Origin of the sequence: Sphingobacterium sp. HMA12 (assembly GCF_002933815.1) — a bacterium.
Classification (GTDB): domain Bacteria; phylum Bacteroidota; class Bacteroidia; order Sphingobacteriales; family Sphingobacteriaceae; genus Sphingobacterium.
Genome location: NZ_BEYR01000009.1, coordinates 74273 through 131943, shown reverse-complemented (window position 1 = coordinate 131943; position 57671 = coordinate 74273). Strand labels below are relative to the sequence as shown.

At 40.3% G+C, this 57671-nt stretch carries 48 protein-coding genes and 3 tRNA genes (1 of these 51 cut by a window edge); 32 read left to right on the top strand and 19 right to left on the bottom strand.

Going from position 1 to position 57671, the window contains the following annotated elements; all coding sequences use genetic code 11:
• The 3 genes in view from HMAT_RS26655 to trxA (HMAT_RS26645) are tightly spaced (at most 8 nt apart) and all read left to right on the top strand, a layout consistent with a single transcriptional unit that may run on beyond the window.
• Positions 1–172, top strand: the 3' portion of a protein-coding gene (locus tag HMAT_RS26655; protein WP_104385870.1) for a glycoside hydrolase family 25 protein. Its footprint begins 677 nt before the window's first position; the window shows 172 of its 849 coding nt (coding positions 678–849); its start codon lies beyond the left edge, outside the window; its stop codon occupies positions 170–172.
• Positions 173–180: 8 nt separating this feature from the next.
• Positions 181–912 (top strand): rhodanese-like domain-containing protein, encoded by a 732-nt coding sequence (locus tag HMAT_RS26650; protein ID WP_104385869.1) that lies wholly within the window; start codon positions 181–183, stop codon positions 910–912.
• A gap of 2 nt (positions 913–914) precedes the next feature.
• Positions 915–1211 carry a thioredoxin gene (trxA, locus tag HMAT_RS26645; protein WP_104385868.1) on the top strand — a complete coding sequence of 99 codons (297 nt, stop codon included), beginning with the start codon at positions 915–917 and terminating at the stop codon, positions 1209–1211.
• A gap of 102 nt (positions 1212–1313) precedes the next feature.
• Here the strand turns inward: trxA (HMAT_RS26645) and HMAT_RS27305 are convergent, their stop codons facing one another.
• The 3 genes from HMAT_RS27305 to mqnC all read right to left on the bottom strand — a co-directional run bounded on the left by HMAT_RS27305 (position 1314) and on the right by mqnC (position 3317).
• Positions 1314–1469 (bottom strand): hypothetical protein, encoded by a 156-nt coding sequence (locus HMAT_RS27305; RefSeq protein ID WP_172395758.1) that lies wholly within the window; start codon positions 1467–1469, stop codon positions 1314–1316.
• 153 nt (positions 1470–1622) lie between these two features.
• Positions 1623–2183 (bottom strand): SMC-Scp complex subunit ScpB, encoded by a 561-nt coding sequence (scpB, locus tag HMAT_RS26640; RefSeq protein WP_104385867.1) that lies wholly within the window; start codon positions 2181–2183, stop codon positions 1623–1625.
• Positions 2184–2192: 9 nt separating this feature from the next.
• Entirely contained in the window at positions 2193–3317 is a 1125-nt protein-coding gene (mqnC, locus tag HMAT_RS26635) for a cyclic dehypoxanthinyl futalosine synthase (protein ID WP_104385866.1), read from the bottom strand.
• A 418-nt stretch (positions 3318–3735) separates the two neighbouring features.
• On the opposite strand from mqnC, the gene HMAT_RS26630 reads away from it, so the two are divergent.
• From HMAT_RS26630 to HMAT_RS26595, 8 genes are all read left to right on the top strand, one after another.
• Complete coding sequence (locus tag HMAT_RS26630) at positions 3736–7005, top strand: TonB-dependent receptor (protein ID WP_233789620.1); 3270 nt, start codon at positions 3736–3738, stop codon at positions 7003–7005.
• A 21-nt stretch (positions 7006–7026) separates the two neighbouring features.
• On the top strand, positions 7027–8763 hold the full coding sequence (locus HMAT_RS26625) for a RagB/SusD family nutrient uptake outer membrane protein (RefSeq protein ID WP_104385865.1): 1737 nt from the start codon (positions 7027–7029) through the stop codon (positions 8761–8763).
• A gap of 124 nt (positions 8764–8887) precedes the next feature.
• Positions 8888–10207: a D-alanyl-D-alanine carboxypeptidase/D-alanyl-D-alanine-endopeptidase gene (locus HMAT_RS26620; RefSeq protein ID WP_233789618.1), complete on the top strand. Its 1320-nt coding sequence runs from the start codon at positions 8888–8890 to the stop codon at positions 10205–10207.
• 10 nt (positions 10208–10217) lie between these two features.
• Positions 10218–11516: an MFS transporter gene (locus HMAT_RS26615; protein WP_104385863.1), complete on the top strand. Its 1299-nt coding sequence runs from the start codon at positions 10218–10220 to the stop codon at positions 11514–11516.
• A 20-nt stretch (positions 11517–11536) separates the two neighbouring features.
• Positions 11537–12265: a (Fe-S)-binding protein gene (locus HMAT_RS26610; RefSeq protein ID WP_104385862.1), complete on the top strand. Its 729-nt coding sequence runs from the start codon at positions 11537–11539 to the stop codon at positions 12263–12265.
• A 24-nt stretch (positions 12266–12289) separates the two neighbouring features.
• The gene (locus HMAT_RS26605; RefSeq protein WP_104385861.1) at positions 12290–13180 is read left to right on the top strand and encodes a TIM barrel protein; all 891 of its coding nucleotides are present in this window, start codon (positions 12290–12292) and stop codon (positions 13178–13180) included.
• A gap of 247 nt (positions 13181–13427) precedes the next feature.
• Entirely contained in the window at positions 13428–15002 is a 1575-nt protein-coding gene (locus HMAT_RS26600; RefSeq protein ID WP_104385860.1) for a peptide MFS transporter, read from the top strand.
• An 83-nt stretch (positions 15003–15085) separates the two neighbouring features.
• The gene (locus HMAT_RS26595) at positions 15086–16675 is read left to right on the top strand and encodes a peptide MFS transporter (RefSeq protein WP_104385859.1); all 1590 of its coding nucleotides are present in this window, start codon (positions 15086–15088) and stop codon (positions 16673–16675) included.
• Between the two features lie 81 nt (positions 16676–16756).
• Here the strand turns inward: HMAT_RS26595 and HMAT_RS26590 are convergent, their stop codons facing one another.
• Both HMAT_RS26590 and HMAT_RS26585 read right to left on the bottom strand, forming a co-directional pair.
• Complete coding sequence (locus HMAT_RS26590; protein WP_104385858.1) at positions 16757–18049, bottom strand: hemolysin family protein; 1293 nt, start codon at positions 18047–18049, stop codon at positions 16757–16759.
• A 147-nt stretch (positions 18050–18196) separates the two neighbouring features.
• Entirely contained in the window at positions 18197–19543 is a 1347-nt protein-coding gene (locus HMAT_RS26585) for a Gfo/Idh/MocA family protein (RefSeq protein ID WP_104385857.1), read from the bottom strand.
• Between the two features lie 231 nt (positions 19544–19774).
• Between HMAT_RS26585 and HMAT_RS26580 the strand changes: the two genes are divergently transcribed.
• Both HMAT_RS26580 and HMAT_RS26575 read left to right on the top strand, forming a co-directional pair.
• Entirely contained in the window at positions 19775–20881 is a 1107-nt protein-coding gene (locus HMAT_RS26580) for a phosphotransferase enzyme family protein (RefSeq protein WP_104385856.1), read from the top strand.
• A 73-nt stretch (positions 20882–20954) separates the two neighbouring features.
• Complete coding sequence (locus HMAT_RS26575; protein ID WP_104385855.1) at positions 20955–21602, top strand: carbohydrate-binding family 9-like protein; 648 nt, start codon at positions 20955–20957, stop codon at positions 21600–21602.
• A 25-nt stretch (positions 21603–21627) separates the two neighbouring features.
• Here HMAT_RS26575 and HMAT_RS26570 read toward each other — a convergent pair whose 3' ends face one another.
• Complete coding sequence (locus HMAT_RS26570) at positions 21628–21966, bottom strand: DUF2853 family protein (RefSeq protein ID WP_104385854.1); 339 nt, start codon at positions 21964–21966, stop codon at positions 21628–21630.
• Positions 21967–22193: 227 nt separating this feature from the next.
• On the opposite strand from HMAT_RS26570, the gene HMAT_RS26565 reads away from it, so the two are divergent.
• The 8 genes from HMAT_RS26565 (at position 22194) to HMAT_RS26530 (ending at position 30589) form a co-directional block, all read left to right on the top strand.
• Positions 22194–22442: a type B 50S ribosomal protein L31 gene (locus tag HMAT_RS26565; RefSeq protein ID WP_077437478.1), complete on the top strand. Its 249-nt coding sequence runs from the start codon at positions 22194–22196 to the stop codon at positions 22440–22442.
• A 78-nt stretch (positions 22443–22520) separates the two neighbouring features.
• On the top strand, positions 22521–23684 hold the full coding sequence (locus HMAT_RS26560; protein ID WP_158656162.1) for a putative sugar nucleotidyl transferase: 1164 nt from the start codon (positions 22521–22523) through the stop codon (positions 23682–23684).
• A gap of 16 nt (positions 23685–23700) precedes the next feature.
• On the top strand, positions 23701–24468 hold the full coding sequence (tpiA, locus tag HMAT_RS26555; protein ID WP_104385852.1) for a triose-phosphate isomerase: 768 nt from the start codon (positions 23701–23703) through the stop codon (positions 24466–24468).
• A gap of 9 nt (positions 24469–24477) precedes the next feature.
• The gene (prmA, locus tag HMAT_RS26550) at positions 24478–25317 is read left to right on the top strand and encodes a 50S ribosomal protein L11 methyltransferase (RefSeq protein ID WP_104385851.1); all 840 of its coding nucleotides are present in this window, start codon (positions 24478–24480) and stop codon (positions 25315–25317) included.
• 7 nt (positions 25318–25324) lie between these two features.
• Positions 25325–26695 (top strand): Mur ligase domain-containing protein, encoded by a 1371-nt coding sequence (locus HMAT_RS26545; RefSeq protein ID WP_104385850.1) that lies wholly within the window; start codon positions 25325–25327, stop codon positions 26693–26695.
• Positions 26696–26761: 66 nt separating this feature from the next.
• Positions 26762–27091 (top strand): helix-turn-helix domain-containing protein, encoded by a 330-nt coding sequence (locus tag HMAT_RS26540; RefSeq protein WP_070566095.1) that lies wholly within the window; start codon positions 26762–26764, stop codon positions 27089–27091.
• A gap of 135 nt (positions 27092–27226) precedes the next feature.
• Positions 27227–29002, top strand: coding sequence for a peptide MFS transporter (locus tag HMAT_RS26535; protein ID WP_104385849.1), 1776 nt, complete (start codon positions 27227–27229; stop codon positions 29000–29002).
• A 57-nt stretch (positions 29003–29059) separates the two neighbouring features.
• Positions 29060–30589, top strand: a complete 1530-nt coding sequence (locus HMAT_RS26530) for a peptide MFS transporter (protein WP_104385848.1) — start codon at positions 29060–29062, stop codon at positions 30587–30589.
• Positions 30590–31119: 530 nt separating this feature from the next.
• Here the strand turns inward: HMAT_RS26530 and HMAT_RS26525 are convergent.
• Positions 31120–32115: an acyl-ACP desaturase gene (locus HMAT_RS26525; RefSeq protein ID WP_104385847.1), complete on the bottom strand. Its 996-nt coding sequence runs from the start codon at positions 32113–32115 to the stop codon at positions 31120–31122.
• 209 nt (positions 32116–32324) lie between these two features.
• Here HMAT_RS26525 and HMAT_RS26520 point away from each other — a divergent pair, with 209 nt between their 5' ends.
• Positions 32325–33560: a cysteine desulfurase gene (locus HMAT_RS26520; RefSeq protein WP_199768778.1), complete on the top strand. Its 1236-nt coding sequence runs from the start codon at positions 32325–32327 to the stop codon at positions 33558–33560.
• An 11-nt stretch (positions 33561–33571) separates the two neighbouring features.
• A complete protein-coding gene (locus HMAT_RS26515; RefSeq protein WP_104385906.1) occupies positions 33572–33991 on the top strand; it encodes a SufE family protein in 420 nt (139 codons plus the stop codon).
• A gap of 82 nt (positions 33992–34073) precedes the next feature.
• On the opposite strand, the gene HMAT_RS26510 is transcribed toward HMAT_RS26515, so the two are convergent.
• The 5 genes from HMAT_RS26510 to HMAT_RS26485 all read right to left on the bottom strand — a co-directional run bounded on the left by HMAT_RS26510 (position 34074) and on the right by HMAT_RS26485 (position 37619).
• The gene (locus tag HMAT_RS26510; protein ID WP_104385846.1) at positions 34074–34895 is read right to left on the bottom strand and encodes a VOC family protein; all 822 of its coding nucleotides are present in this window, start codon (positions 34893–34895) and stop codon (positions 34074–34076) included.
• Positions 34896–34921: 26 nt separating this feature from the next.
• Complete coding sequence (locus HMAT_RS27300; protein WP_199768777.1) at positions 34922–35851, bottom strand: DUF1801 domain-containing protein; 930 nt, start codon at positions 35849–35851, stop codon at positions 34922–34924.
• A 4-nt stretch (positions 35852–35855) separates the two neighbouring features.
• Positions 35856–36290, bottom strand: a complete 435-nt coding sequence (locus tag HMAT_RS26495) for a DUF1801 domain-containing protein (protein ID WP_104385845.1) — start codon at positions 36288–36290, stop codon at positions 35856–35858.
• Between the two features lie 13 nt (positions 36291–36303).
• The gene (locus tag HMAT_RS26490; protein ID WP_104385844.1) at positions 36304–36750 is read right to left on the bottom strand and encodes an SRPBCC domain-containing protein; all 447 of its coding nucleotides are present in this window, start codon (positions 36748–36750) and stop codon (positions 36304–36306) included.
• Positions 36751–36863: 113 nt separating this feature from the next.
• Entirely contained in the window at positions 36864–37619 is a 756-nt protein-coding gene (locus tag HMAT_RS26485) for a CDGSH iron-sulfur domain-containing protein (RefSeq protein ID WP_104385843.1), read from the bottom strand.
• 202 nt (positions 37620–37821) lie between these two features.
• Between HMAT_RS26485 and HMAT_RS26480 the strand changes: the two genes are divergently transcribed.
• Entirely contained in the window at positions 37822–39738 is a 1917-nt protein-coding gene (locus HMAT_RS26480; protein WP_199768776.1) for an alpha-L-fucosidase, read from the top strand.
• Between the two features lie 72 nt (positions 39739–39810).
• Here HMAT_RS26480 and HMAT_RS26475 read toward each other — a convergent pair.
• Positions 39811–39883 (bottom strand) — tRNA-Lys (locus HMAT_RS26475).
• Positions 39884–40162: 279 nt separating this feature from the next.
• Positions 40163–41116 carry an acetyl-CoA carboxylase carboxyltransferase subunit alpha gene (locus HMAT_RS26465; protein ID WP_104385840.1) on the bottom strand — a complete coding sequence of 318 codons (954 nt, stop codon included), beginning with the start codon at positions 41114–41116 and terminating at the stop codon, positions 40163–40165.
• A 160-nt stretch (positions 41117–41276) separates the two neighbouring features.
• On the opposite strand from HMAT_RS26465, the gene HMAT_RS26460 reads away from it, so the two are divergent.
• From HMAT_RS26460 to chrA, 3 genes are all read left to right on the top strand, one after another.
• Positions 41277–43460, top strand: coding sequence for a glucoamylase family protein (locus tag HMAT_RS26460; RefSeq protein ID WP_104385839.1), 2184 nt, complete (start codon positions 41277–41279; stop codon positions 43458–43460).
• A 96-nt stretch (positions 43461–43556) separates the two neighbouring features.
• The gene (locus HMAT_RS26455; RefSeq protein ID WP_104385904.1) at positions 43557–44078 is read left to right on the top strand and encodes an OmpA family protein; all 522 of its coding nucleotides are present in this window, start codon (positions 43557–43559) and stop codon (positions 44076–44078) included.
• A gap of 166 nt (positions 44079–44244) precedes the next feature.
• On the top strand, positions 44245–45576 hold the full coding sequence (gene chrA, locus HMAT_RS26450) for a chromate efflux transporter (protein WP_104385838.1): 1332 nt from the start codon (positions 44245–44247) through the stop codon (positions 45574–45576).
• Positions 45577–45610: 34 nt separating this feature from the next.
• Here the strand turns inward: chrA and HMAT_RS26445 are convergent.
• The 3 genes from HMAT_RS26445 to HMAT_RS26435 form a co-directional block, all read right to left on the bottom strand.
• Positions 45611–45695, bottom strand: a tRNA-Leu gene (locus tag HMAT_RS26445).
• A 5-nt stretch (positions 45696–45700) separates the two neighbouring features.
• Positions 45701–45773 (bottom strand) — tRNA-Gly (locus HMAT_RS26440).
• 112 nt (positions 45774–45885) lie between these two features.
• Complete coding sequence (locus tag HMAT_RS26435; RefSeq protein ID WP_104385837.1) at positions 45886–46374, bottom strand: regulatory protein RecX; 489 nt, start codon at positions 46372–46374, stop codon at positions 45886–45888.
• 74 nt (positions 46375–46448) lie between these two features.
• Here HMAT_RS26435 and HMAT_RS26430 point away from each other — a divergent pair, with 74 nt between their 5' ends.
• Both HMAT_RS26430 and HMAT_RS26425 read left to right on the top strand, forming a co-directional pair.
• Positions 46449–48890 (top strand): bifunctional UDP-N-acetylmuramoyl-tripeptide:D-alanyl-D-alanine ligase/alanine racemase, encoded by a 2442-nt coding sequence (locus HMAT_RS26430; protein ID WP_104385836.1) that lies wholly within the window; start codon positions 46449–46451, stop codon positions 48888–48890.
• A 48-nt stretch (positions 48891–48938) separates the two neighbouring features.
• Positions 48939–49541: a DUF502 domain-containing protein gene (locus HMAT_RS26425; RefSeq protein WP_104385835.1), complete on the top strand. Its 603-nt coding sequence runs from the start codon at positions 48939–48941 to the stop codon at positions 49539–49541.
• Positions 49542–49622: 81 nt separating this feature from the next.
• On the opposite strand, the gene HMAT_RS26420 is transcribed toward HMAT_RS26425, so the two are convergent.
• On the bottom strand, positions 49623–50522 hold the full coding sequence (locus HMAT_RS26420) for a pirin family protein (RefSeq protein WP_104385834.1): 900 nt from the start codon (positions 50520–50522) through the stop codon (positions 49623–49625).
• 45 nt (positions 50523–50567) lie between these two features.
• Here HMAT_RS26420 and HMAT_RS26415 point away from each other — a divergent pair, with 45 nt between their 5' ends.
• Positions 50568–51167 (top strand): hypothetical protein, encoded by a 600-nt coding sequence (locus HMAT_RS26415; RefSeq protein ID WP_104385833.1) that lies wholly within the window; start codon positions 50568–50570, stop codon positions 51165–51167.
• Here the strand turns inward: HMAT_RS26415 and HMAT_RS26410 are convergent.
• On the bottom strand, positions 51164–51946 hold the full coding sequence (locus tag HMAT_RS26410) for a Cof-type HAD-IIB family hydrolase (RefSeq protein WP_104385832.1): 783 nt from the start codon (positions 51944–51946) through the stop codon (positions 51164–51166). The two genes, HMAT_RS26415 and HMAT_RS26410, sit on opposite strands and share 4 nt — an antisense overlap.
• A 430-nt stretch (positions 51947–52376) precedes the next feature.
• On the opposite strand from HMAT_RS26410, the gene dnaE reads away from it, so the two are divergent.
• Positions 52377–56795 (top strand): DNA polymerase III subunit alpha, encoded by a 4419-nt coding sequence (dnaE, locus tag HMAT_RS26405; RefSeq protein WP_104385831.1) that lies wholly within the window; start codon positions 52377–52379, stop codon positions 56793–56795.
• Positions 56796–56920: 125 nt separating this feature from the next.
• Positions 56921–57241, top strand: coding sequence for a thioredoxin (gene trxA / locus HMAT_RS26400; protein ID WP_104385830.1), 321 nt, complete (start codon positions 56921–56923; stop codon positions 57239–57241).
• The last annotated feature ends 430 nt before the right edge of the window (positions 57242–57671 follow it).

Genomic DNA, 57671 nt, shown 5'->3' with positions numbered 1-57671 from the left:
TACCCTATGGATCGCGAACTATAATTTTTGGATCGAAAATCCAAAAGAGCATTGGGCATTTTGGCAATTTTCGGAAAAAGGAACAGTAAACGGTATCCGTGGAAATGTCGATCTGAATATCTACAACGGAAAAATAACGGAATTGGAAAAATTGCTTATTCCCTTTAAATAATAAATAAGATGAACAACAGAGTTTTAATAACCACGCTTATATGGGGTATCTTGACATGCAATAGTACTCTGCCCGCTCAAACAAAATCACATTCGGGACAGGGGGAACTCCAATACACTGTAACAGGCTTACCTGTACTTTCCCTGAAGCAATTTAAAAAATTACGTGCTCAGGCTGATGTGGTTGTTTTGGATACGCGATCTGCTGATGAGTTCTTAAAAGAATTTATTCCCGGAGCGATCAACATTGGTTTTAAAGGTCCATTTGATACCTTTTTGGCAGAAGTCATTCCGGATAGAAATCAAAAGCTTTTGCTTGTGGTAGAACCGCAGGATCTTACGGCAGTGGGGGAACGTCTGGTACAACTGGGGTATACTGCGGCGATTGGTGTATTGGAGGGAGGCATGAAGCGATGGAAAGCGCGAGAATCAGTAGATTCGGTTGTTAACTTTACAGCACAGAAATTTGGAGAAAGATCAGATCCAGGTCATATTGTGGACGTACGTACGGAGAAAGAATTTGATAAAGGACATATTGACAATGCAATGAACATTCCGTTGTCGGATTTCGCTAATTTTGGGGAAACGCTGGAAAAAGATGGTACACAATTGTATGTGCATTGTCAATCGGGCTATCGCAGTGCGGTCGCCGTGTCTATCTTGCGTGCAAAAGGATTTAAAAATGTGTGCAATATTCAGGGTGGATATAAAGCATTGAAAGATGAAATAAAGGAGAATTAATAATGGCAACTTTTGACCAGATTATTCAATCAAATTCGCTGGTTTTAGTGGATTTTTTTGCGACGTGGTGCGGTCCATGCCAGACGATGGCGCCGGTATTACAGGATGTAAAAGAATTTTATCAGGAGGATCTTTCCATCATAAAGATAGATGTGGATAAAAATCCGAAAATCGCTTCCATTTATAAAGTAAGTGGTGTGCCTACATTTATCTTATTTAAAAATGGTCAACAACTGTGGCGCCAAAGCGGGATGATCCCCAAAATGGAATTGCATAAGCTGATAGACCAGGCGAAGTAAATTGGTGGGCTTAAAAAAAATAAGGCGTTCAATCAAATTGAACGCCTTATTTTTTTTAATGATTCTCTGGTTTTAATAGGTAGTGTTATATCGCACTAAATATTAAAATTCATCATCATCATCGAAGTCATCCAATCCTTCAATTTCAGGAATTTCGAAATCATCGTTATCGAAATCATCATCATCGTCATCAGGTCCATTGAAAGATGCGAATTTTACTTCTTCAAGATCTTCGGTAGCTAATATTGCCGTGTTCATAAAATAATACTTTATTGTTTCTTATTCAATGTTGTAAAATTAGAGAAGAAAACTATTTTTTAAAACTTTTTTTTAAAAAAATATTGACCTTTATTTTTCTGTTAATCAGTATGTTGAATTGTTTTTTAAAAATAAAAATTTATTTTATTTTATTTACTCATTTGTTTCGCCAATTGCATTGTCTTCTGTGACGATATCTTTTAGCTGCGGAAGATCGCGAACGCCATTGATTCCGAAATGATCCATAAATTGTTGGCTGGTTGCATACAACAATGGTTTACCAATTGTATCGGCTTTTCCGGCTATTTTGATCAGTTTCTTTTCTAAAAGTCTCTGAATAGAATAATCACAGCTTACCCCTCTGATCTGTTCGATCTCGAGCTTTGTAATCGGCTGTCTGTAGGCGATGATGGCAAGTGTTTCCAGCGCCGACTGACTGAGCTTACGTTTGTTGTTGTGATTTTGCAATTGCTGTATTGCCTCATGATAAACTGCTTTGGTCAAAAACTGGTAAGCATTATTGATATACCGCAATTCGAGAACATGCTCTTCATCCTGATATTTATCTTCGATCTTTTTAATCAGTTCACGCAGTTCCTCTTTGGATAATTCAATGGCCAGGGCCTCCTGCAAGATTTGTTTGATATCCGCAAGATCTATTCCTTCCGCAGAAGCAAAAATAATTGCTTCAATATTTCTGATAACGTCTTTCAATGTAGGGTATTAATAGTTAATGACTTGCTCGACCATGTGGGCAGGCAGTTCTCTGAAATCATATTTCTGTGTTCTCAGCTGTGGGGCAAAGCCTGCTTCTAAAATCGCTTCCTGTATAGATTTAGAAGTGAATCGATGGGGAGCACCAGCTGCCGAAACAACATTTTCTTCAATCATGATGGATCCAAAATCATTGGCTCCGGCATGCAGGCACAACTGCGCTGTACGTTTTCCAACTGTGAGCCAAGAAGCCTGAATATTTTTAATATTGGGCAGCATAATTCGGCTCAAGGCAATCATGCGGATATATTCTTCTCCCGTCACATCATTGGTAATGCCACGTAGTCTTTTCAATAGCGTACCGTCATCTTGAAAAGGCCAGGGAATAAAAGCAATAAAGCCATACGAATCCTGCGGTTTTTCATCTTGTACTTCTCTGATCCAGACCAAATGCTCAAATCGCTCTTCAATGGTTTCGATATGGCCAAACATCATTGTCGCAGAAGTAGGCAAATTGATCTTATGCGCTGCACGCATCACATCAAGCCATTCTTTACCACCACATTTTCCTTTGGATATCAAACGCCGGACCCGGTCATTGAGAATCTCTGCTCCAGCTCCGGGCAACGAATCTAACCCGGCCTCTTTCAACTGCGTCAAGACGTCGATATGACTCATATTCTCTAACTTGGAAATATGTGCGATTTCTGGGGGACCGAGTGAATGTAGTTTTAGGTTAGGGTAAAGCTCCTTTAATTGTCTATATAAATTTTTGTAAAATTCAATCCCCAAATCAGGATGGTGACCGCCCTGTAACAGGAGTTGATCTCCGCCATATTTAAAGGTCTCTTCGATCTTTTGTTTGTAGCTCTCGATATCGGTGATGTAACTGTCTTCGTGACCCGGACGACGGAAAAAGTTGCAAAATTTGCAGTTTGCAACACAGACGTTGGTCGTATTGACATTCCTGTCGATCTGCCAGGTTACCTTGCCGTGTGGTACTTGTATCTTACGCAATTCATTGGCTACGAAAGTCAAATCAGCTGTCGGTGCATTTTTATATAAAAAAACACCTTCTTCCTTGGAAAGGAACTCAAATCGGAGCGCCCGTTCTAATAAACTACTTACATTCATCAAAACAAATATAAGTACCTTTTAGCGTATTTAAATGCATTTGGCGAATATTTGACATTCAGGCTTGATATTGAGGAGAAACCGGATCAAAGGAAACCCGTGGGATTTTTTTGTAACAAAAGTATAACACTAAGACTTAGTGTATTAATTACAGTAACTTGATTTATAGTGATTTGTAATTTAATTAAGATTTTTCTTTTTTTTTACATTTATTATTCTTTACATTTATTTAACAGATTTTAACATTTCTGCGAATAACCAAACTAAAGAAAAAAATGATAACCAAAGGGCTCGCTGCCGGTAGCAATGCATATTGTTTCCGCTGGAGTAGAATGACCAACAACTTAACAACCAATATCAACTAAAAACAAACATAGAAATAAACATAAATTTTTTTAAACCACCTATTTATAAAATTATGATGAAAAAAACGGACCAAAAACGCTGTTTTGATCTCATATTGGGCCAAAAGTTCAATAAGAGTTTTCTGCTGATGAGTTCTCTTCTCATAGCAGGAGGAATGACCGCTCAGGTTTCAGCCAATGGAGTAGTTGCCCATGGCAGAATTGAAGTCGTTTCGTTAACGAAACCCAAAGGGTTACAAGAAATCCCCATTAAAGGTGTGGTGAAGGATGCCACTACAGGCCAAGCTATCACGGGTGTTTCCGTTAAGGTCAAGGGCACCAACAAAGGGACATCAACAGATGCAGACGGTGTATTTACGATCCAGGGAAAGGTCGGAGACGTATTGGTCGTAAGCTACATCGGTTACTCGAGCTCCGAAATTACAGTCACGGGAAAGGCTGATTTGACAATTTCCTTAAATTCTTCAGAGGATGCATTAGAAGAAGTCGTTGTGACAGGTTATTCGACGCAACGCAAGAAGGATCTGACGGGATCTGTTGCAGTCGTCAATACCGACCAATTGAAAACTACGCCGGCAGCGAGTGCCGTGGAGTCTCTGCAAGGTCGTGCCACGGGGGTTCAAGTAGTGACTGATGGTGCTCCGGGTTCTACACCGCAGATTAAAATCCGGGGTTATAGTACCATTAATAATAACGAACCGCTTTATGTGATCGATGGGGTTCCATTTGAAGGAAAATTAAGCTGGCTGAATCAGAATGATATTGAAACGATGCAGGTGCTGAAAGATGCTTCGGCGGCTTCAATCTACGGTTCGCGTGCAAATAACGGTGTCGTTATCATTACAACAAAATCTGGCAAATCTGGCAAACCTCAGATCAATTTTGATGCTTATTACGGCGTTCAGGTGCCTAATAGTGGCCGTTTCCCAAAAATGTTAAGTCCACAGCAGATTTATGACTTAAATGGTAATAAAGATCCGCTACCAGATTATTTGTTGGCTGGCGCAGTATCAGGCAACAAAGTGACACCTGCGGATGCCGATATGTCCAAATATAACTATGCGGACAACAAAGAAGAATTTTATCAAATTACCAAAGCAAATAAAGCCGGAACAGACTGGTTTAAAGAATTGAGCCAGAACGCGCCCACACAGTCTTATCAATTAAATACTGTAGGCGGTGGCGAAAATGCTTCTTATGCGGTTTCCGGGGGATATTTGGGCCAAAAAGGAACCGTAATCCATACAGGATTCGAACGCTTTAATGTACGTTCAAATACGAATTTTTCCGCTTTTAATAAAAAATTGCGTTTCGGTGAAAATATGCAATATAGTATGACTAAAGGGCATGGTATCGGTGTGAATACAAATACGGCTGGCGATTATATTGGTGAAGGTAGTGCGATCGGATTTGCCTATCGGATCAAAAATATTATTCCGGTATATGATGAAGGCGGTAATTTCGCGGGTTCTAGAGGCGGCTGGGGAAATGGCGAGAATCCTGTAGCTATTGCTTACCGCGCGAAAGATAATGTGAACAAAAGCAATTTCTTCTTCGGGAACGCTTTTGGAGAGTATGACGTATTAAAAGGATTAACATTTAGAACAAGCTTTGGTATCAAATATGAGAATTATTACAATTTAAGTTATACCTATCCAAATCTGGAGTTTACCGAGGGTAGCGCAAACAGTGCATCATCAGAAACCTCTGGTTATAATACGGAATGGACCTGGACAAATACCTTGAACTATAAGGCTAACTTTAATGACGCCCATAGCTTAAATGTGTTATTGGGAACGGAAGCTATTGATAATACTTATCGTCAGGTTCAAGGAAATGGAAATGGCTACTTCATTACAAATACTACAGATTTCTTTTATGTGAGCCAGGCTTCCAAAAATTCGGCAGCAAGTGAAGGTGCTTTAGGATCGTTGTTCTCCATTTTTGGAAAAGTAGATTATTCCTATAAAGATCGCTATATCTTAAGTGGAACAGTCAGAAGGGACGGCTCGTCAAACTTTGGTTCTAAGAATAAGTATGGTACTTTTCCTGGGGTAAGTGGGGCTTGGCGGATATCCCAAGAGGAATTTATGAAAAATGTAAGTTGGTTAAATGACTTGAAACTGAGAGCAGGTTACGGTATTACAGGTAACCAGCGCATTCCATCTTACCAATATTTAAAGCGTTATGCGACTTCTATTAATTCGGCTTCTTATCCAATAAATAATGAATTAGTAAGCGGTCTGTGGGTCAGTGATTATCAAAACGAGAATGTAAAATGGGAACAGGTTGCTTCCTTAAACCTAGGATTGGACTTCTCGATTTTGGGAGGTAAAATTGATGGTGCTTTTGACTGGTATAATAAGAAAACTTCAGACATGTTATTTGCATTGCCATTGCCTGCAACAGCTGTTGGCCGGGCGGCCTCGCCTTATGTGAATATTGGCGATATGCAAAATAAAGGGGTGGAGTTCTCGTTGAATTATCACCATAAACAAACTGACCCGAACAAATTCAACTTCGATATTGGAGCAAACATCTCCAGAAACAAAAATACAATTGTTGGTTTGGCACCAGGTATCAATGATGTGGTATACGGTGCTTTCCGAAGTATGGAAACCTCGGTTTTGAGAACAGGGCAACCTTTTGGAGCATTCTATGGATTCAAAGTAGCAGGAATTTATCAAAACGAAGCTGAACTGACACAATACCCTTCTTACGAAAAAGCCCGTGTTGGAGGTTTTAGATTTGAAGATGTGAATGGTGATGGTATCATTGACGCAAAAGATAATACCGTTATCGGAAGCCCACATCCGGATTTCACGTATTCGCTTAATTTCAATGCCAATTACAAAAACTTCGATATCATGATGTATTTCTATGGCTCTAAGGGAAATGAGAACTATGAAGCAACACGTTACTTTACGGATTTTGGCGTGTTTGATGGTCAAAAGAGCGTACGCGTATTGGATGCTTGGAGTCCAAGCAATACATCAAGTCTAATTCCATCGCAAACGAAAGAAGAGGTGTCGGCCAATGAGTATGCATCTTCTAGCTATTTCGTACAGGATGCGAGCTTCTTTAAAATGAAAAACTTACAGATCGGTTATAATTTCTCTACAGATAAACTCTTTGGCGCAAATACAGGTGTGAAAAGATTAAGGGCTTATGTCGGAGTAACAAATCTATTCACCATCACAAAATACGAAGGTCTTGATCCGGAAGTATCGGCAACACCATCGGATTATCCAGCATTGGGCGTTGATTTCGGGGTTTATCCGCAGGCTAGGCAATATATGTTGGGCGTAAGTTTAGGTTTTTAACGAAATTATAAAGCAATTAAAATGAAAAAGAGAACTATTCTATTATACAGTTTGTTAGGACTGACAACTTTAGGCATGTTTGGATGCGGTAAAGGGTTTTTGGAAAAGAATCCCCAAGGGGAATTGATTGAAGAGCAGATCGAGGGAAAGAAAGGGGTGGAAGCGACCTTGATTGGTGCCTATGCAATTATGAACGGTAATATAAATGGGACCTGGGGGAACTATGGTTCGGCGCCAAGTCAGTGGATTTTCGGCGAAATAACTTCCGACAATGCCCACAAGGGATCGGTAATCACCGATCAGCCGAATATGAACATGATCGAATCTTTTACCACCATTTCCTCAAACGACAACTTGAGCACCATGTGGCAGGTGTATTATGAAGGTGTACTTCGTGCAAACACGACTCTTCGCTTGTTGACGCAAGATCAAAGTGGCAGCAAAACGATTAAAGCCGAACGTGCGAAGGAAATCGAAGGTGAAGCGAAATTGTTGCGTGCTCACTATTACTTTTTCTTGTGGCGGGTTTTTAAAAATATTCCTTATGTAGATGAAAATACAAACATCGAAGATGCGAAAGTGATCAAAAATGATAAGGATGTGCAACCGATGATCGAAAGCGATCTAAAGGCTGCCGTGGCGAACCTACCAGATAGCAAGATCAATGGGGAAGGTGGACGAATGGATCAACGCACCGCAAAAGCATATCTGGGAAAATTATACCTTTATCAGAAAAAGTATGCTGAGGCTTTGGTTTTATTTAAGGAGGTCATTGGCAGTCGGGACATCACAACAATGCCTTTTCAGGATAATTATGATGTGAATAAGGAAAATGGACCGGAAGCGCTTTTGGTGGCCAAGCACGCCATAAATCCTGATGGAGGTGGCGATAATGCCAATGTGGGCGATATGCTGAGCGGATTGAATGGAACTAATCCTGTTGGTTGCTGTGGTTTCTATCAGCCTTCAATTGATCTTGTTAACGCTTATAAGGTAGATGCAAATGGGCTTCCGATGTTGGATGACTCCTATCGTACAAATCCTTATACATCTGATATCCTCTTGACAGACAAAGCCGCGATAGCGAATTATAAATTGGATGTGAATTTAAGATTTGATCCACGTCTTGATTATACCGTTGGCCGCCGGGGTGTGAACTTCCTGGATTATGGCGAGTTTCCTGGCGACGCATGGTTGCGCCCTGAAGAAGGTAGCCGCCCGCATGGTGGTCCGTTTACGGGTATTAAAACAATGATTCCAAAAAGTCAACATGCTGCCCATACACAAGCAGGTGCGGCTTATGTGACCGATTTGGATGTAAATATCATGCGTTTGGCCGATGTAATTCTGATGGCTGCGGAATGTGAGGTTGAACTAGGAAATCTCCCAAATGCTTTAAAATATGTTAATTCTATTCGGCTACGCGCAGCAAAATTGCCCATAAAGACTACCGGAGGCGGAGTCGCAGCAGCGAAATATGAGGTTAAGCCCTATCTAGCATTCACAAGCCCTGACCAGGCGCGTAAAGCTGTCCGATTTGAAAGAAGACTGGAACTTGCCATGGAAGGTCATCGTTTCTTTGACTTGGTACGCTGGGGTATAGCAAAAGACGTTATTGCAAATTACGCAAAATTTGAAGGTGGCATACTCCCTGTCTTTAAGAGCAAAGCTTACGCGGATAAAAACGCTTATTTCCCAATTCCACAGGAGGAAATCAATAAAAGCAATGGTAGCCTCACACAAAATCAGGGCTACTAATAACTGATGTAAGAAATGCAAAAGGAGGAGTGAATTTCCTCCTTTTGCCGTTTTAAATGATTTGTATCTGAATTTTGGCAATAGGAGAAAAGGAGTTGTTGCTCTTTTTTGTATGTTTGAACCAATGAAAAAATTCTTGCGCACGATATTGCTGCTTTGGCTTGTCCCATTCTCTACCCTTATTGTAAAGTCCCAGAATTTTGAAGACGTCTACCGGATGCTTCAGGAATCCAAAATATTGAATGACCATTTTTATGGATTTTCATTGTATGATTTAACGGCAAATAAGTTTGTCATGGACGTCAATGGCAATAAGCATTTTACACCGGCTTCGAATACTAAAATGTATACGACCTATGCCGCACTGGAACTTTTGGGAGACTCCATACCCGGTTTGGAGTATGTCGAACGCGGCGATTCTTTACTGATCTGGGGAACAGGAGATCCGACTTTTTTGCATAATCGGTTGGATACACGGGTGGTCTATAATTTTTTGAAAAGAACAAATAAGACCATCTATGTCGTGCCCGGTACAATGAAGAATAAGTTCTACGCCCACGGTTGGGCAATGGAGGATTTTGAAGCCTACTATCAGCCTGAGATAAGTACCTTTCCGATCTTTGGAAATGTGGTTACCTTTCGTCAAAAGGGATACAATCGTTTAAATACTTCTCCGGGAAGTTTTCAAAAGGATCTGGATGTTTTGCCTGAACCTAAACCGGGTGACTTTGAACTTTCACGCTCGTTTCGGAGCAATATCTTCTGGATGTCAAAGCGGCCCGTTCCAAATGATTACGTCAATGAGGTGCCTTTTATCTATTCCGATAGTTTATTTGTGAAATTGCTGTCGGATACACTGGGAAGAAAAGTAAATCTCATAGCTTATAAAAAGCCGAATAATACAAAAATATTGTATTCAGGAGAAACCAAAAATCTCATACGTGAAATGATGCTGCCAAGTGATAATTTTATCGCTGAACAATTTTTAATGATGTGCTCCTGGAAACAATTTGGCCAGTTCGATACCTATCTTGTACGGGATTGGATGAAAAATAAGGTCTATTCTTTTTTTTCAAATGAAGTCGCGATTTTCGATGGTTCGGGCCTGTCTTCTTATAATAAAGTCACCCCCCAGAATAATGTGGATCTGCTGGTGCTTTTGAAAAATAAGATCCCAGATGAGCAGGTACGTTTTCGGTTGTTTCCTGCTGGCGGGGTGGATGGTACATTGAAACGGACCTATAGTAAGGATCAAGGGGAACCATTTGTTTTCGCGAAAACCGGAACAATCACCTCAGTGTATAATCAGAGCGGTTATCTGATCACTCGGTCCGGTAGACGGCTTGCTTTTTCTTTTATGAACAATAATTATATTGATGATCGCGCAACTGTAATTCGTAAGGAAATGGCTAAAATAATTACTTATATTCGTCAAACTTATTAAGCCAATTTAAATGGAAGCAATTGCAAAAAACAATAAAAAACTGATTCGTTCTTGGGCGATGTTTGATTGGGCCAATTCCGCTTACAACCTCGTGATTACCTCAACCATTTTTCCTGTATACTATACGGCAATAACAACGACAAAAGAACATGGTGATGTCGTTAAATTTTTTGGTGTTGAGATTGTCAATACGGCACTTTCCAATTTTGCACTGGCTGCGGCTTACTTGCTGATGTCCTTTTCTTTGCCTTTTATATCATCTTATGCTGATGCGAAGGGGTTAAAGAAACAGATCATGAAGTTCTTTACCTACGTTGGTGCAATCGCATGTATGTGTCTGTTTTTCTTTAAACTGGAAACCTTGGAGATCGGAATTATCTGTTTCGCTTTGGCCGCAATGGGCTATATTGGTGGTGTTTTGTTTAATAATTCATACCTGCCACTGTTAGCGACGGTAGATCAACAGGACCGTGTGAGCGCACAGGGTTTTGCTTTTGGCTATATCGGATGTGTGACTTTACAGATTCTTTGTTTTATTGTGGTCCTGAAACCGGAATGGTTTGGGATTACCGATCCATCGCTGCCAGCCCGGATATCTTTTCTGATGGTGGGACTGTGGTGGTTGGGATTCTCTATGATCCCATTTAAATATTTGCCTAAAATTGATGCGACGGGCAATAATATTGGGAAAAGCTTTGTACAGAACGTACGGGACGAATTTAGCCACGTGATCCAAAAAATTAAAGGTATCCCTGAAATTAAACAGTTTTTGCCCGCTTTTTTCTTCTATGCGATCGGGGTGCAGACGCTGATGATTGTCGCTTCATCATTTGGTGAAAAAATTCTTCACCTTGGTGCTGAGCGGCTCATTGCAACAATTCTTTTAATCCAGCTTGTTGCAATTTTAGGGGCATTTTTGATGTCCTATTTATCGAAGCTTTTTGGAAATATTAAGGTGCTGATCGTTGTTGTTATGATCTGGATCGCAATCTGTATTGCCGCATTTTATCTGTCTACTCCGATGCAATTTTATATTATTGCCGCATTGGTCGGTCTGGTTATGGGTGGGATACAGTCCTTATCGAGATCAACGTATTCTAAACTGATTCCAACGGATATTAAGGACACGACGGCCTTTTTCTCATTTTATGACGTTACAGAAAAAGTGGCAATCGTCATCGGTCTGTTCTCCTTTGGCCTGATTGAACAGATCACACACAATATTCGTTATTCTGCACTGGTACTTTCTTTATTTTTTGTAATTGGATTGTTACTTTTGGTGCGGATATTAATATCCAATAAATCTTAATTTTATTGATTGAATTAAATATGAAAGTAGAACTTTTTGTTCCTTGTTTTATAGATCAGCTATATCCGGAGACCGCTTTTAATACGATCCGTTTATTGGAAAAAGTAGGCTGTGAGGTGCATTATAACCCCGATCAGACCTGCTGTGGGCAGCCGGCCTACAATGCTGGTTTTTGGGATGATGCAAAGCAGGTAGGAAAGAAGTTTTTAGAAGATTTTTCGGGCGATCATGTCATTATTTCCCCTTCGGCTTCCTGTACCGGTATGGTCAGAAATAGTTATAGCGACCTGTTCGCGAATTCGGCCGATTCTCACCAATGTCATAAAATACAACAACAGGTCATGGAGATTTCCGATTTTTTGGTCAATGTGCTGAAAAAGGATTATTTTGGAGCTGAGTTGGAGGGGATTGGGGTATATCATGACTCTTGTTCGGCCCTGCGTGAATGCAAGATCAAGGATGAACCCCGGAAGTTGCTGAGCAAGGTTCTGGGATTGGAAATGCTGGAGGTAAAGGACAGTGAAACCTGTTGCGGTTTTGGTGGAAGTTTTGCTGTTAAGTTTGAAGGGATATCGGCCGCCATGGCGGAACAAAAAGTCAGGAATGCCATGGCATTGAATGCTGACTATATTATTTCGACGGATTCGTCCTGCTTGTTGCAGTTACAAGCTTATATTGATAAACATAAATTACCTATCCAGACCATGCACCTTGTGGATGTACTGACCACTGGCTGGGGAAATATATAAATAACACACTTTAAATCTAAACACATGAATTCTAGAAGAGATTTTCTTAAAAACCTTGCATTAGCCTCTGCCGGTATAGCATTGGCGCCATCGCTGGAGAGTTTTGCCGCAGCAAAGAAAGATTGGTTTGACATTTCCCTGGCGCAATGGTCACTGCATAAAACCTTGTTTAAAGGTGATCTGAATAATTTAGATTTTCCGGTTGTAGCAGCAAAAAAATATGGTATCTATGGGGTAGAGTACGTCAATCAATTCTTTAAAGACAAGGCTAATGATAACAATTACCTAACTGAACTGAATATGCGTGCAAAAGATAATGGCGTGCGAAACGTCTTGATCATGGTTGATGGTGAGGGAAATTTAGGTGATGAAGATGAGACCAAAAGAAAACAAGCCGTACAAAACCATTACAAATGGATTTCAGCAGCTAACTTCTTGGGCTGTCACGCCATTCGTGTAAATGCTGCCGGCAAGGGAACTCCCGATGAGGTCAGCAAACGTGTGGTGGAAAGCTTGACAGCGTTGTCTGATATCGGAAAGAAAGCAGGTATTAGTATCATCGTGGAAAATCATGGTGGTATTTCTTCACATGGTGATTGGTTGGCCAAAACTTTAAAAGCCGTAGGAAGTAAATATTGCGGAAGCTTACCTGATTTGGGTAATTTCTATGAATACGATCGTTACCAGGGTGTGACTGACTTGATGCCTTATGCGCATGGGGTAAGTGCCAAAACACATGATTTTGATGCCAATGGTAATGAAACCCAAATTGATTATGAACGCATGCTGAAGATCGTGAAAAAGGCAAAATTCAAAGGATATGTAGGCATTGAATATGAAGGAAGCAAATTAAGTGAAGAGGAAGGAATCTTCGCAACTAAAAAATTATTGGAGCGCTTGCGTCCATTGATCTAATATAACAAGACATACACAAAGTTCTTTTCATGCGATTGAAAAGAACTTTGCTTTTAACAAGGGTCTTTCCCTCAAACGGATAGATCGTTTTAAATTGAATATAGATTTTTGTCCATATTTAACTTGCAAACTGATTCGCTTGTCGGATGTGTTGTAACAGCCCAGTGAATATGGTGTAACTTGGTTGGCTAAAAATGGATACGCTGAAATCGCACTACCTGATATTGAAAAATAACGATTAGAAAACATGAATTTTGAAAAAGATGCTGTTCTGGAATCTCATTTAAATAAAGTGGGCGCTGAACAAGTGTTGGTGAAAGGGCATCCTGCAGGATTATTTGTCTTGTTTTTTACTGAAATGTGGGAACGTTTTAGTTATTACGGCATGCGTGCACTATTGGTGAATTTTTTGGTTTCCACCATTGCTCAACATGGCTGGGGCTGGACAAATTCGGAAGCAATGAAACTGTATGGCCTATACACAGGTATGGTATTTTTAACGCCTTTGTTTGGTGGAATTATTGCGGATCGGTTGACCGGCTATAAAAAGTCCATTATGGTAGGCGCGATCATCATGACCCTCGGCCATATTTCGATGGCTATGGAGGGATTCAACAAAAATTTCTTTCTCGCGGGATTGGTACTTATCGTTCTGGGAAATGGTCTGTTCAAACCCAATATTTCGTCGATGGTGGGTAAACTTTATCCCGATAGGGGTGGGAAAAAAGATGCCGGATATACGATCTTCTACATGGGGATCAACGGTGGTGCTTTCCTGGGAATGATGCTGTGCGGTTATATTGGGGAAAAAATAGGCTGGCATTATGGTTTTGGACTTGCTGGAATATTTATGTTTTTGGGGATGTTGCAGTTTTACTTTGCACAACGAATTTTTGGAAAAATAGGTGATACACCGGAGAAAGAAAATACTGTTTCGGAGGAGATAAATCCTGAGGATGAACATCCAAAACATATTGTACGTGACCGGCTGTTGGTCATTGCTATTTTTATGTTTTCAAGTATTGTATTCCATTTGGCTTTTGAACAAGCTGGGGGCTCAATGACCATATTTGCCAAAAACTACACCCAGCGTGTATTGAGCGGCGGGGCTGCTACCATTTTTAAGTGGGCAGATTTTGCCTTAACAATCGTGCCTATTGTTGTCATTACTGGAGTACTGTTGGTACTGGCTAAGAAAATAATTCGTAAATATCCTTTAATTATACTCTTCTCCAGCATTTCATTTGTGATTATCTGGTCTTTGTGCCTATGGAAAATCTATCGCGAATACTATGGTATGAATTCGGAAGTGACCGTGTCCTGGTTTCCTATGCTCAATTCTTTCTTTATCATTACACTGGCGACTTCTTTTAGCAAGATTTGGGAACGCGTCTGGAATCCTTCCGGACCGATTAAGTTTGCCATGGGCTTGACTTTGGTGGGCATTGGATTTGCTGCCTTGTCCATGGGGAGCGCTGAGATTCCAACAGGAGCGAAGACAGCTTCGGTCAGTATGATCTGGTTGGTGCTGGCCTACTTTTTCCATACCGTTGGTGAGCTGTGCATTGGCCCTGTGGGCTTGTCTTATGTAAGTAAATTGTCACCAAAGAAATTCCTGGGACTGCTATTTGGCTTTTGGTTTTGTGCCAATGCCATCGCTAATTTTATCGGTGGGTTTATCGGTTCTTACATTGATAAAATAACCGAATCACATTCCATGTCATTTTTCTTTGCGGTGTTTACGGTCATACCCATGATAGCGGCTGTATTTCTGCTGCTTGGTAATAAAAAAATAAAAAAGATGATGCATGGAATTGACTAATTCATAGAAAAATAGTGTATCTTCATGCGATTTTTATCAAATTAAAAACAAAACCTGAGTTATAAAACAATTATTGAAATTATATGAATCAAGAAAAAGATCAAGTTCTTGTAGCACATCTGGCCAAGCAGGGGATAGATGACAAGATGGTAAATGGGCATCCTGCCGGACTATTTGTGCTATTCTTTACCGAGATGTGGGAGCGTTTTAGCTATTATGGTATGCGTGCGCTGTTGGTTAATTTTCTCATCTCGACCATCGCACAACATGGATGGCAATGGACGAATGCAGAGGCGATGAAACTATACGGATTGTATACATTTGCTGTTTATCTCACACCCCTTTTTGGCGGAATGATTGCGGACCGGTTGACAGGATATAAAAAGGCGATTTTAATAGGCGCTTTGATCATGACCCTAGGGCATGCATCCATGGCGCTGGAAGGCGCTTCGAAGGGTTTCTTTTTTCTTGGTCTTATTTTGATGATTTTAGGTAACGGTATGTTTAAACCGAATATATCATCGATGGTAGGTAAACTATACCCTGATACAAGTCCGAAGAAGGATGCAGGCTATACGATCTTCTACATGGGGATCAATGGTGGAGCATTTCTGGGGATGCTTCTTTGTGGTTATATCGGTGAGAAAATCGGTTGGCATTATGGCTTTGGACTCGCGGGTGTATTTATGTTTTTTGGAATGATTCAGTTCTATTTTGGCCAGCGTATTTTTGGAATTATAGGTGAATCACCTAAAGTAATTCAGGCGGATCATGACAAGAAAGTACATGCGCACGAAGAAAGTGAAGAAGAGACGCCGGCGCATATCGTCCGTGATCGTCTGATCGTTGTGGCAGTTCTAATGATCGCTAGTATCGTGTTTTTCTTGGCTTTTGAGCAGGCCGGAGGATCCATGACAATCTTTGCCAAGGATTATACACAACGGCTGCTGAGCGGCAGTATGGCTTCGGGTTTTCGCTGGCTGGATGCTGCCCTGACTATATTTCCTATTGTGGTGATTACGGGAGTACTCGTTTCGTTGGCGCGAAAAATTTATTCGAAATATCCCTCGACAATAATTTTTACAGGAATTTCATTTGCTATTATCTGGGTCCTTTGTATCTGGAAAGTACACCGTGAATTTACAGCCGTAAACACTGAGGTGACCGTTTCTTGGTTCCAAATTTTAAATTCATTCTTTATCATTACCCTTGCATCAAGCTTTAGTAAGTTCTGGGAAAAAGTGTGGAACCCATCTGGACCGATTAAATTTGCTTTGGGATTGATCTTGGTCGGTATTGGTTTTGCGGCACTATCTTACGGTAGCCTCTCTATCCCTCAGGGAGCTAAGACTGCTTCCGTAAGTATGATTTGGTTGATATTGGCGTATTTCTTCCATACCAGCGGCGAATTGTGCCTGTCGCCTGTGGGACTTTCTTATGTGAGTAAATTGTCTCCTAAGAAGTTTTTGGGACTGCTATTTGGCTTCTGGTTTTGTGCATCTGCCATCGCAAATCTTATTGGTGGATTTCTAGGTGCATATATCGACAAAATTACAGAGACTCATTCAATGTCTTATTTCTTCGGAATTTTTACAATTGTACCCTGTATTGCTGCATTGATTTTGATCGTGTTGAATCCGATCTTGAAAAAGATGATGCACGGCATTAACTAATACTGTCATAATATAGTAACGACAAAGGGCTGATCATAACTGATCGGCCCTTTGTCGTTAGTGAAAAGGATAAGTTCCTTTTTATTCCTCGATTTTTAACAATAGTTTATCTATACGATTGCCATCCATATCCAATACTTCAAAAATCATGTTTTTGAAACGTACGCGTTCGCCTTCTTCGGGGACGTGATCTAGCAACAGAAAAACCAACCCGCCGACTGTAGTGACGTTATTAATGTCATCTTCATCTTCTTCGGAAAGTCCTATTTCAAATTCATCCAGCAGGTCCTCAATCTGGTATTGCCCATCCACGACATAATCGCCGCTATCCAGTTGACGGATTGTCGGGCGTACACTGATATCGCTTTCGGTGATATTACCAACGAGATCACCTACGATATCGCGTAGTGTTATGATACCCTGTGGTGAGCCGTATTCGTCGATAACAACAGCCTGGTGCACGCGAGATGTTCGCAATGTATTCATGATGCTGTAGGAAGAGCTGAATTCATTGACAAATTTGATCGGAAGCAGGAGCTCCCGGAGATTAAAAGGCTTATTTTGAAAACATTGCCTAAGCAGGGATTTGACATGGACCACTCCTTTGATATTGTCAAGTCCACCTTCGCAGACGGGATAGATGGAATGGTCACTATCAAGGATAATCTGTCTATTTTCCTCAAAGCTGTCCTCTAGATCCAAAAATACAATGTGCTTACGGTGAGTCATCAGATTGATGGCCTTTTTGTCGCCTAAACTTAGGAGGCGATCCACAATATCATGCTCAATACCTTCAATCACGCCACTATCGACCCCCTCATCCACCAATGCTTTGATCTCTTCTTCGGTAACACTGTTTCCCGTACTCTTGATATTGAGTATCTTGACAATAAATTCAGTAGAGGCACTCAATAACCAGACAAAAGGCTTTACAATCTTGCTGAGCAAATTCATAGGGTAGGCAATGAGCATAGCATATTTTTCAGGAATAGCCATCCCGATACGCTTTGGCACCAGTTCACCAAGAACCAATGAAAAATAGGTAATGATCAGTACCACCAGAATAACCGCCAGCTGTTGACTGTAGGGGGCGAGTATGCTCGATTTATTAAAAACTTCGATCAGGTACGCAGAGATGCTGCCCCCAGAAAAGAAACCCGTTAAAATACCGATCAAAGTGATCCCTATTTGCACTGTTGACAGGAAGCTGTTGGGGGATTCCTTGAGATGAAGTGCAATCTTGGCGGCAGGATTATCTTTGTCGCTCTCGGCCTGTAAACGCGCTTTTCTGCTGGATACGATTGAAATCTCAGAGGCAGACAGGATTCCATTTAAGATGATTAGTACTAAGATTATAATTGCTTCAGTGAGCATAATGTTATCGAAAAATTGTTTGTGAAGGCTAATTTAAGAAAAAGGTAGGCTAAATGGTAGTACTATCGGGATTATATTAAATGGTACAACGAAAGAAGCTGTATCTTTCCGGGATACAGCTTCTTTCGTTTATATTATTTTTTGATTTTACATACCGCTATCATCGAGCATAAAGGTATTTTTCTTTGTTCTCCATTTTCCTTTTGTGAAATCTGGGAACTCTAATGTTTTATTTCCTTTTTTGATGGACTCAGTAGAAAGTGGGAATACTGCACTCATGGTCACGGAATCATAAACGTCGATCGGCGTCTGAACTTTTTGCTTTACCGCTTGGATAAAAGCGTTGAACACAAACCAGTCCATGCCCCCATGACCTGAACCATTCGCTAATTCTTCATATTTTTTCCAGATCGGGTGGTCATATTTTTTAACCCATTCGTCTGCTGAATCCCAAGTATGCGGTTTGGATTTACCTTCAATGTGGATGCCTTTAGCGACGTCCATCCAGATACCATCAGTACCCTGCACACGGAAACCGATAGAATAAGGTCTTGGTAAATGCGTATCGTGTGTCAATAACATCGTTTCCCCGTTTGCACATTGCAACATGGTTTGTGTAATGTCTCCGTTTTTATAGTTTAGTTTACTATTTGGATGTCCCGGAGATACTTTATTGACATAAGCCGCCAAGCCACGCGCTTTACTTGAGTATGATGTAATGTGGGTAAATCTATTGCCTTTGTTGATGTCAACAAATTGCATGATCGGACCTAAACCGTGTGTCGGGTAAAGGTCGCCATCTTGGTCAATGTTGAACTGCGTACGCCACTGTGCTTCCGAAATTGCCTTCGTTCCGTACTCAACACCATGTCCGTAATAATTCTTTCCGTCATTGAATAGAACTTCACGTAAATCATGTTGATAACCGCCTTCAAGATGTAACAATTCCCCGAACAAGCCCTGTCTGTGCATATTTAAAACAGCAAGTACATCGCGACGGAAAGCAACATTTTCCAATGTCATGTACGGTTTGCCAGTTTCTTCGGATGCTTTTACGACATCCCAGTGGTCTTGTACGGTTAGGCCAGCGATAACTTCACAGCCGACATATAAACCTGCTTTCATGGCATCAATAGCTTGGTCTTTGTGAAATTGCCAAGGTGTTGCGATGATTACAGCATCTAATTTTTCACTGCTTAGCATTTTTTTGTAAGCATCTACGTCTCCTGTATACTCTTTTGGAAGTTTGGTACCTTTGGCATTGAACTGTTTGCGGCATTGTGCAAGAGATTCTTCTTGTGTATCACATACAGCCACAATTTCTAAATCGTCTCTGTTTAAGGCAATCTGAACATGGTTACGTCCGCGTAGGCCGACTCCGATAAAGCCGATTTTTATTTTTCCATTGGTTTGGGCGAATAAGTCAGTGCTTGAAAGAACGCCGATTCCAGCGGTAGTGATGGCCGTTGATTTGATGAAATTTCTTCTATCCATTGTTTTGAGATATGAGGAGTTTGTATATTAGTTATTTATCTTTGATAAGAACCATCTATGAGACTGGCTCTTATCAACAAATATATTATTTCATTTGCTATAAATGAAAGTGCAAACGATTGTTTAAATTTATTAAATTTCATGCAATCGTTTGATTGAAATAAAAATTATCATTTATTAATTCAATTTGTGATATTGCAAGCACATTGATGATTTAAAAAACATAGTTTAATGTCTGATTTTAACCAATTAGTAGTAGAGAACGCAGCAAAACAATTCACATTAGAAGGAGATATCATTTCAGTGCAGCCTTTTGGTTCTGGTCATATCAATGATACTTACCGTGTAATTACTTCCGTAAATAGTGGGATATCGCATTTATTGCAACGCATTAACCATCACGTTTTTCCAAATGTCGACGGTTTAATGCACAACATAGAAATTGTAACAAAACATCTTAGTAAGAAAGTAAAAGTTGCTGAAGGAAAACGGGTCAGCGATCATGTCCTGACAATCATTCCTACACAGGAGGGCAAGTTATATACGAAGGACAGTCAGGGGAATTACTGGCGTATGTTTATCCTGATCGAGGATACAAAGAGCTATGATATCGTGGAGACGGAGGTTCAGGCGGCCGAAGGCGGACGTGCCTTTGGACTGTTTCAGAAGCAGCTTTCAGACCTCGATGCTTCCCGGATTGTTGAAGTACTTCCTAATTTTCATAATATAGAATTCCGGCTTGATAACCTTAGGAAGGCTATCGCACTGGACGTCTGCCAACGTGTTGGTCTGGTTAAAGATAAACTGGATTTTATATTTAGCCGTGAAGATCGTATGAAAACGATTCTGGAACTAGGAAATAAAGCTGCATTGCCCTTACGCATTACACATAACGATACAAAATTTAATAATGTGCTGCTGGATGTCCACGATAAAATGCAATGTGTGATTGATCTGGATACAGTAATGCCGGGATATGTTGCCTATGATTTTGGGGATGCTATACGTACCATTATTAATCCTGTTGCCGAGGATGAGAAAGATGTGTCGAAGATCGTGCTGAATCTTTCGTTGTATAAAGCGTATGCAGAGGGCTATTTGGAAGAGGCAAATGAATTTCTCACGACCTTGGAAAAAGAAACCTTGGTCGACGGCGCCTTTTTATTGCCCTATATGCAAGGTGTACGTTTCCTGACCGATTACATCGAAGGTGATCATTATTATAAGACCAAATATGACGGTCATAATTTGGTGCGCACAAATACGCAATTGAAATTGGTAGAGGAGATGGAAAAGAATGAGGAATTTATGAGAAAGGTAATTTTTGATTGTATTTAACGATTTTATACCTTTAATATTTTGAGAAGCTTCCATCGTACGATGAAGCTTCTTTTTCTTAACTTTATTGGATATGAAGAAACTAACCATGCTGCCTATCGCATCAAATTTAACAGGCAGTCTCAATTTTAATCAGCTTTCGGATCTTGTCGGCGATTTCGAATGGCATACACTAGACCATAGTAATTGGAGCGAGTCGTATCCTTATAAGCCACAGGTAAAATTTAAGATCGGTTATACACAAAATGAACTGTTGTTGCGGTTTGATGTCTCAGAGGAGCAATTGCGCGGAAATTACTCGGATGTCAATCAAAATGTTTGGGAGGATAGTTGTGTGGAATTTTTCATTTCGTTTGACGATCGAAAACATTATTATAACATCGAATTTAATTTAATAGGAACTGGTTTGATCGGTTATGGATCACCCGATAAATCAACGAGAAACAGACTTAGTGTAGCTGAAATAGAGACGGTACAGGCATTTTCCATGATTGAGCGCCATAGCGGCACTGACAAGCGGTGGAGCATGATACAGGTTATTCCGCTAGCTGTATTTAAATTTGATGATACAAGTGATCTGAAGGGGAAAACAATACACGGAAACTTCTACAAGTGTGGGGATAACCTGAAAAATCCGCATTTTCTGTCATGGAATAAAATAGATAATCCAACTCCTAATTTCCATTTGCCTCAATTCTTTGGAGAATTAGTCTTTGGGTAGAAGTTGGATTATAAAATGTTGATGCTTATTGGTAAACGGATTCTTTTTTGAATTTTTTTGCCAATAAAGCATACACCAATACACGGTATTTATTTTTATTGGATTTGCCAATAGCAGTAATGACTTCTTCTAATGCCTTGTCTAAATCAGGACCGTCTTTAAGCCCTAATTTTTTGATCAGGAAATTTTGCTTGACACGTTTAAGCTCCTCGGGATCTGATGCTGCAATAGTTTCTGAATCTGCATTGTAAATGGAAGGCCCCATTCCTTTGGTCACTTTGGCAATAAATGCATCATCCAGTGACAGACCTAGTTTTTTTGATTCTGCAGTATATGCAGCAATTTTTTCATCTAATTTGCTCATAATTATGTAAATGATTTAATTGTAGCAAGTTAAGTTAAGAGAAAAAAGTTGGAAAACAAAATAATTCTTGGGGGATAAATAAAGATTGTTACATTTGTAATCGTTTAAGTGCCGGTAACTTAAAGTGTGCAAAAATTAATAGAATTATTCTTTGCAATTGTTGCAAATTACATTTTTATAAATTATCTTTGCACCTCAATAATTGAATATACGTAATCATAATAATAATGAAAAAAGATTTGCATCCTTCAAATTACAGATTAGTTGTATTTAAAGATATGTCAAACGACTATGCTTTTATTACTAAATCTTGTGTTGACACGAAAGAGACTATTCAGTGGGAAGATGGTAATGAGTATCCAGTTGTAAAATTAGAGATTTCTCATACATCACACCCTTTCTATACAGGTAAAATGAAATTGGTTGATACTGCTGGACGTATCGACAAATTCCGTAGCCGTTACAACAAAAAATAATTGTAGCAGATCTGTATATTACAATATTAAGAACTCGATAAATATTATTTGTCGGGTTTTTTTTGTTATTTTTATTTTGTGAAAATCTTTTTTGTAGATTGTTTTGATGCTGTCCGACCCTTGGATAAGCTTGCTTTCCCATTGACTTCTTTTGATAAAAAGAGTTTATATCCTTTTACCTTTAATAAATCCTGTCTTGACCTACGTGTCGGTATTCTGACGTTGAGAGAGAAATGGCATAGGTTGACCTCAGCATTCGATTTGGAACTTGCTGAAGGCGATGGGCTGGAGGATGGTGCTGTTTGGGTGACAAAGCATGTTGTCCCTTCTGAGGTGCTTTTACGTGCTATTTTGGCTATGGAGGAAGGGGACGTCCTGCGGTGCGGCGGGATGATCATTGCCTTGCGGTACAACAGGAGCTGTGCGCTTAAACCGAAGGATATAACCGAAGGGATTGCGCTGTTGAAAGGGGTGGAGGACTTATTTTTATTGACAGGGGCGGAAATTGAGCGTGATTTCAAGCTCTTGGTAACTAAGACGTCTATTACCAATGTTTCTCATACAAATCAACTGTTAGGGAATGCGTTTTATATTGCGGAGCAGGTCACCATGGAATGCGCTACGCTCAATTCGACCTGCGGGCCTATTTACATTGATGAAGGTGTCACCATTATGGAGGGAGCACATTTACGCGGACCTTTATACTTAGGAAAAGGGGCTGTCGTAAAAATGGGAGCAACCATCTACGGGAATGTATCTGTTGGCAGGCAGAGTGTTGTAGGTGGCGAGGTGGGCAATACGGTCATCGGTGATTTTTCGGCAAAAGGCCATCACGGGTATCTGGGCTGTTCAGTTATTGGCAATTGGTGTAACCTCGGTGCTGGAACATCTAATTCGAATCTTAAAAATAATCTGAAAACAGTCTCAATTTATGATTATAAACTGGAAGGGTTTAGAGATACCGGTTTATTAAAATGCGGCGTTTTCATGGGAGATTATACACGAACGGGGATTAATTCGTCTTTAAATACCGGAACGGTAATTGGAATTGCAAGTATGCTGGCAGATACAAGTTTTTATGCTAAATTTGTACCGTCGTTTGCCTGGGTGTTCAACGGAGATACGCAGCCCTATAACTTTGATAAGTTTATGGAGTATCTGGAAACGCTATATATGTCAAAAAATGAAGAACTGCCGGAATGGCATAAGAGGGAATTGAATCAACTTAACAAAAAAATATAATTAAATCGTAAAAATCATGCGTAAGAAAATCGTAGCTGGTAATTGGAAAATGAATTTAGACTATCAATCGGGATTAAGTTTGTTCTCCGAAATTATCAATATGGCCAAAGATGAGGTAATCGGAAATCAAGAATTGGTTGTTTGTAGCCCTTTTATCCATTTGTCAAGTCTTGGACAACTATCCAAGAATGTGGCAAATGTGAATATTGGTGCACAAAATATCCATCAGGCAGAATCTGGAGCATATACAGGTGAGATTTCAGCAGCTCAGGTAAAATCGGTCGGAGCTTCACATGTTATTTTGGGGCACTCAGAGAGACGTGCTTATTTTGGTGAAACAGATGCTTTGTTGGCTGCGAAGGTAGATATCGCTTTGAAACATGGCTTGACACCGATATTTTGTATTGGAGAAACGAAAGAAGAACGCGAGTCCGGTGATTTCTTTGAAATAATTAAAACACAATTGACTGCTGGATTGTTCCATCTTTCCAATGAAGCTTTTGCAGCCGTGGTATTGGCTTATGAGCCAGTTTGGGCGATCGGTACAGGGCTTACTGCCAGTCCGGAGCAAGCGCAGGAGGTTCATCAATTTATCCGTCAGGTTGTGGCTGAGAAATATGGACAGGAAACAGCCGAAAATACAAGTATCCTTTATGGTGGATCTTGTAATCCGGGCAATGCAAAGGATTTATTTGCGCAAGCGGATATTGACGGTGGTTTGATCGGAGGAGCTTCTTTGAAATCGAGAGATTTTATTGATATTGCCAAAGTGTTTAACGGCTAATTTTTAGAAATGAAATACATAGAGGTTATCTTTCAAATGCTATCAGGAGAGGAGTGGCAAAAGGATCTTTTGGTATCTGATTTGGCAGACATTGGTTTTGATACTTTTGAAGATACCGAATCCGGATTTGCAGCTTATATACCGGCTGCAAATCTTGATTTGCAAGCATTAGAAACATTAATGCTAAATCTGGATGCTGGACTTGAAGTGGACTATAAGGTTCAGGAAATAGAAAACCAGAACTGGAATAAACTTTGGGAAAGTAACTTTAACCCCATAGAAGTCGGTGGACAGTGTTATGTACGGGCTACATTTCATGAGTCAAAACCTGATTTCCCTTATGAAATCATCATTGATCCTAAAATGTCTTTCGGGACAGGGCACCATCAGACTACATCAATGATGCTTCAATATATTCTGGAAAATGATTTTGAGGGCAAGTACGTATTGGATATGGGCTGTGGTACAGGTATCTTGGCGATTCTGGCATCGAAAAAAGGAGCTAAGGCCGTATTGGCAGTGGACTATGACGAAATTTGTGTAGAAAGTGTCGCTGAAAATAGCGGGCTTAACCATGTTGACAATATCGAGGCTGTATGTGGTTCCTTTGAGGTGTTAAAAGATCGTCTTTTCGATACGATATTAGCAAATATTAATCGAAATATCCTGTTGGAGCAGTTACCCCAATATGCATTAAGTATCAATAAAAATGGAGAGTTGTACTTAAGTGGATTTTATGAACAGGAAGATTTGACGATGTTGCGTGATACCGCTGAGTCTTTAGGTTTTGAATTTATCTCCAAAAAAGTTTTAAATAATTGGTGTGCAGCCAAGTTTGTGAAACGGTAATAGAGCGATGCGTATTCATTTTATAGCGATAGGTGGTAGTGTGATGCATAACCTTGCCATTTCATTAGCAAAGCAAGGGCATCAGATTACTGGATCTGATGATCAGATTGTGGAACCTTCCCGTTCCCATCTTATCGAAGCTGGCTTATTGCCAGATCAATTGGGATGGTTTTCCGACAAGGTGACGGATGATATTGATGCTGTTATTTTGGGAGCACATGCGGAAGCAAATAATCCCGAATTAAAAAAGGCACAGGAACTAGGTTTAAAGATCTATTCTTTTCCTGAGTTTATACAAGAACTCTCGCAGGATAAGATCCGTGTAGTTATCGCAGGTAGCTATGGGAAAACAACGATCACGAGCATGGTCATGCATGTGATGCGCTTCTTAGGTAAAGATTTTGACTATTTAGTAGGGGCTCAATTGAGAGGCTTTGATAAACTAGTAGATATTACAAAAAATAATAAGATTATTATTATCGAGGGAGATGAATATGTTTCGTCCAAAATTGATCCTAAGTCCAAGTTTTTGTATTATAAGCCCAATATCGCCTTAATTTCGGGTATTGTATGGAATGAATTTAATTCCAAAATATCCAAAGAAGAATATATTAAACAATTTGAAGATTTTATTGATTCCATACCACCTAAAGGAACGCTGATCTATAATAAAGAAGATGCTGTTCTTCAGGGAGTTTTGCAGGATACCAAAGACTGTAAGATCAATAGACATGGTTATAAAATTCCTGATTATACCATTAACAAGGGGGTTACCTATCTGAATACGGCAGACGGAGATGTCCCTTTACAAATATTCGGAAAGCATAATCTGTCTAATATTGCCGGCGCTTATACCGTATGCGAATGGCTCGGTATCAAAAAGAAAGAGTTCTTTGATGCGATAAAGAGTTTCAATACCTCCATCCGTTACCTGGAATTTGTAGCGAGTTATGAGGGATCTGTCGTTTACCAAGATTATGCCTGTAATGCTGATAAAGTTAAATCGAGTATTCACGCCGTAAAAGAACAATTTCCTAATCAGAAATTGGTCACAATTATCGAATTAAACTCGTATGATAGTTTGGATTCGAGCTTTTTGTTACAATATGCTGACTCCATGCGCGAGTCGGATCTCTCTGTTGTCTACGTGAATATCAACTCCTGTAAGGAAATGAATAAGGATATTGAAAGTGTTCCTGAGAATATCAAGAAGAGTTTTAATAATACTGATTTAGAGGTTGTTGTGAGTTTGGATGGCTTGTATTCTTTTTTAGACGGAGTAAAATCAAGAGGTTATAATTTACTACTTATGAGTTTAAATAATTATAACGGGGTTAATCTGTCCGTCCTTGCTGATCGTTTTTTCAGGGATTTTTAAAGAAAAAATTATAATTTAATGTAAATTAATTTTTATTTGCTATTTTTGTTTTAAAATATCTACCAGATGAATGCATTAGGAAAAAAAATTAGATTACTTAGACACCAAAAAGGGTGGAGTCAAGAGGATGTTGCAAAGCGATTGGATATCTCAATCCCGGCATTTTCAAAAATTGAAACAGGAATTACAGATGTGAATTTGTCTCGCCTGAATCAAATCTCAAAATTATTCAATTTGACAGTTGTTCAATTATTATCTACTTCTGATTCAGAAGAGGATAAAGAGTATGTCAATGAGGTCAACGCGCTAACGCAAAAGTTGCAACAACGCGATGGCGAAGTTATCGAACTTCAGAAAAAGGTCATTGATCTTTACGAACAATTGCACAAAAGATAGGGCATATTAAAAATGTTACTGAAAAGGCAATCCAAATGGGTTGTCTTTTTTTGTTTATGCAACTTTATTTTGGTCAAAAGTGATTTTGTTTTTGTTTCTTTGTAAGTATTTTATAAAAATAAAGGTTGATTACTTATGGGGAGACTAAACGGGGGAATCACTACGAGCCCGTCGAATGATTTTTTTAAATCGAATGTACTAGGACAGCGCTCAGGGCTGTTTGTACTTTTCTTTACAGAAATGTGGGAACGATTCTCGTTCTATGGAATGCGTGTCCTATTGATGCAATTTTTAACTGCTGCGGTTATCCAGGGGAGTCCATTCTCTGGCTGGGCCTGGACTGCTCAACAGGCAGGTGCATTGTATGGGACTTATGCCATGATGCTTTATTTGACACCCATCCTCGGAGGAATCATTGCTGATAAATATATCGGATCCCGGAAGGCCGTTATTATAGGTTCGGCGATCATGACATTAGGGCATGCGGCAATGGCTTTTGATACCGCCATTATGTTTTTCTTGGGGTTGATCTGTCTGGTGATCGGAACGGGCTTTTTCAAGCCGAATATGCCTTCAATCCTCGGCGAGATGTATAAAGACCTACCTGAAAAGAAGGACGGCGCATACACCATATTCTATATGGGCGTCAATGCTGGCGCTTTCTTTGGGATGATGCTCTGCGGTTATATCGCTGAAACGTATGGATGGCATTGGGGTTTTGGATTGGCTGGTATTTTTATGCTCTTAGGTACTCTTCAGTTTGTTTTCGCAAAACCGCTCATGGGTAACCTCGGTATTTTGGACAAGTCTGTGACCGGTGAAAAGAAAGAAGTCAGCGTTAGTGATACGGATACTAAAAATCCGTTTACACGAAGAGATTATGTCCTGATTGCTATCGTATCTATTATAGGTTTTGTATATGCTTTTAATGACCCATTGTCGAAAAATGGTATTGTTGATGTTTTCGCCGGACTGGATACCTCTTTTCTGAGGGGACAGTATATCATGGTCATTGTCGCATTGATCCTTTTTATTTATTTGATTGTTTCCCGGATTTTGCGCTATGACAAAACTGTCCGAGACAGGATGTATGCCGTGGTACTTTTAGCATTTTTCCTTATTTTCTTTTTCATGAGCTTTGAACAGGGAGCAACCTCACTGGTCATTGTCGCAAGAGATAATATCGACAGAGCGCTTACAGGCACTGCATTGACGACATTTAATGTGGTCAATGGTTTATTAACAATTGTACCGCTATCAATTATCAGTTGGGTCTTAATAAAATTGGCCAAGGTTACATGGGATAAGATCGCAATATCCAATATCGTTTTGTTTGTCTGTTTTGGACTAATTTGGGGTGCGGCGATCTGGATGCTTTATCAGGAGTTTAACAAAGAAGCTTCAGAAATCAAAGTATCCTGGTTTTCAATTCTTAACTCCTTTTTTATTATTGCATTAGCATCTACAGTTTCCAAGATTTGGGAATCGAAATATAATCCTTCTGCAGCATTTAAATATGGATTCGGTTTGATCCTGGTTGCAATCGGGTTCTTGATTATCGGATTGGGATCATGGGGGATAGCGCCGGGGGTGAAAATCTCAATGGTATTTCTTGTCCTGACTTACCTTTTCCATACTTTGGGTGAATTGTTTATTTCACCAGTAGGTTTGTCTTATGTTTCTAAGCTGGTTCCGGCACGGATGTTGGCTTTTATGTTTGGTATCTGGTATCTTGCTATTGCGATCGCTCAAAAGGTTGCTGCGGTATTGGGTGGACAGGTAGAAACAATTCAACAAGAATACTCATTAAGTCACTTTTTCTTTTTATTTACTGCTATTCCCGCTTTTGCCGGATTGCTAGTCATGCTATTCAATCCTTTGATCAAAAGGTTGATGCACGGAATTAAATAATAACTACATAAGCTTCTTTTGCGAAAGAAGCTTTTTTGATTAATAATAAATTACAGTATGGAGGCGAGTAAACGCGAGTCGTTAGAGGAGATTCAAAATTTTAAAGGGAAGTACCCAAGACAGATCTGGAGCCTGTTCTTTTCGGAAATGTGGGAGAGGTTTTGCTTTTATGGTATGCGGGGCATGTTGGTATTCTTTATGATTACACAACTAAACTTTGCGGAGAAAGAGGCGAATTTACAGTATGGGGCTACCCAGGCATTTGTCTATGCTTTTACATTTATCGGTGGTCTTTTTGCCGATAAGATCTTAGGTTTTAGAAAATCATTATTTTGGGGCGGTTTATTGATGATCGTAGGGAGTCTTTTCCTTGCAGCAGATCCACATCAATATTTCTTTTTTGGACTTTCATTTATTATTATTGGGACCGGTTTCTTTAAACCTAATATTTCTACTATGGTGGGAGAGCTCTATCGGGATGGGGATAGTCGTCGTGATGGTGGTTTCTCGCTGTTCTATGCCGGAATAAATTTAGGCGCATTTTTGGGGGGCTATGTTTGTGTCGCTATTGGTAAAGGATATATGCTGACCTCCCTAATCTCTGAAGGCCACCGTTGGAATGTCGCTTTTGGTTTAGCTGCAGTGGGGATGTTGGCGAGTTTAATTAATTTTCACTTTACCAAAAGGCATTTGGGGCCTATCGGCCTTCAACCGGGGGATCCTGAGGCAATCGTTAAGACCAAAGCTCTGCCAAAATGGGTGGAATATGCAGTATATGCCCTAACCTTGATCTTTATACCCGTTATTCAGATCATGGTATCAAAAACGCAGTATACCGACTATTTTATGTATACCATCGGACCACTGACGTTGTTGTATCTGTTCTATGAAATGTCAAAAGTAACGAAAGAAGAACGAAACAAATTAATTGCTGCGCTGGTATTTATTCTGTTTTCCATTATCTTTTGGGGGATATATGAACAGAGTGGCGGTTCACTGAGCATATTCGCTGCTAAGCACCTGAACGACTCTTTACTTGGAGCTGTAACACTTGACCCAAATGGGGTTAATAATTCTGGTGGAGCTTTATTTATTATTGCCCTGGCACCATTGTTTGGTCTATTCTGGATCTGGTTGGGAAAACGTAAACTTGAACCGAATACCATTATCAAGTTTGGATTGGGCTTTGTTTTCTTGGGGCTAGGATACTACGTGCTTTTTGCTACGCGTCTTTTTGCCCATGATGGTATGACCTCATTGGATATCTTCACGCTTGCACTGTTAGTGATTACTGTCGGGGAGCTATGTCTCTCACCAATCGGACTGTCTATTATGACGAAACTATCTCCCGCAAGGTTGCAGGGCATTATGATGGGGATGTGGTTTCTGGCGAGCGCCTATGGACAATATGTTGCTGGACTGATCGGCGCAAGTATGGCTGAAGCAAAAGAGGGAAATTCCTTAGCAGATAACCTAGTGACATACACCGAAAGTTATAAGCAATTGGGCCTGTATTCTTTAATCGCGGGTGTGATACTCATCGCATTGTCGCCTCTTGTGCGAAAATTAATGGGAAATGTGAAATAATTTCTGATTCTTTAAAGTCCGCCATTCCTACGGTGGTGATTCGTATCTGCTTCGGGACATAGTCGTATCAGCTTTGAGGTGTTACAGTGATGAGAGCGTGGTGAGTCCGTGGTGAGTCCGAGTATAACACGGATTCACCACCCAAAGACAGCAGTAACAAGTCGCTCTTACCTGCTCTCAGGGTTGGAGGAGGGCCGAATATGTCCCGAAGTATAGTCGAATCATGCGTGGTACTCGGACTCAGTTCAAGAAATTAATGTATGTGTCTTATATCAGCTTATTCGTAACAGATTTATAAGTAATAAATTTTATTATTTATATTTTGTTGTATAATGGTATAGGGTCTATGTGCAAATAGAAATTTCAAAATAGTGTGGACATTAGGGGAAGTCTACTGATTCTGTATTAAGATTTCTAATTTTCTTAGCGTATATATAAGACCTTAGGTATAGAAGAATAAGGTTATTGCAGAAATTTTGGAAGGAAGTAGTAAACAAAAAGCCTGATTATTCCTAATCAAGCTTTTCTGTTTATCCGTATATCCATTTGAATTTATATTCTTTTTCGGGAACCTTCATGCGATCTGCTAATCTTGCCAGACGGTCAGGTAATTTTAGGAGATAGTCTCTTGCTTTTTCTCCCTGATCATTTAGTCCTGAGACTTGATCAATCTGCCATTCATTATTAAGTTCTTTCAAGATATCAACATAATCTAAAGCGGTATATACGCCTAATCGCTGTGCAGCATCTGAAAAATGGGCAAAGGCATCACCCTGAGGTTCGCCTGCTTCTCTTAAAAACTGTGCCGGCATCACGATTTTCTTACGCATCATATCTTCAAAAGCTATCATCACTTCGCTAGGGTCTACCGTCAGGGCTTTTGATATGAACGACATATAGGCCTTGGCGTGACGTGCTTCATCCGATGCAATGACACCACACATCTTCGCTAGAAGCTTATCACCACTTTTTTTGGAAAGCCCCGATACCCGACGGTGGGATACATTGGTGGCAAGTTCCTGGAATGAGGTATAGATAAAGTTACGGTAAGGATCAGCACCTGTCCCGATATCAAAACCATCTTGTATTAGATATTGTGTAGACATCTCAAACTGACGCATATCTATTCTGCCAGATAAGTAAAGATACTTATTCAATAAATCCCCATGGCGGTTTTCTTCGGCAGTCCAGGCACGCACCCATTTCATCCATCCACCTTGTTCATTTTTATCGACATCTTCGACCATAGTCAACCAGGATTCGTAGGTCGGAAGGGCTTCTTCGGTAATTGTATCACCAATCAATACAGCAACTAAATCATAGGAGAGTTCTTTGGCACTTTCCTGTAAATCTCTTATTTCCTCAAAAAACGTATCCCTAGAAGCGTCTGGAAGGAAATCAGCGGGTTGCCACATTTCTTCTACAGGCTTCAGGTATTCGCTCATTTCATTTAACATGAAAGGCTCCAAGTAGGCCATCACTTCTTTACGTGAGCCTTCTGGTAAATTTAGAGGTAATTCTTGCATATCATTACAAAGGTAAATAAATAGCGTCAATAAATTATAAAAGCAAGATAGAATTGTTTAAAATGGTAAAAGGGAATAAAAGTTGCTTCTTTAACCGGATTGAGCCACGTTATATAGCGGTGGACAGGCAGCATGGGTAGTTGATAATGACATAAAAAACAGATTGCTCAGCCCGTATTCGATAAAATACTATTAACTTTGTATGAATTATGGAGACGACTTTGGAAACATATAATATAGATAAAATACGTGCAGATTTTCCTATTCTAAAAAGAGAGGTGAATGGCAAACCTTTGGTTTATCTGGATAACGGTGCGACGACACAAAAGCCCACGGCAGTAATCGATGCCATTGCACATTATTATACGGATATGAACAGTAATGTGCACCGGGGTGTTCACTACCTGAGCCAGATATCAACGGATGCTTTTGAGGTTACCCGTAAAAAGCTTCAATCTTTTATCAATGCCCCCGAAGATAAACAAGTGATCATTACCAAGGGTACGACTGATAGTATCAATCTGGTAGCGACTTGTTATGGAAGGGCATTTATCCATGCGGGGGATGAGATCATCATTTCTGCGATGGAACACCATTCCAATATTGTTCCCTGGCAGATGCTCTGCGATGAGAAAGGATGTAAAATCCGTGTTATTCCTATGAATGACAAAGGGGAGCTTGATATGGAAGCTTACCAAAATTTATTCAATGAAAAGACCAAGCTAGTTGCCGTAACCTACGTCTCCAATGCATTGGGAACGATCAACCCGGTGAAGGAGATGATCTCGATCGCACATGACAAAGGAGTGGTTGTCCTGGTTGACGCGGCACAAGCTGTCCAGCATATTCAAGTGGATGTTCAGGATCTTGATGTTGATTTTTTGGCGTTTTCTGGACATAAAATGTACGGACCGACAGGTGTCGGCGTGTTGTATGGTAAGGAAGAGTTATTGAATGCAATGCCTCCTTATCAGGGTGGTGGTGATATGATTAAAGAGGTGACTTTTGAAAAGACTACTTATAATGAATTGCCTTTTAAATTTGAAGCTGGAACACCTAATATTGAAGCTGGAATCTGTTTAAATGAAGCTATTGACTATATCAATTCAATCGGCTTAAAGAATATCGAAGCTTATGAGCATGAGCTGTTGGATTATACCTTGGAAAAATTGGCCCAGATTCCCGGGATGAAATTTATTGGCACCGCCGACCAAAAATGTTCCGTCATTTCATTCATTATCGAAGGTACACACCCCTATGATGTAGGTGTAATTTTGGATAAATTGGGAATAGCGGTGCGAACCGGTCACCACTGTGCACAGCCTGTGATGGACCGTTTTGGTATTCCGGGCACAATCCGGGCTTCATTGGCACTTTACAATACAAAAGAAGAAATAGATATCTTGGTGGCGGGCATTCAGCGTGCGGTCAATATGTTGGTGTAATAAAAATGGTTATGACAATTAATGAAATACAAAATGAATTAATTGAGGATTTTGCTTTCTTTACCGATTGGATGGAAAAATACGAGTACATCATTCAGCTTGGGAAAGAGGTTCCTTTAATTGATGAGCAATATAAGACAGATGAATATATTATTAAAGGCTGCCAGTCCAAAGTATGGCTGTATCCTGAGGTTAAAGACGGAAAAGTATATTTCACGGCGGATAGTGATGCAATTATCACCAAAGGTTTAGTGAGTCTGATGGTCAAAGTGCTATCGGGACATACGGCAAAAGAAATTGTTGATGCAGACCTGTATTTCGTTGATGAAATAGGCTTAAAAGAGCATTTGTCGCCGACCCGTGCTAACGGTTTATTGTCGATGATCAAACAAATGAAATTATATGCACTGGCATTGCAGGTCAATGCTTAGCTGATATCGAAAAGGGGATGATTGTTATCCCCTTTTTTTATGCACCTTATAAGCATAAGCGATTGGTTATCGGCTGACAAGCTTATCCTATTAAATCTTTTATAATGATTTTTTTCATCTTCATCAGCGCTTCTCCGGCTCCGGGATTTTGAAGATATGTGACAATCTGGGCAGGTACAATTTGCCAGCTTACACCAAATTCATCCTTACACCAACCACACATGCTTTCCTGCCCCCTTGCTGTAATGTTATTCCAATAATAGTCAATTTCTGTCTGATCTTTGCATAAGACGGTAAGAGAAATTCCTTCATTAAAAGTAAAATTCTGCGTGACGCCACTATCCATTGCCATTAGTGTGAATCCATTGACGAGGAATTGTGTATGCTGAATCAAACCCTCGTATTCACCTGCTGCATAACGCATGATACCGTTGCTACGAAAGTCTTTGAACAGATCTCCATAAAACTTTAACGCGGCTTCACATTTACCCTGTTGGGGCCCACAATACATCAGGGTCGGGACAATCGCTTGCTGATTCGTATCGCTGACCTTGCCTTGGTATAATTGCCAGTTTACACCATATTTGTCCGCTATCCAGCCATAGTAAGGACTCCAGGGGTAGTTGTCTAAGGGCATTAATGTGGTTCCGCCTGCTGAAAATACATTCCAGATGCGATCAACCTCTTCTTTTGATTCGCAGATCACCATAAATGAAATGGATGGGTTGGGTTTAAACATCGGACCGCCGTTGATCCCGATAAATTTTATGCCATTGAGCTGAGCCTCGACAACGATCGGGGAGTTGCCGGTTACACGGCTGTTTGGAAAGGTCTGACAGTATAGATCAAAAGCCTCTTTCGCATTTTGATCAAACCAGATCGACGGTATAACTGAATTTTCCATGAGCGTCTATTTTTGGTTGAAATTCATTATTTATATTTATCATTTAATCCTTTGTTGGCAATAATCATCGGTCTGATTTTTTCCAGGCGGGATAATTTGGTTTTTTCCTGTTTAGCTTCGTCAATATATTGGATATATTCTTTTTGCTTTCCGGGAGTTAAAGCATTGAAATGATCATAAAATGCCTCGTCTGAACGAAGAGCTTCCAGTAACAGACCAGATGGGGGGATAACTTCGCTTTTAGCTGGTTTAATCTCTTTTCCTTCGTCAACAGTTCGAATAGATTCTTTGATGTAAGCTTCAATTTTGGTGCTGTCCATCTCGCTGACATCATTGAAACGCCATTGGCGAAGTGCTTTTGTTTTTCCTTCTGAAGCACTGATAAGAACGTTTTCCTTATCTTCTAAAAATACGCCGTTATAGAACCAGAGGGAGAAAAAGTTTTTGAAACCTCCCCATCCGATAACGTTCTTTCCCTTGTGTGTATAAACGTCACTTCCCCATTTGAATTCTTTTTTCAGTGTGGTTTTTAACATGATCTGTTGCATCATCTCTTCTGCTTCCAGCCAATTTCCACGGTTTTTATGCCAGTTGGGGCCTTGTTTATCTTTGAGTTTTTCGATATTAAATGCAACGATATCCCGGATGATTTTTTCGGGTACGGGTTGGTCTATCGGGATCTGAATGGCTCCTTTTGTTGTTTTGAAAGCCTTGAGTCGAGAAGCAAAATGCTCAATGGCGTCCGGCCCGGGGTATATTCCGAGATGCTGCTTATTCATGGCAAAATGAATCAAATTGCCATTCAACCGGAAGGTAGGCATCTGGTAGGATATGGTTTCCGTGGCCGCGGTGGGCACCATCCCGGCAATAAGTTTGTAGACTTGGATGAGATATGCTTTCTTATCCCCCTCGAATTGGTTTATATACGCGTCAATTGTTGAAATGCTGCTTGTCATACTATTATTCCTTATCCTTGATCCGGGTGTATTTTGTTGATAAAAATTGGATAGTCTGCTGCATTAGTGTAGTCAGATGATCCGTATTGATGTCACTTAGTTTTTTAATGTAAATACAGGCTTTTCCTTGTTTGAATTTACCTAATTTTTCCACCAGTGGCCTATGTTCGTCGAGTCCGGTATACACATAAAGCGAGATTGCCGCTTTTCGGGGGCTGAAGCCTATCAAAGGGGCATAACCTTCGTGCCCGCTCGCGTATTTATAATGGTACTGTCCGAAGCCAATGATGGATTCTCCAAACATCTTTGGGACTTCATGTGAGACGGTATGCATCAGATGGATAAGCTGGATGCTGTCTTCTCTTTTTTGTACATCCGGTATTTCCTGTATAAAGTCATTGACTTTTTTTTTGATATAGGAAGTTTTATTTACTGCCATTTCCTAATTGCTGTTAAAACATAAAATCAAATGCATTTTTCCGAAGGTTGATATTATATTCGAGATAAGCCTTCATGCAAGCCAAAAAGTTTGCCCATCCTTCCGTTTGTCGCATCATGATCAAAATGCCATCTTGATCGTTGTTCATTTCGTGTTCTGTAATTTTGACGACGGTAGAATCTTCCCCGAATGAAGACAGGTTGATTTCAACCAGCTGGTTGGTGATTCCACCGCTCCAGTCAAACGAAATATAGCTGTTCGGGTGAATTGTTTTTCCGGTTACGGGAAAACTGTCAGGGAATTCGGGGAAAGTCCATTCTACGGTTTTTCCGGCCTCCAATCGTCCAGTTGCGGACTTAATAAAATAATGATTTATTTTATTCGGATCAATGATGGCTTCAAAAACTTCATGGATAGGTTTTTGAATCTGAATACTTGCTTTTGCAGTTAGCTTTTCCATGATTTTAAAATAAATTTTAGACAAATATTGTATAAATACCGATTGCTTGTATTTCCTTGGAATAAAAATACGCCAAAGAGGGGGGCATTTTGGGAACAGTAAACGTTAAGATACTATTTTTGTGTGTATTTGCTGAGCCCATCCTGAAATTCCATGGAAGCATGTGTACCATCGCAAAATGGCTTGTTGGCCGATTGTCCACAACGGCAAAGGGTCTGACGGTTTCGTACTTCGTAATACTTGCCATTACTGCTTTTGACCGGAATTCCTCCCCAAAGCGCTATGGGGCCGCTGCACTGATTCAATACATCTTCAATGAGTCCTATCTCAGCTCCCGTATTTTCTTCGACGGGCGTATTGTTCTGGTTCCACACAAGCAACCGTCCACTGGGGCAGGAATGTGCCATATTGACGGCGCCTGTTAGCGATTGTTCATCGCTATAATTTATGTCATTCCAGATTCTTCTTCCCTGATCACAGAAACGTGCAAAGGCACATAATTTTTCGTCGTCACTGAGGGAGAATACTGGTCCTTCTATAATCTCCGCCGTCTGCAGTGAATCGTGTAGGGTGGCCCTGTCCGTCAGATCGACGCCAGAGGATCTCGCCTGCATGTGGGAGTTATCACAATAGGGTTTGTTTTTAGACAGTCCACAACGGCATAGATAGGTCTCGGGGTCAAGTTTGAAAGATTCACCATTTTCATAGGATCTGGAGACACCCCCACGATCCGGAATGATGTATTGCAGATGAAAGGGTACTTGCCCGTGTAAAATATACGGACCGTCTTTGGTGACTTCGATATAGATTTCACTGGTATTGACTGTTGATCCTATTTGAACATGCCAATAATCTGATGAATTGCTCATGTGTCCTTAAGTTTATAATATAAGATAAACAGTGCATGGCTGGATAGGTTTTATTTTTTTTTGACTTCCGCACCATTACCCTAAAATGAACAAAAATTACACCTTATTCCTTTCGTTTTAAGCTATTTTTGAAAATAGTATACATTATTTACAGTTGGACCATGTGCCCCTTCGTGCTTGCGTTCGGCTTAAAGAAACAATTATGATATCGAAACTTATGATCAATACCAGATATTGCCTTGTTTTAGTGCTTTCAGCGGCTGCAATAGCGGCCGTAGGGCAGGTTAAAAATGCCAATAGGGGAAACGAAGCCGCAGCAATGTTTAATGATCCTACGGCAAGGGACAGTCTTGCGATATCGGCTGCGGAGACAGGCTGGTGGAAGCAATCTGCAAAAGGACAAAAACGGCGTGTTCAGAAATGGAAAAAGGCAACCTTTGGTATGTTTGTGCACTGGGGTGTTTATTCGCAATATGGTAATGTGTGGAAGGGGAAAAAAGGAGGGGGATATGCCGAGCATCTCATGCGTGTCATGCAAATTCCCCGTCAGGAATACCTGGATTCTGCCGCCAGATTTAATCCCGAAAAGTTTAATGCTGAAGAATGGATAATCTTGGCGAAAAATGCCGGTATGAAGTATTTTATAATCACAGCGAAACATCATGATGGCTTTGCAATGTATCCATCACAATATGCTAGTGCTTATTCGATAAAGAGTACTGCATTAAAAGAGGATCCATTGATGCAACTAGCGCAAGCTTGTCATAAACATGGTTTGTTATTCGGATTTTATTATTCACATGCATTTGACTGGGAGCATCCCGATGCACCGGGAAATGACTGGGATTATAATAATCCTGGTGGGGATAAACTGCTGGGGGGAGCAAATTGGTTTGACGGTCATCCGGAATGGTTGCTTAAAGCAAAACGCTATGTCGATGAAAAGGCGATTCCACAAATAAAAGAGCTGATCCATAGGTACCACCCCGATGTGCTCTGGTTCGATACACCACATAAGCTGCCTTTGTCCGAAAATTTAAGAATTCTGCAAGCAATCCGGGATACTGACCCCGCTATCGTTGTCAATGGACGGTTAGCGCGTACAGGTGACCGGAATTATGGCGATTATTTGAATACTGCTGATCGACCGGAAGAGTTTTATCCCGTCCCTGCGGGAGCTTATTGGGAGGCTATTCCCACGACGAATGATTCGTATGGCTATTCCTCGACGGATAAAAACTACAAACCAGCAGCACATTTTATACAATTGTTGGCCAAAGCGACCGCTATGGGCGGAAATATCCTAATGAATATTGGCCCGAATGGTGTTGGTAGCATTGATGCGCCTGATATGACTATTTTGAAAGGAATAGCCAAATGGATGGCAAAGAATAAGGAAAGTGTCATCGATGTAGCACCTTCGCCCTTACCGCGCCAACAATGGGGAGTGATCACAAAAAGAAACAGTACGCTGTATTTGCATGTCTTTAAAAAGCCGAAAGGAGAGAAATTGACTGTTGGCGGACTTACAATGGCGGTTAAATCCATTTCTCTGCTGTCTTCAAAAAGAAGGATCAAAGACTATATTTCAGATGCCACCGGACTCCATATCCCATTGGATCAAATAGGGGATGATCCGGCGGATGAAGTTCTTGTTGTCCAGTTAAAGCAGGATATAAACGCGCCTGAATCCAATGATCTGATTTATGTTGATGCACGTGTCACTGAAAATCGTTTACTGTCTTTCTATGCAAAACAATATGGGGATCCGATGAAATTTGGAGATGGAAAACGGGACCGTTACTATGTGTCCGGATGGAAAAATAGCAATCAGTATCTTGGATGGAATATCAATGTGTTGAAGTCGGCACGGTTTAAAGTCTCGGTACGCTATGTCAAGGATGTGGAAAATACAGGCGGGGAGATGGTTTTAAAAATAGCCGGAAAAGAAATCAACTTCACGATTGATCCAGCATCACCTAAAAGTGGCTACGGAAACTCCCTTATGCTCGGACAAATAGATCTGCCCGTCGGAAAGCAATCGGTGGAACTTCATGTGAAAAATATTGTAGGGGCGGAGGCCATTAAGTTTTTGGAGGTGGTTTTGACACATGATTAAAAACAGTTCATGAGGGAGGGGATCCTAATCCCTAAACAAAAAAAGCTAATCTTGCGATTAGCTTTTTGTTTGTGATCCCGCTGGGATTCGAACCCAGGACCCATACATTAAAAGTGTATTGCTCTACCAGCTGAGCTACGGAATCCTTTCTGTTTTTGAAAGTGATGCAAAGGTATAAAAAGATGTGATTGTGTCCAAATGTTTTTGTTCTTTTTATTTGAATATTTTGTAACAGTTTATAAATTACGCCTTTATTTTTCTATAACGGACGGTTTTTTGATTGAATTGAATGGAATTTGATTGTAAATCGAGCGATTTTGTGTTGGTATTATTCTTTTTTTTTTGAAAAACAAGGGCGGTAAAAATAAAAAAAGTCGGCAACTGCTGCCGACTTTTTTTATTTTGAGAAATAGAGCAAGTCACATTATTCTGTCACAACGCCCATATTGCTGAATTTGTCAATGCGTTCTTTGATCAATGTATCGCTGTCTTTTGCTGTCAATTCAGCTAGATCTTTCAATAATTGCTGTTTCAGATTAGCCGCTGCCTGTGCTGGATCCTGATGAGCACCGCCCAATGGCTCAGGGATAATACCATCTATTAATCCATTACCTAACATATCACTGGAAGTTAATTTTAAAGCTTCCGCTGCTTTTTCCTTGTGATCCCAGCTTCTCCATAAAATCGAAGAGCAAGATTCTGGCGAAATAACGGAATACCAGGTATGTTCCATCATATATACACGATTACCTACTCCGATACCCAAGGCCCCACCCGAAGCACCTTCACCTATGACCACACAGATGATAGGAACTTTAAGTACTGCCATTTCCATAAGGTTGCGCGCAATAGCTTCACCTTGTCCACGCTCTTCAGCTTCTAAACCTGGGTAAGCACCCATAGTGTCGATTAATGTAATGACTGGCTTATTGAACTTTTCAGCCATTTTCATCAAGCGCAATGCTTTACGGTAACCTTCCGGATTGGCCATACCAAAATTATGGTATTGACGCTCTTTGGTGTTTTTACCTTTTTGATGGCCAATGATCATAACAGGATTGCCATCGATGGAGGCCATGCCGCCTACAATCGCCTTGTCATCTTTTACCGTACGATCACCATGCAATTCGATAAACTCATCGCAGATTGCTTCGATATAATCATAGGTCTGTGGACGATCCGGATGACGTGACATTTGAACATTCTGCCATCCTGTTAAATTGCTGTATATTTCTTTTTCCGTAGAAGCAAGTTTTTCCTCAAGTTCACGAACGGTTGCGCTCATATCAACTTGAGTTTTTTCGGCAACTTGTGTTACCTTTTCAATCTGCAATTGCAAATCTGCAATTGGCTTTTCAAAATCAAAAGTGGTTTTCATATATCTATTTTATGAAAATATTCAGGGGGCTAATTTAGCGCATTTTTTCCGAAATTAAAATTTGAGCATACAATATCATTGGAAATCCTTTGTTACATTTGCGTTATAATCATTGTGGTGGCTTAGTTTTTGATTGTAAGCCTGTGAAAAATGTTGACTTATGCTGAAAAAATACTTTTACTTTCTTTTTCTGTTGATTTCGCCTATACTTGCCAAATCGGAAAGCTATCCGGAGGTACTGTTTGATAATAGTATAATCAATGGAAGTTATGCGAAAAGCATGGCACATTATACTGGTGAGTCCTGGATACAAAATGTGAATCACAGCCTTCCGGTTTCAGATAGCTTGTTTTTTACTCCGGGGAATTCACTTTCCCTACGTTACGTTTCTTCGCCAAATGGAAAATGGGAAGCCTGTATATTAAATGATAAACAGAAATTTCAGTATATGATTGCCAAGGATGATCATTTGACCTTTAAATTGTTCATCCAAAGTAATACTGAAAAGGAACAGCTACCTAAAGTTGCCCTGCAACAAAATGATGTGCGTAGTAGTGCATTGGACATTAGTCATTACATAGATGACTTTGCGTATGATACCTGGCTCAATGTTTCTATACCCCTGTCAAAATTTGAAGGAATTGCCACTGGAAAGGCTGTGTCTTCATTGTTACTGGAACAAAATGGTACCGGTACAATTACGCATCAGCTTTTTATAGATCAAATCGAGTTCCTCCCAAAAAACTACCCAAAAGTTAAGCTATCATCGGCTGCTATTTTGTCTAAAATAGGTGCTGTGGACAAACAGGTTGAACTTGTATGGCAACTGCCATTAACTCCGAGTATTCGCTACGTGAAAATTTATAGATCTGAAGATAAGCTGAATTATCAGCCAATAGCAGTCTTACCGATCTATGTGCAGAAATGTCTCGACCGGGTGAACGAATATAATAAGAGTTATTATTATAAAATAGCCTGGGTGGATTACAACTACGTAGAATCTCCATTTTCAGATGTAAAGGAAATACAGACGAAAAAGGGAACTGATGCCGAAATGTTAAGTTTTATTCGCAATGCGCACGTCAATTATTTTATTGATAACTATGATGTAAACAGTGGGATGTATCTTCCTGATCGTGGAAATCGTCAGGCTATTGTCTCAACAAATGAAACGGGCTATGCCATCCTGGGTTTGCTTGTTGCTGCCGAAAACCAAATAATGTCCAGACAGGCTTTGTTGGCACGGATGACACGGATGGTGAAATTTTTGAGCGCAGCTCAAAATCATCAGGGTGTATTTACTGCTTTCTATGATGGGAGACTGGGGGTGCCTTACTACCGTGATTCTGTACCGACTTATGATGTAAGGGGAACTTCACATTTGATGGAGTCGTTATTGATCGCCCGTGAATACTTCAGCAAAGATGACTCGGAGGAGCAATCCTTGCGGAAATCAATCACCAAATTATGGGAAAGGATAAACTGGAAATATTTTACGGATCGAAGTAATGCGGATGTTCTTTGGAACAAATGGTCACCTATAGATAGTACGGCAAGATCCCGTTCATTGGGTGGATTCAATGAGAGCCTAAGTACTTATGTGCTGGCTATGTCGTCTCCAACGCATCCTTTGGCGGCTTCGGCTTATACAAATGGATTTGCAACCAAACATTCGGATGGAATAGACTTTAGTGATGAATTAAGTGCTTTGGTACCAGAGATAAAGACAAGGTTGAATGATTCTCTTGCGCAAGCAATAAGTAACAATCCCCTGATCGGTAATACGGGGAATTCGCCTGTTTCCATTTATTCTGACGATAAGGTTATTTTTGCTAAAAGTATTGCTGGAGGTAATCTGACAGAATCATTGATGTCTGTTTATAGACCATTTTTGATCATGAATCCGAAAGGGAAGGTGGATAATTTTGTGGACTATAAAAAGTACCTCTCAGACTACATACTGGCCTATAAACGGAGAGATAATGAGTTGAATATCGGAACAAGATTTACGGACATCTGGGGTGTTGAGCAAACCGGTAACGCTAACCAGGGATATTTTGTCAATCCGGCCATCTCAATAGCTTCCTATCCATTCGAAAAGGAAATCGGTTTGAAAGCTTTGCGTAAATTTTATGAGGAGTATGCAGATGTCCTGTTCACACAATATGGATTCAGAGCCTGGATCGATCTTAAAAATAATGATGTTTCTGAAAGTTACCGGGCAAGAAATCAGGCTACGATAGCTGTAATGATTGAAAATGCCAATTCAGGGATGATCTGGAAGCTATACGAGCAGATTCCTGAAATTAAAAAGACATTGGATATGGTATATTTGAAGAAATAGATTTGTTACGATCTGATGAATGGAAAGGAGCTCCTTTTTTGGACTTTTTTCCTTATATTTACCCTGCTTAAATCGACAATAAATACGTTAAAAACGATGCTTAGAAAAATTAATTTGGGACTATTGGCCGTATGCGCAGGTTTGTCATTATTTTCTTGTAAACAACAGGCTATTGTAGTAAATCCTGGAGCTGTTGTCACAAAAGATGGAACTGATGATGGTTTGAAAAATGTGAAAAAGGACTTTAATGATGCGAAAAGGACTGACGAGGGAATTAAATTCAGTATTTCGTCGGACCTATTGTTCCCAACAAATTCTTCCTATTTATCTGAAAAGGCAAAGACCGAAGTAAGTAAGCTGGCTGTAATCCTTAAAGAGAACAACAATAAAATTAAAGTTGACGGCTATACCGATGCTACCGGTACGGTCGAGTATAACCAATGGCTTTCTGATAAACGTGCTGCGTCAGTAAAGAAATTCTTGGTAGATTCGGGTGTACAGGAGTCTCGTATTACAGCAAAAGGTTTTGGCCAGTCAAATCCTGTTGGTGATAACAAGACACCGGAAGGACGTCAAAAAAATCGAAGAGTAGAGGTAACCATCTTGGATAAAAAATAAAATTATCAGGATCTTTCTCCTGGATGAAAAGCGAGATATTTTATAAATATATCGCTTTTTTTATGCCTTAACTGGAAGATCCCTAGCTCCTTTAGTGGGCTTAATTGGGTAGCTCATCCCCTTATCTTTACAATTATAATGATCAGAATATAAATATAAATCAAATTTGGAACGAGATACTGCTATTGAGAGAAATGAAGTGTTTAAACCTAATTTTCGGGAGGCACTCCGGTTTTGGTTTATCCTGGGCTGGATAAGTTTTGGTGGGACGACAGGGCATATAACAATTATGCATGATTTTCTGGTGGACAAAAAAAAATGGGTAAGCAGCAAAAAATTTTTTCGGGCGCTGAATGCCTGCATGCTACTGCCGGGACCTGAAGCACATCAATTGACCATTTATCTTGGTTGGAAATTACATGGCCTAAAGGGTGGGGTACTGGCGGGACTGTTTTTTATATTGCCTTCTCTGTGTATCATATTGGGACTTAGTCTGGTGTATGTATACTTTGGCAATTCTGCATTTCTATTTGCATTATTCTCAGGCTTAAAACCCGCAGTGCTGGCGATTATACTTTTCGCGACTTACAAAGTGGGGCAGAAGTCCTTATTGGGTACATGGCATTATATCGCCGCTTTGCTTGCTTTTCTACTTTCTTATTTTGCTAAAGTTCCAATGCCCTGGATTATTTTGGGGGTTATTGTTTTGGGATTCTTACTTTATTTCTTAAAACCCAAAAAGGATAGGGCTAAATCTGAACAGGAAGAGGAGTTAGATAAAGAGCGGTTTTATCACGTCAATTCCCTGGAGACAGTACCGTCAATTTCCGTACGTAAGATTTGTGTTCAGTTTCTTGCATTTTTTCTATTGTGGTTGGGCCCATTCATGGCGCTATACCTGTTTATGCCCGATGCTACATTTTGGAAAGATCTATCTTTCTTGTTTACAAAATCGGCGTACTTTACAATCGGGGGATCCTATACTGTTATTCCCTATGTCGCAAATTTGGTTACGGAAAAATTTCTCTGGCTGACAAAGACGCAGATGATAGACGGTTTTGCATTAGCCGAAACAACGCCGGGGCCATTGGTGATCGTGTTGGCATATGTGGGTTTTATGGCTGGATTTAATCATTTTGAGCACTCTTACGCAATGGCTACGATAGGTCTGGCAGCCACAGCTTACTTTACTTTTTTGCCGAATTTTGCATTGATTTTTATCGGTGCACCGCTTATTGAACGCTCTCAAAAAAATAAAGCTATCCAGTATGTTCTCTCCTTGGTCACCGCTTCGGTAGTAGGAGTGATTGTCAATTTAGCTTTTTACCTGGGGCAGGGGATTTTGTTTCCAAAAACATTCGGTTTGGCAGATTTGGACTGGAAAGCATTACTCTGGGTCGCTGTTTCAATTCTCCTCTTATTTAGATATCGGATTGGAATGCTACAGCTTATCCTTTTAAGCCTGATTTATGGATTTTTACTGTACCTGTTGCCGTAAACAAGAAAAGCTCATCGAACGATGAGCTTTCTTGTACCTAGGGCGGGAATCGAACCCGCACTCCCTTAACGGGAACAGGATTTTAAGTCCTGCGTGTCTACCAGTTCCACCACCTAGGCAGGTGAGCGAAAAACGAGATTCGAACTCGCGACCCCAACCTTGGCAAGGTTGTGCTCTACCAACTGAGCTATTTTCGCATGGAATTTTTATTTCAACTTTAAAAAGAACCTCGTGTTCCTTTTTGGTGATGCAAATATAGAGCGAAAAATTAATATTGCAAAATATTTGTTTACTTTATTTTGTTGTTTTCTATAACTCCTTTGAATTCAGTATAGAAAAAATTAAATCGCTTTCAAATCCTCTGGACAAAGCAAATTGATAGACTTTGTTCCTAACAATGAACGAATCTTTGCCTTTAATCTCCCGAATTTTCTTATCAATAATATTTTCAAGGATGTTCTCATATTCATCCGGGTCGATCTGTTTGAAGGCGATTTTTATCAGCTGTTCTGAAACACGCTTTCCTTTTAAAGCTTGTTTGATTTTAATTTTTCCCCAGCCTTTCATGCGTAGTTTACCATTGCAATAGGCTATTGCAAAACGTTCTTCGTTCAGAAAGTTTTCTGCAATTAAATTCGCTATACTATTTTCGACATCTGCCTCGTGTAGCCCCCAACTGTAGAGTTTGTCCCGTACTTCCTGCTGGGATCTTTCCTGATAAGCACAATAGCTTTCCGCTTTTAACTTGGCCTGACCGGGGGTCAGTATCTTTTTGTTTTTTCTATCTTCCTCAAACATATTGTCAAAATTTCAAAAATAATATGAAATAACTAAAAAAATGTTCAGTTTTGATCCAATCAAAATACAGGAGAATGTACAAAATAACGGAAATCGTCCAGATTTTACATCCTAATCGCACGTTTATCACGGATCCCAATTCTTTAGTTCAACATCTATTCTATGATAGTCGCAAGATTGTTCAGGCGGATAACGGTGTGTTTTTTGCGCTACAGAAGAGTAGGGATGGTCATCACTATATCAAAGAGGCCTATGATAAGGGGGTAAGAACCTTTGTCCTACAAATTGACGAAGAACAAGAACAGTTATTTCCGGATGCAAATCTGATATGGGTCACCGAAAGCCTCGAATCCATGCAGGTATTGGCGGCCTATCATCGGCAGAAGTTTAGCTTCCCTGTCATTGGGATCACCGGGAGCAATGGTAAGACAATAGTCAAGGAATGGTTATATCAACTGATGTCCCCGGAATATAAGATCTATCGTAGTCCCAAAAGCTACAACTCACAATTGGGGGTAGCGCTTTCTTTATGGGGCTTATCCGATCAGTATAATCTTGCGATTATCGAAGCGGGCATTTCGGAAAAGGGCGAAATGGTTAAGCTCGAAAATATGATAAAACCGACAATTGGTCTGCTAACAAACGTGGGGGTGGCTCATAAAGCTGGTTTTGAATCAAAGCAGGAAAAGATCTACGAAAAGATAAACCTGTTTAAGGATGTCGAGACGATGATCTTTCCCAACCGTTATGTAGAGGATATTCAACTACCTTATCGGCCTCGAAAATTTTCGTGGGGATACGATGAGGGGCTTTCATTGGAGGTCTATTCACTCAAACAGGTGGACGATAAATTTACGGTAGCCACACTGTTCTATGGTGGACGGACATTTGCTGTTGAGGTACCTTTTGTTGACAAAGGGAATATAGAAAATGCCATCAACTGTGTTGCGGTAATGTTGCGTTTTGGTTATGAAAGAGAGGTGATCGCATCAAGAATTAAAGAGCTGCAGCCTGTCGCCATGCGGCTTGAACTGAAGAAAGGCAAAAAAAACAGCTCTATTATTGATGATTCCTATAGTAACGATTTAGATGCCCTCCAAATTGCGCTTGAATTTTTAAATCAACAGGGACAGCATCCGCGAAAAATCCTGATTCTTTCGGATTTACCCGGTGTAAGTTTAACGGATGAGAAAAGTTTGTCAAAACTGAAACGGTTACTTTCGGAGTACCGTTTGGATCGGTTGATCTTGATCGGGGAGATCTTGACACAAGTTGCTGATCAATTTGCTGTTCCATCGGTTTCGTATGCCAGTACCACAGCATTTTTGGACGATATAAGGTCTCTTCAATTTGAAGATTCTACTGTTTTATTAAAGGGTGGACGGGAATTTCATTTTGAACGGATCAGCCGCTTATTGGTGGCAAAATCACATGATACGGTGCTCGAGATCAACCTCAATGCAATGGAGAGTAATCTGAATGTCTATCGTCAGCTGTTGCCAAAACATGTGAAATTGATGTCTATGGTCAAAGCATTTTCCTACGGAAGCGGAAGTTTTGAGATTGCGAACCTGTTACAGTTCAATAGGGTGGATTACCTTACTGTGGCATTTGCAGATGAAGGTGTCGATCTCAGGGGGGCTGGAATCTCATTGCCTATTGTTGTGATGAGCCCTGATGAAAATACCTTTGAATCTATCGTTCAATATAATCTTGAACCTGAAATTTACAGCTTTAGAGTGCTTTCTTCATTTTTGAATTACCTGAAGGGAAGAGGGATTTCATCCTTTCCGGTGCATATCAAAGTGGATACGGGTATGCATCGCCTTGGTTTTATGCCGGATGAGGTGGATAAACTGATTACTGAATTAAACACTAGCGCCATACTGCAGGTAAAGTCGGTGTTTTCCCATTTGGCTTCGGCCGGAAATAAAGAAGACAATGTTTTTACCCAACAGCAGATTGATCTTCTCGATCAGTTTACAAGGCGCCTTGAAGAGGGGTTAGGGTATTCCTTTCTACGCCACATTGCTGCTACTTCGGGTATCGAACTATGGCCGCAAGCCTATTTTGATATGGTTCGGCTGGGGATCGGACTGTACGGGATTGACGTCGAGCGACATGACCTTCCGCTTCGGGAGGTCAGCAGCCTGAAGACGAATGTGACTCAAATAAAGCACTTGGTAGCGGGAGAGACCGTTGGTTACAACCGGCACGGGGTATTGCATCGGGATAGCAAAACGGCAACGATAAAAATTGGTTATGCGGATGGATATGACAGGCGTTTTGGGAATGGTGTAGGCAAGATGATGGTCAATGGTCAGCTCGTACCGACAGTAGGCGATATCTGCATGGATATGTGTATGCTTGACGTGACAGATATCGAAGTGGCAGAAGAAGATGAAGTGATTGTTTACCCGGACATTAAGCTCGCGGCGAAAGCTATCGGTACTATCCCTTACGAACTCTTGACGAGTATCTCGCAGCGGGTAAAAAGAGTATATTTTTATGAATAATAAAGGATATTCTGCATTTTTGTATAAATATATTTGATTTTCTAACTCATGCTCGGTAAACTATTCAGGGGATTTATTAATTATTTAATTCGAGGTATTCTCGTTGTCGTGCCGTTGGCCGGCGCTGTTTTTCTGATCGTTTGGATTTTCGCATCGATTGACTCTGCGCTGAACCTGACAGAGCATTTTTTGCAGGATGAAAAAGGGCATCCCTTATATATTCCCGGAATCGGTATCTTAACCGTGATCCTCATCCTTGTTCTGGCTGGCGTGATATTTACGAATTTTGTGACGGACCCGATCAAAGTATGGATCAACCATCAGATCAAGCGAATACCACTCTTAAACACCTTGTACACGTCAATTAAGGATTTCACCGAAGCCTTTGTTGGGGATGCTAAGAAATTCAATGAACCTGTGCTGGTTACCGTCAATGAATTTGGGCTCAAAAAGATCGGTTTCCTGACACAGCATGATTTAAAGAGTTTAGGTCTTGAAGATGAGGTTATGGTTTATTTTCCATATTCTTACTCTTTTGCCGGTCAGGTTGTTATTATTAGTGCAGATAAGGTTAAAAAATTAAACATGTCGCCTACCGATGCAATGAAACTTGTTGTCTCCGGGGGAGTCAGCGGTATTGAACATTCGTAGACTAAATACTGATGGTAAAAAAGGGCTGGAAATTTAAATTTATTTACTGCCCTTTTTTATTTGTGGTCAACTGTTGCTTTATTAGGGCTTTCTTTGGCCTAAAGTTGGATTTACAGGAGGAATGGGGATATAGCCATCATCTCCCGGAACTTTTGGAAATTCGTGTTGTTCCCATTTAGCCCTGGCGATTTTTAAGGTTTCGATGTCGGAAGCGACAAAATTCCAATCGATATAGCGTTGTTCGGGGAAGGGCTCACCACCAAAGATGTATACCGAAGTGTCTGCCCTCATTTCGAACTCACATAATTTGGCATCCTTTGCTACCAAAATTTGCTTTGGACCAAATTCCTGGCCTTCGGCCTGTACCGAACCATGAAGAATATACAAGCCGCTTTCACCATAGAGATGTTCGCCCAATTTAATGCGGGAGTCTTTTTCTGCTTTAATTTCAATAAGATATAAGGGGCTGTAAACCGGTACTTCCGAGCGATGGTTGTTGATCTCGCCAGCAATCAGGCGATAACTTACACCGTCTTCAGTCCAATGCGGAAGCTGTGGTTCTTCGATATGAACAAAGTTGGGCTCCATCTGTTCGAGATCCTTTGGCAAAGCAACCCATATCTGTAGACCATGGAGGTCGTGTTGCGTAGATCGGAGGTAATCCGGAGTACGCTCGGAATGGGTTACTCCTTTTCCGGCTGTCATCCAGTTTACCGCTCCGGGTTTTATTTCAACGGCATTGCCTAAACTGTCGCGGTGCATGATACTTCCCTCGAAGAGGTAAGTCAACGTGGATAATCCGATATGAGGATGTGGAGCAATATCCATGAAGTGAGGTTCGGAGATGGTGTCAGGTCCCATATGGTCAATAAATATAAACGGACCAACCATACGTTTTTGCCTGAAAGGAAGTAGTCTACCTACCAAGAAATTGCCTATATCTGCGGCTCTTTCTTCAATCACTATTGCAATATTTGACATAATGTTTCCTTATTTTTGTGTGTCTATTATAAAGCAATTTAAGAAATGTCAGGTATAATCGATCGTATTTTAGGTAAAAAGTCTGTAAGAAATGAGGTGGCAATAGCGCTGTCCCATAGAGTGTCATTTGAGAACAGTCAATGCGACCGTTTTCTGCTGGCAAAGGTCCTAACGGAAGATAGGGGCTTTGGAAAGGAATATATACTGCTTCAAAAAAAGCTATTGCTTTTGGAATTGGATAAACAACAGGCTATTGAAGCTGAGCTGGACTTGCTGTCGCAATATATCGCGGTGGTCAAGATGTTGATGCCTGCTGGTTTTTTACTCCAATGGGAAAATCGTTTTCCGTCGGAAAACGAGCTGATGCTGCCCCCGCTGATCTTATTTCCTATGGTGCAACATGCCGTAACAAACGGATATAATAGTATGTCTTCCCATCCCATCCGGGTTCGTCTCTCCGGATCTTCAAAAGTTCTGCTATTCGAAGTCAGCCATCGTGCAAACCATTATCTGCAGGACCAATTTAAGCACACCTTGATGGAAGATTTTCGAAATAGGCTAGAGTTTCTTTTTCCAGACCGACATAGTTTGCTATTGAACAGCAACAGTAATACCTGCCGCGCTACACTTACAATTTATTTCTAGATAACCCCAAAGTGCTTTAAGGCATTCCAGATGCCGTTGCTGTCCACATCGTCGGTGATATAGTCAGCGATTTCCTTTACTTCGGGGTTCGCATTTCCCATAGCGATACCAATCTTTGTGTGGGCAAGCATGGTAATGTCGTTTCCTCCATCGCCAAAAGACATAGTTTCGGAAAGCTTAATGCCGAAATGTTTTAGAAAAACATCTATACCTACTTTTTTACTTTGGCCCATCGGGTTAACATCGGCAAAAATGGGCGTCCATCGGGAAGCAACAGAGTTGGGCATAACATTTTCCATGAACTCAGCCTCTTGTTCTGGGTTAATAAATACATTGATCTGCATGACGGATTCCAGATCAAAGTTGTCTTCATAGTTGCGTGTCGGCGGGGTTTTTACGTTAACTTGCTGATACATCTTCAGCACTTCGGGCGTAACCTGATTTAAGGAGATCTCTTTGTCTGACATAAATGAAAACGTGAGTTCGGGATGATGCTTCGCGTAATCAAGTAATGAACGGATGTCTTCTTGAATAATATTGTTTTTATAAATAACCTGTTCATCTTTGGTAACGCAGTATCCGCCATTGAACGTGATAAAACCGTCAAAGTCAAGATAGCGGATATGTCCCAATTGGTTAAAGGAACGGCCGGTAGAGACGAAAACTTTTATATTTTTTTCTTTTAATAATTGAAATGCCTGCTGTGTGGAGTCGGGGACTTGATGTGTTTTGAAACTTAACAGTGTCCCATCTATATCAAAAAAAATCGCTTTAATCATAGAAATTGGAGTCAAATTCAAATATAATAAATAACTGGGATAGTGTAGTAGGTACAATATTAAATAGCTGTTACGATTGTGTGGGATTGAATGCTTTTTTGCCAGCTAGTTTTTTTTGAAGTACTCTCCTTTTTCCTAGACCTGTGAAGATGCTTAAAAACAGTCATTCCGAAAGGTTATCAAATGGTCTGCTCAAATAGCTGTGGGAGCCACCGATAAGAGTTGTAGACCATTTGTGTAAATTAATTTTTTGGATTGGCAAATTTGGTGATGCCGGACATCTGCGGTGGTCGATAAAAGCCCGATTTTATGCTGTTATTTTTCGCAAAAATCTGACAGAATGTTCCCTAAGAATTTCGTAAATTTCAAGTTCAAATAAATGTAAATTTGATTACATTTAACGTATTGTATTAAAGAGGTTTAGAAATTTATGTATATTATTTTCGATACAGAGACAACGGGTTTGCCGAAGCGTTGGGACGCGCCAATTACGGACACGGATAATTGGCCGCGTTGTATCCAGCTGGCATGGCAGATTCACGATGAGATGGGAAATTTGGTCGAACATCAGGATTTTTTGATTAAACCTGATGGATTTGATATACCCTATGACTCTGAAAAAATACACGGTATATCTACCGCATTGGCTGAAGAACAGGGGGTGCCATTACAGATTGCCCTGGAAAAATTCAATACAGCGTTAAATAAAGCGAAATTTGTTGTGGGACAGAATATCGGTTTTGACCTCAATATCATGGGCTGTGAGTTTTATCGTTATGGTGTGGATTCTAAAATGGCGAGCATGCCTGTTTTGGATACCTGTACCGAAGTGACTGCGGATCTGTTGAAAATTCCTGGTGGACGTGGTGGTCGGTATAAACTGCCTAATCTGACCGAATTACATTCCTATTTGTTTGGAGTTCCATTTGCTGAGGCCCATAATGCAACGGCCGACGTTGAAGCAACAACGCGTTGTTTCCTGGAGTTGGTCAGAAGAGAAGTGTTTACTGCCGAGGAACTTCAGGTCGATACGGGGTATTTTGTGGATTTCAAAACGAGTAATCCCGGTCCTATTCCTACTGTCGGACTTAAACATATTAATCTTAAAGCGGCCTCTGACGAGATCAGAAAACGCGCTACGCCAGATGAAGTCAGTGTTGTTGTAGATGCCGATACCTTATCCGCTCTTAAGGAAGCAAAATTTGCACACTTACATAACCATTCACAGTTTTCTATTCTACAGTCGACCATGTCGTATGATAAGTTGGTCTCGGCTGCGGTCAAAGACAATATGCCTGCTGTTGCTCTTACCGATCATGGAAATATGATGGGGGCATTTGAATTTGTTTCTAGGGTCATCAGCCATAATAAAGAGGTGGAGGCTCAAAATGCCGAAGCGATCGAAAATGGGCAGGAGCCCACTGGTCAGATTCTAAAACCTATTGTAGGTTGTGAATTTTTTGTTTGTGAAGACCATAAAGATAAAACCAGAAAGGATAACGGTTACCAGGTTGTGCTGTTGGCAAAGAATAAACGTGGTTATCATAACTTAGCCAAGTTAGCTTCTTTTGCTTATACCGCCGGATTCTATTATGTACCCCGCATAGACAAAAATCTTATTCTACAATATAAAGAAGATGTGATCGTACTTTCGGGAAACCTCCAGGGAGAGGTGCCTAGCAAGGTGTTAAATATTGGTGAAAATCAAGCTGAAGAAGCTTTGCAATGGTGGAAGGAACACTTTGGAGATGATTTCTATCTGGAGTTAATGCGCCATGGACAAGAAGATGAGGATAGGGTCAACCAAACCTTATTGAAGTTTGCCCGTAAATATGCTATTAAAGTTATAGCGACCAATAATACCTATTACGAAAAGAAAGGAGATGCACACGCCCACGATATCCTGTTGTGCGTGAAAGATGGTGAGAAGCTTTCCACGCCGAAAGGCAGAGGAAGGGGCTTCCGATTCGGTTTGCCAAATCAGGAGTATTATTTTAAATCTTCTGAAGAGATGAAGATGCTGTTCAAAGATTTGCCTGAAGCAATTCTTAATATACAGGAGATTGTGGATAAGGTAGAGGTCTTTAAATTGAACAGGGATGTCCTCTTGCCTAAATTTGATATACCAGAGGAATTTCAAGTTGCAGAAGATAATGAGGACGGGGGGAAAAGAGGGGAAAATAAATATCTCGCCCACTTATGTTATGTAGGTGCCGAGAAACGTTATGAGGAAATAACGGATGATATTCGTGAGCGTCTGGATTTTGAATTGGCAACGATCGAAAAAACGGGATATCCCGGATATTTTTTGATTGTGCAGGATTTTATTGCCGCAGCACGTGCTATGGGTGTTTCTGTGGGGCCCGGACGGGGGTCTGCAGCAGGGTCTGCCGTGGCGTACTGTCTCGGAATTACAAATATTGACCCGATAAAATACGATTTGCTATTTGAGCGTTTTTTAAATCCCGACCGTGTATCCATGCCTGATATTGATATCGACTTTGATGATGAGGGGCGTGGCCGGGTGATGCAGTATGTGATCAATAAATACGGCGCCAGTCAGGTGGCTCAGATTATTACTTATGGTACGATGGCTGCGAAGTCTTCGATTAAAGATACAGCACGTGTACTCGATCTGCCTTTGGGCGATGCGAATGAAATAGCCAAATTGATTCCCAATCTGAAGCTTTCCAAAATCTTTACGCTGGATGAAGCTGGTTTAAAAGAGAAACTGCGAACAGAAGAGATCGAGGCTGTCAACCGGTTAAAGTCAATCGCTGACGGTGCCGGACTCGAAGCTGAGACGATCCGTCAGGCACGTGTATTGGAAGGTTCTGTTCGAAATACAGGTATTCATGCCTGTGGTGTGATCATTACACCGGATGATATTACGAATTTCGTTCCTGTTTCTCTGGCCAAGGATTCCGATCTGTATGTGACGCAGTTTGATAACCACGTCGTTGAAAGTGCCGGACTATTGAAAATGGACTTTTTGGGATTGAAGACCCTGACGCTTATCAAGGATACAGTGGAGAATGTCAAATTAAGTCATGGTATTATTTTGGATCCGGATAAATTTCCGATAGACGATGTATTGACTTACGAACTTTTCCAGCGTGGTGAAACAATCGGTGTCTTCCAATATGAATCTCCCGGGATGCAAAAATATATGCGTGATCTCAAACCAACGGTATTCGCCGATTTGATTGCGATGAATGCCCTGTATCGTCCGGGGCCAATTGAATATATTCCAAGTTTTATCAAGCGTAAACATGGGATAGACCCTATTGTTTATGATTTGGATGCCTGTGAGGAATATTTAAAAGAAACCTACGGGATTACGGTGTATCAGGAGCAGGTAATGCTTTTATCCCAAAAGCTTGCGGGTTTTTCCAAAGGTGATGCCGACGTTTTGCGTAAGGCGATGGGTAAGAAGCAGAAAGCTGTACTTGATAAAATGAAGCCGAAGTTTGTTTCACAGGCAGAAGAGAAAGGGCATAATGCGAAAGTGCTGGAAAAAATCTGGACCGACTGGGAAGCTTTTGCGAGTTATGCCTTCAATAAATCCCACTCTACCTGTTATGCTTGGGTTGCTTATCAAACAGCTTATTTGAAAGCACATTTCCCTGCTGAATATATGGCTGCGGTGCTTTCCAATAATATGAATGATATCAAGCAGGTGACATTCTTTATGGAGGAATGTAAGCGTATGGGTTTGGAGGTATTGGGACCTGATGTAAATGAATCTTACTACAAATTTACGGTCAACGAACGTGGAGCGATTCGCTTTGGTATCGGTGCTGTCAAGGGAGTCGGTGCTGGCGCAGTAGATGCTATTGTGCAAACGAGACAATCAGGGTTGTATAAGTCTGTTTTCGATATGGCTAAGCGTATAGATCTTCGTGCGGTCAATAAAAAGGCTTTTGAGAGTTTGGCGTATGCCGGCGGTTTTGATAGTTTTGAAAGTACACATCGTGCACAGTATTTCCATGCCGAGGATAATTCGACGGGGATGGAAAAGGCGATCCGGTTTGGGCAGCGTTATAAAGAAAATGAAAACTCGGCACAGGCAAGTTTGTTTGGTGCAGGTGAGGCCGCGGAGCTACCCGAGCCTGTGCTGGCACCTTGCCCACAATGGGGGTTGATCGAAAAGCTTAAATACGAAAAAGATGTCATCGGTATTTACCTGACAAGTCACCCATTGGATACTTATCGGTTTGAGATCGAACATTTCTGCCATAATCCGGTGTCTGATCTGTCGTTGATCAATAAGGCTAAAGCTGCTGAGGTGGATGAGGAAACCTTGCTGGAGTTTAATCGTATTAAAAATAAAGAATTGGTTATCGGTGGGATTATAGCCTCGGCAAATCATCGGTTGACCAAAAACGGTAAACCCTTTGCTTCATTTATTATTGAGGATTATAGTGACTCCTATGATATGGCGGTGTTTGGCGAGGAGTATGTGAAGTTAAAAGGGTATTTACAGGAGGGGTATTTTGTTCAATTACGCGGATTGGTTCAGGAGCGTTTTAGGCAGGTCGGAAATTGGGGCTTTGAATTGAGAAGTGTGCAGCTGCTTTCGGAACTTCGTGAAAAAATGGCAAAGAGTTTTACAATTAATATTCCTTTGCCAAAGTTGAATGAAGAATTCTTGGATGGGATTAAAGATATCTTAGCGCAAAATGAGATTGAAGGTATTGTGCCAAATTGTCAATTGAAATTTAAAATCTGGGATCCCCAAGATGAAATCTCTGTCGAAATGCCAGCTAAAAGTCTGAAAATAAACCTTACAAATGAGTTTTTGGACTGTATAGATAAGTTTGAAGGTATTAATTACCGATTGAATTAGTTTGGATTAGATTTTGTGTAATTAAGATTACAATTACATTGACAGTTGTTACTATCTTTGTTTATTGATTTTAGCAATTAAGTAGTATCATAAATATAACTTCGGTTTATAAAATTAAAAAGATTATGGCATTAGAAATTACAGATAGCAACTTCGAAGAAGTTGTTTTGAAAGCGGACAAACCCGTATTAATTGATTTTTGGGCAGAATGGTGTGGTCCATGTCGTATGGTAGGTCCTGTTGTTGAAGAATTAGCGAAAGACTATGAAGGTAAGGCTGTGATAGGAAAAGTAAACGTGGATGAAAATCCAGAAATTTCAGTTCGTTACGGTATCCGTAATATTCCTGCTTTATTGTTCTTCAAAAATGGAGAAATCGTAGATAAACAAATAGGAGCGGTTCCAAAATCAGTTTTAAATGAAAAATTAGAGAAACAATTAGCGTAATAATTCGTTTTTTAATACAAAAAGACCTGAAATATTTTTATTTCAGGTCTTTTTTTTTTTTTTTTCATCATTATTTTAATGTTTTTCTATTGTTATTGTTGATGATATTAATGTGTTTTTGATTTAATATTCGTTTATATTGTATTATTTATTGTTTTTTATATGTTTTTATGGTTTAAAATCTATTTTATCAAAATAAAATAGATTTTATTTTGATAAATGGATATTTTTTACTTCTTTTGAATATGAAAACAGAGAAAAAACAAATGTTTTATTGAGTTTTTTGTTTTATTTTATGTTTTTTATTGATATTTTGATATAAATAAAGATTTTCCCTTTCAAATACCCTAGATTATGCCTCGCGTTGTTCTCAGCAGCGCGAGTTTTTTATTTTTTAAGGTAAGGTAAGGTAAGGTAAGGTAAGGTAAGG

What these genes read in the sequence shown, in the direction of transcription:
- trxA (WP_104385830.1), top strand. Translation starts at nt 56,921, where the DNA reads ATGGCATTAGAAATTACAGATAGCAACTTCGAAGAAGTTGTTTTGAAA.
- dnaE (WP_104385831.1), top strand. Translation starts at nt 52,377, where the DNA reads ATGTATATTATTTTCGATACAGAGACAACGGGTTTGCCGAAGCGTTGG.
- HMAT_RS26610 (WP_104385862.1), top strand. Translation starts at nt 11,537, where the DNA reads ATGAAAGTAGAACTTTTTGTTCCTTGTTTTATAGATCAGCTATATCCG.
- HMAT_RS26585 (WP_104385857.1), bottom strand. Translation starts at nt 19,543, where the DNA reads ATGGATAGAAGAAATTTCATCAAATCAACGGCCATCACTACCGCTGGA.
- HMAT_RS26570 (WP_104385854.1), bottom strand. Translation starts at nt 21,966, where the DNA reads ATGAGCAAATTAGATGAAAAAATTGCTGCATATACTGCAGAATCAAAA.
- HMAT_RS26605 (WP_104385861.1), top strand. Translation starts at nt 12,290, where the DNA reads ATGAATTCTAGAAGAGATTTTCTTAAAAACCTTGCATTAGCCTCTGCC.
- HMAT_RS26540 (WP_070566095.1), top strand. Translation starts at nt 26,762, where the DNA reads ATGAATGCATTAGGAAAAAAAATTAGATTACTTAGACACCAAAAAGGG.
- HMAT_RS26435 (WP_104385837.1), bottom strand. Translation starts at nt 46,374, where the DNA reads ATGTTTGAGGAAGATAGAAAAAACAAAAAGATACTGACCCCCGGTCAG.
- HMAT_RS26430 (WP_104385836.1), top strand. Translation starts at nt 46,449, where the DNA reads ATGTACAAAATAACGGAAATCGTCCAGATTTTACATCCTAATCGCACG.
- HMAT_RS26525 (WP_104385847.1), bottom strand. Translation starts at nt 32,115, where the DNA reads ATGCAAGAATTACCTCTAAATTTACCAGAAGGCTCACGTAAAGAAGTG.
- HMAT_RS26620 (WP_233789618.1), top strand. Translation starts at nt 8,888, where the DNA reads ATGAAAAAATTCTTGCGCACGATATTGCTGCTTTGGCTTGTCCCATTC.
- tpiA (WP_104385852.1), top strand. Translation starts at nt 23,701, where the DNA reads ATGCGTAAGAAAATCGTAGCTGGTAATTGGAAAATGAATTTAGACTAT.
- HMAT_RS26485 (WP_104385843.1), bottom strand. Translation starts at nt 37,619, where the DNA reads ATGAGCAATTCATCAGATTATTGGCATGTTCAAATAGGATCAACAGTC.
- HMAT_RS26410 (WP_104385832.1), bottom strand. Translation starts at nt 51,946, where the DNA reads ATGATTAAAGCGATTTTTTTTGATATAGATGGGACACTGTTAAGTTTC.
- HMAT_RS26415 (WP_104385833.1), top strand. Translation starts at nt 50,568, where the DNA reads ATGTCAGGTATAATCGATCGTATTTTAGGTAAAAAGTCTGTAAGAAAT.
- HMAT_RS26510 (WP_104385846.1), bottom strand. Translation starts at nt 34,895, where the DNA reads ATGGAAAATTCAGTTATACCGTCGATCTGGTTTGATCAAAATGCGAAA.
- HMAT_RS26615 (WP_104385863.1), top strand. Translation starts at nt 10,218, where the DNA reads ATGGAAGCAATTGCAAAAAACAATAAAAAACTGATTCGTTCTTGGGCG.
- HMAT_RS27300 (WP_199768777.1), bottom strand. Translation starts at nt 35,851, where the DNA reads ATGACAAGCAGCATTTCAACAATTGACGCGTATATAAACCAATTCGAG.
- HMAT_RS26455 (WP_104385904.1), top strand. Translation starts at nt 43,557, where the DNA reads ATGCTTAGAAAAATTAATTTGGGACTATTGGCCGTATGCGCAGGTTTG.
- HMAT_RS26595 (WP_104385859.1), top strand. Translation starts at nt 15,086, where the DNA reads ATGAATCAAGAAAAAGATCAAGTTCTTGTAGCACATCTGGCCAAGCAG.
- HMAT_RS26575 (WP_104385855.1), top strand. Translation starts at nt 20,955, where the DNA reads ATGAAGAAACTAACCATGCTGCCTATCGCATCAAATTTAACAGGCAGT.
- HMAT_RS26650 (WP_104385869.1), top strand. Translation starts at nt 181, where the DNA reads ATGAACAACAGAGTTTTAATAACCACGCTTATATGGGGTATCTTGACA.
- HMAT_RS27305 (WP_172395758.1), bottom strand. Translation starts at nt 1,469, where the DNA reads ATGAACACGGCAATATTAGCTACCGAAGATCTTGAAGAAGTAAAATTC.
- HMAT_RS26590 (WP_104385858.1), bottom strand. Translation starts at nt 18,049, where the DNA reads ATGCTCACTGAAGCAATTATAATCTTAGTACTAATCATCTTAAATGGA.
- HMAT_RS26580 (WP_104385856.1), top strand. Translation starts at nt 19,775, where the DNA reads ATGTCTGATTTTAACCAATTAGTAGTAGAGAACGCAGCAAAACAATTC.
- HMAT_RS26490 (WP_104385844.1), bottom strand. Translation starts at nt 36,750, where the DNA reads ATGGAAAAGCTAACTGCAAAAGCAAGTATTCAGATTCAAAAACCTATC.
- prmA (WP_104385851.1), top strand. Translation starts at nt 24,478, where the DNA reads ATGAAATACATAGAGGTTATCTTTCAAATGCTATCAGGAGAGGAGTGG.
- HMAT_RS26600 (WP_104385860.1), top strand. Translation starts at nt 13,428, where the DNA reads ATGAATTTTGAAAAAGATGCTGTTCTGGAATCTCATTTAAATAAAGTG.
- HMAT_RS26515 (WP_104385906.1), top strand. Translation starts at nt 33,572, where the DNA reads ATGACAATTAATGAAATACAAAATGAATTAATTGAGGATTTTGCTTTC.
- HMAT_RS26535 (WP_104385849.1), top strand. Translation starts at nt 27,227, where the DNA reads ATGGGGAGACTAAACGGGGGAATCACTACGAGCCCGTCGAATGATTTT.
- HMAT_RS26495 (WP_104385845.1), bottom strand. Translation starts at nt 36,290, where the DNA reads ATGGCAGTAAATAAAACTTCCTATATCAAAAAAAAAGTCAATGACTTT.
- HMAT_RS26520 (WP_199768778.1), top strand. Translation starts at nt 32,325, where the DNA reads ATGGAGACGACTTTGGAAACATATAATATAGATAAAATACGTGCAGAT.
- HMAT_RS26630 (WP_233789620.1), top strand. Translation starts at nt 3,736, where the DNA reads ATGATGAAAAAAACGGACCAAAAACGCTGTTTTGATCTCATATTGGGC.
- HMAT_RS26420 (WP_104385834.1), bottom strand. Translation starts at nt 50,522, where the DNA reads ATGTCAAATATTGCAATAGTGATTGAAGAAAGAGCCGCAGATATAGGC.
- HMAT_RS26465 (WP_104385840.1), bottom strand. Translation starts at nt 41,116, where the DNA reads ATGAAAACCACTTTTGATTTTGAAAAGCCAATTGCAGATTTGCAATTG.
- HMAT_RS26460 (WP_104385839.1), top strand. Translation starts at nt 41,277, where the DNA reads ATGCTGAAAAAATACTTTTACTTTCTTTTTCTGTTGATTTCGCCTATA.
- HMAT_RS26545 (WP_104385850.1), top strand. Translation starts at nt 25,325, where the DNA reads ATGCGTATTCATTTTATAGCGATAGGTGGTAGTGTGATGCATAACCTT.
- HMAT_RS26425 (WP_104385835.1), top strand. Translation starts at nt 48,939, where the DNA reads ATGCTCGGTAAACTATTCAGGGGATTTATTAATTATTTAATTCGAGGT.
- HMAT_RS26625 (WP_104385865.1), top strand. Translation starts at nt 7,027, where the DNA reads ATGAAAAAGAGAACTATTCTATTATACAGTTTGTTAGGACTGACAACT.
- HMAT_RS26530 (WP_104385848.1), top strand. Translation starts at nt 29,060, where the DNA reads ATGGAGGCGAGTAAACGCGAGTCGTTAGAGGAGATTCAAAATTTTAAA.
- trxA (WP_104385868.1), top strand. Translation starts at nt 915, where the DNA reads ATGGCAACTTTTGACCAGATTATTCAATCAAATTCGCTGGTTTTAGTG.
- HMAT_RS26480 (WP_199768776.1), top strand. Translation starts at nt 37,822, where the DNA reads ATGATATCGAAACTTATGATCAATACCAGATATTGCCTTGTTTTAGTG.
- HMAT_RS26565 (WP_077437478.1), top strand. Translation starts at nt 22,194, where the DNA reads ATGAAAAAAGATTTGCATCCTTCAAATTACAGATTAGTTGTATTTAAA.
- mqnC (WP_104385866.1), bottom strand. Translation starts at nt 3,317, where the DNA reads ATGAATGTAAGTAGTTTATTAGAACGGGCGCTCCGATTTGAGTTCCTT.